Genomic DNA, 48,554 nt, shown 5'->3' with positions numbered 1-48,554 from the left:
CCCCCGCGCCCCCATCGGACCCGTTCTTGTGACAGGGATAACGGCAGCGCCTTCCTGATGGTTCTGGCCATACCTTAATCTCTGTACTCATTCTGGCTTAGCTCTATTTGATAACCACTGTAGCGAGTAAAGTTACCTGTTTAACTCTTCCAGTAAGCAAATCAGTGGCGGATCCTTTTTAGGATCGAACTTCATCGCCTATCCACTGTAGCGAGTAAAGTAACGATATTCAGGGTTCGGAAACCACTGTAGCGAGTAAGCAGAGCAAGTAAATCGTCATCCGTCCTTCTAAATTGCAGCGCGAAGGCGCATTAGCCTTTGTTTCAGGTACTCCAGGTACGGTTTCATTCAGTCATAACCACTATAGCGAGTAAAAAACCGATCTCCCTCTCAACAATGAATTTTGACCCTTGATTGCAGAATCCGCCCTGTGTGGGTCCTCGCAAAGGTGCTTTTATGAATGCAGCTAAGCTCTTTAACTGCAAAAATCTGAAGCACGGCACACCGTTTAACGGCTGTGGCGAGTAACCATTTTTAGGTGTGGGAATTTGGCAATTTAACAGGAAGTCTTTTACTGACAGTGCAATAAATGATAGTGAGTGCTTACTCTATTTAAGGTAACCACTATATCGAGCATAGGCCAGTGACAATAACAACCACTATAGCGAGTAAGCTCCTCATTTCTGCTCCCAATTAACAACCACTGTAGCGAGAATATCGCATTCATCAGCGCCAGTATCTGATCATTAACTGAACGCTTTAGCGATAAAACAACCTCATAACCACTGTAGCGAGTAGTTTACTCACCCTGGATGGACAAAACGGAGATGAAAAAGCGTGGTAACGGAGGAGATAACCACTATAGCGAGTAGAGTAATGACACCAATTCCCCTGCACAGCCTGCTTGAATACTTCATGACGGGCGTACTTTCTGTGCTGTGATCAGGTAAGTAACCACTATAGCGAGTGAACATTGGGTCTCATTCTGGCTATTACGCTTTTGAGGCCGCTCTTCCGGGAGAGACTAACCACTATAGAGAGTAAACACAGCACCGGGCTCAATTCAGGTCCTGCCGATGGAGAGTGATGAATAGCGCGATTAGCCCTGTTCAGACAGGCGTTACGTATGTTGCTGTCGTGCTGGTAACCACTATAGTGAGTAACGTTACTCGCTACAGTGGTTATTGCGTTTCAGCCCGGCGTTCCCGATAAGAGATTGAAAGCGGAGTAGCATGCTAGCAGAAAGCGTGTCATTGCTTCTTCTGCTTCCTGATTTTGTTCAGTAGCTCTTTTTCTTCACGCGAGACCATCACCAGCTCACTGCTATCCTCTTCAATCACCGGTTCAGGCAGGCTGACGTCAATTACGTCGGAATCGATATCAAGATCGTCAAACTCATCCATCTCATCATCGATCAGGCCTGACTTACTGAGCGGCAGTTCGGCCGGGCGCAGCTTAGGATGACGGTAATGAACCCAGAAGTAGACTGATGAGCCACGTCGGGTTTCGGTGTAGTCGAGATAGCCGATCTCTTTTAACTGCTCCATGGCCTTTCTGACGGTGGCATTCTGGGTAATCACACGCGATGTCAGGTTAAGTCTTGCGCGCAGACGCGCCATAGATATCGGCGCAGGCTTCGGCGGAAGGCTTTCAATGAAGGTGTAGAGCGCCTGAGCAGACTCTTTGCGTGCCAGCTCATTGATGGCTTTAAGCTGCAGCAGAACCTTTCTGTCGAACTGATACAGCTCAAAGATCTTGGGATCGGCCTGCAGCGTTACCGTGTCCTTCTTGATGCTGTATTTCGCAGACTGCACCAGGTGCGTCGTGTAGTTCTCTCCGCCCTTGCTGGTAAAAGTCAGGGTGTTAGAGGCAATACGCGTCAGCGAAGCATCCAGACGGCTCCTGAGCTTCGAGGAGAGACGCACTGAGGGTATGCCGCATAGTTTGGCAAATTCAACGAAAGAGAGCGTTACCGTGTCTCCCAGACACTCATGCGTAGCGAATGCACGAATGATCCCGACCCAGGTTTTGAAATCATTATCCATATCCAGGCGGGCACCCAGAATCTTAATGTTGTCATAGCCTTCTGACCTGACCAAGGATAACTGTTTAAGATCCTGGGTCACATCCATGGCGTTCATCTGGTTTTTCTGACTGCGCGCTGTGGATTTTAACGTCGGAACAAATAAACCGAGTCGCATCAATGCTACCGGCTGGACGGTGTTGTTACTGTTGGGGGTAAGAGTAACAACTTCACCTGTACGTTTATCTGTTTCGCTAAACGCATCAGCTATGTTCAGGATATCTGGTTCTTTTCTTGGCATTAGGAAGATCCGTGATGTGAACAGGCGAGAGCCGCTGTTACTCGATACAGTGGATACTATCACTCACTACAGCGGTTAATCTACTTACCATAGTGGTTATTTCTCTCGATATAGTGGTTGTTTTACTCGTTATAGTGGTTAGCGACCCGGCTTTAACGTAGTCATACCGTGGCCTGAGGCGGTGCTGGGATCTTTAAGGAACTTAATAAGGATCTTAAATGGATCTGTTATTGGATCTATTCAGTGGATAACCTGAGAAAACTAACTGAAAAAGAGTCGAGCCACCGCCCTCCCCCTTTACTGGATCTCCCTCTTTCATCGCAAGCACTCTGGAAAAAGCCGTCATCTACACATAATCAGGGTTATGCACACCGATTCAGACCACTTACTCGCTATAGTGGTTGTTGAGTACTCGCCAGCGCGGTTGCTTTTCTCGCTATAGTGGTTGTTATACTCGTTATAGTGGTTATTCTTCTCGCTACAGTGGTTACTGACCCCCTTCCAGGCCTTGTGTCACAAGGCTTCAGACGCTGCAGGGATCTGTTAAGGATCTCAATTTGATCTATTGAGGATCGACCAATTGGATCTGGCCTGTGGATAACGGGGATAAAACACACAAAACAAAGAATTAGCTGAGAGTCCCAGTCAGAAGTGATTTTCACCTTCAGTTCTGAATGTGCGGTTTATCAGAAGCACGACTGAGAAGGTCTTTTACTGCTAAAACGATCTAACGCTGAGCATAGGTAAGACTGGAATGTTGCATACACCTATAACCATTAAATCTTTAGGGTTATAAGTTTAAATCAGGCCTCAGAAAATCGGTCAGTGAAAATACAGAAAACTCACCATGATGTTAATCGCCTATCTATTTGATAAATAATGGATTATTTTTTATTTTCATGATGAAAACACCATAAGATTCTTACTTAACGTAATATCTTTGTTTTGTCAGTACTCAGAATCTGTCAGACATACTAAAAAGGCACTTAAAATAACTTTCCCGGAAGAAGTTAATAAGGCACCAGTGAAGGAACAACAGGAAGAACAGGAAGAACAGGAAGAACAGGAAGAACGACAGTAAGAAAAATGCGTTCGGCATAATAACTTAAACTAATAAATAGGCTTAGCGTGAATGAAGTAATTTCAGGAATGTAAGAATGACATGAAGATGAAGAGATAGTATCCGGATCTGAATCAAGCACAGTAGAGCGTTAATTCTGACTGTCCGGCATAGCTACATTATGGTGACTTGCCCCAATTAATATTGCTCTAAGCCTTGCCGCATTAAGCCTGTTCTCTACTCCTACTCCTACTCATGCTCTTAAATCGGCAGTCTTAACTCTTCGATGATTTTGATTCGTGACATCACATAATGATGAAGGGAATTAAATCCCTCTCTTTTCTGGATTAAGCCTTGCAATAAAAACCCTATGCGGAAAACGCCTGACATTATGTTGACAGGCAGCAACACAGATTATGAACGATACATAATGACAAGGCATAAAAGGTATAGATTTGGAAGCAGTGATCTTAAGTTAGCAATGATAACGGTAACGATTACTTGCGCACTTTACCGTTATACCTACTCCTTCAGGTTCAAAAGCACTGTAATAGCTTCTGAGTAAAACTTTACGTCAGCAGTAAATGTTGAGTGAAAGTGCATTAATCCTGGAAATTTTTCACCAGGCTATTTCACGCTTAATTAAATGATTTATAATAACTTTTATTGAATTTTCATGCTGAAAACACCATTAAAAAAACACGAAAACAATTTAACGAGCAACCTGCAGACTGGCAGATGATTTATCAGAATCGGAATGCACCGCTCCGAATCATTAGTCCTTAAAATATTCGTTTAATGTCGCCATTTTAAGTTATCTGTCTCAACCAGCCTGTAAGACAAAAAAGCAGAGCGATTCACTTTCCCGTGATTCACAAAAGTAATGCTGCTTGCATCTCACCATCGCGGAGAAAAAATCCAGGTTTTTGGCATTTTTCTAAAAAATTGGCAGATATGTGCTTTTTGTGTAGTATGCAAAAAACATTAACGCAGAGGGGCTTATGAAGCGTGATTATGGTGGAGTGCTGGAAATGGCCACACGTGCCAATTCCATGTTACATGGACTGAGTAACCATATTGAGCAGCAGCGTCAGGAATTTAACCAGACCGGTTTTTACCAGACCTTCTCCCGGAATGCTGTCGCCAACATGCCATTGCTGAGTAAGCATGCTGTTGTCGCCGCAATTGGTGATATGGAAGCAGCAGGTTATCAGTTTGGGAAAAAACAGACCGGCAGCACCTCACAATATGCCCTGACTATCCAGAATGTGGTCGACATCTATCAGCATCGTAAAGTACCGAAATATCGTGATCGGCACGATGGCCCCTTTGTCGTATTCGTTGTCAGCCTTAAAGGTGGTGTCTCAAAAACAGTGAGCACAGTCACGCTGGCCCACGGTATGCGTGCACATCCTTCTATGTTACATAATGACCTGCGTATTCTGGTTATCGACCTGGATCCACAGGCATCAAGCACGATGTTCCTGAGCCATACCAACAGTGTCGGTTCAGTTCTGGAGACGGCAGCGCAGGCGATGCTGAACGATCTGGATGCTGACCAGCTTCGTAAGCAATTCATTAAACCTACTGTCATGCCCGGCGTTGATGTGATCCCAGCCTCTATCGACGATGGTTTTGTTGCAAGCGACTGGGAAGAGCTGGTTGCTGAGCATCTGCCAGGCGTTGCGCCTTCGGAAGTACTACGCCGCAACGTGATTGATCGTCTGGCGGGCGACTACGATTTTATCTTCCTTGATACTGGACCTCACCTTGATTCATTCATGCTGAATGCAATTGCGGCCAGTGATGTATTGCTGACGCCGACGCCTCCTGCACAGGTCGATTTCCACTCCACCATGAAGTATCTGACGCGTCTGCCTGAAATGCTGGAGCGTATTGAGTCCGAAGGCATTGAGCCACGGCTTAAAGCCAATATCGGCTTTATGTCCAAAATGACTTCTAAACACGATCACCTGACTTCGCAAAGCTATGCCAGGGAAGTGTTTACTAAATCGATGCTCGACTGCAGCCTGCCGCGACTGGATGGATTTGAACGCTGCGGCGAATCCTTTGATACGGTGATCAGTGCCAATCCCTCCTCTTATCCGGGCAGTGCGGACGCTCTGCGCAAAGCTAAATATGAAGCCGAGCAGTTCTCAAGGGCTGTGTTTGACCGCATTGAATATATCAGGAGTACCCTGTGAGCAAACCTATACAGCGCATCGGGCGCAAGTTTGGTGATTCTGCTATCGCAAACATGATCGACAGCAGCAGCCAGTCGCGCACATTTACGCTGAAGTCGGGCGCGAAGGCCACCTTTGTGCGCCAGCTAATCCTGCATGATGATATTGAAACCAGAACTAGCGTTGACCCAAAAATCAACGGACGTGACCAGAGCACGCTGACGCCGGAATCGCTTCAGGAGATCACCCGTACTATTACGCTGCAGCAATTTTTTCCGGCTATTGGTCGTGTCAACGGTGACCGGATTGAAATCATGGATGGTTCGCGCCGCCGCGCCGCATGCATTCTTTCCGGTGCCAGTCTGGAAGTACTGGTCACCGCTGATGAACTGAGCCTTAGTGATGCGCGTCAGCTGGCTGCGGACATTCAGACAGCAAAAGAGCATAACCTGCGTGAATTAGGCCTGCGCTTTATGCTGATGAACGAAAATGGCATGAGCAAAACAGAGATTGCTAAAGCCGAAGGCATCTCAAACGCAAAGGTCTCACGAGCGTTCCAGGCCGCAGCCGTACCCGCTGAATTTATTGAACTCTTTCCGGTCGTATCAGAGCTGACACTTCAGGATTACCAGCTACTGCTCGATGTCTGGGAAGAGGCGAAAGCGGAAGCGGTTGATGTCACCGCGCTGGTCAGCGATATTAAGCAAACGCTTAAAGCTGATGATTCCCTGCTAAGCGCCAATGCGGATGAGAAGAAGAGCGCGATTCTTAACGGCTTTAAAAGCGCCCGTCGTCAGTTAAAAAAACCTGCACCCGTCAGCAAGACGGTGACGGAAAAGCTGGCTACCTTTGCCACAGCTAATACCTATGCGCGTCGTAAAACTAATGATGAGAAGCGCACTGTGCAGTATGAATTCAGCCGTCTGCCAAAAGAGATTGCTGAACAGATCGACGCGTCAATCAGACAGATACTCTCCACATTAAAATAATCCTCTTTACGTTTTTGATACCAGAACCGGCCTCTGTGCCGGTTTTTTAATTCTTTCCTCCACCGGCCTCCCGACAGTGCAATCCGCATCTTATCTCTTCGCCTGATAACGACTTCTGTTAATTACGCATCATTTCCGCAGGGTAATACTTGAACTCAGCACGGTTTATCGCTATAGCTAAAACGGTTTAGCTATCAGGTTTAATCAGAGGAGTTTTTTATGTCTGTACGCGTATGGTGCCTCGGGGATGCCGTGGTTGATTTGCTTCCCGAAATGCCGGGTCGCCTGATGCAGTGTCCGGGTGGGGCGCCCGCCAATGTCGCCGTTGGAGTTGCCCGTCTGCAGGGAAACAGCGCTTTTATCGGGCGGGTAGGGGATGATCCCTTTGGTGAGTTTATGCGGCAAACGCTCATTGAAGAGAAGGTTGATACCCGCTACATGATCGCTGATACGCAGCACCGCACTTCAACCGTGGTGGTCGGATTGGATGACCATGGCGAACGTTCCTTTACCTTTATGGTGAGGCCGAGTGCTGACCTGTTTCTTGAGGTGCAAGACCTGCCCGTATTCCGGCACGGGGAGTGGCTGCACTGCTGTTCGATTGCCTTATCAGCTGAACCTTCACGCACGGCGACCCTGACTGCCATGGAGCAGATCCGGGCAGCAGGCGGGCATGTCAGTTTCGATTTAAATCTGCGTCATGACCTCTGGCCCGATCCGGAACTGCTGCATGCGGTGGTGAACGAGGCGCTGAGCCATGCGGACGTGGTTAAACTGTCCGACGAGGAACTCAATTTTCTCTGTCCGGATCAGGAACCGGCTATCACCATGCCGCAGCTGGCAGTGCGATTCAGCATAAAATTATTGCTGGTCACGCGGGGCAGGGAAGGTGTGATCGCCTGCTATCAGGGCCAGCTATACCACTATGCTACTTCGCCCGTGGCCAGCATCGACACCACGGGCGCAGGTGATGCCTTCGTGGCCGGATTACTCTGGGGGCTGGCTAAGTCGGGTCTTCCTGCCGATGAATCGCAGCTGGCCATCTGCCTTACCAGTGCACAACGCTGCGGTGCACTGGCAACCACGGCTAAAGGGGCCATGACAGCACTTCCGCGGCTCCACCAGCTGGACGACCTGCCAGGCTGATTATCTTATTGCCCCTGTTTTGGGAGCTATCTCACAATCACTAAACCGGTTTAGCAATTTTCATTGCGCAGGGAAATTACCCGTGGCTATGATTTGCGCCTAAACCGGTTTAGCAAAAAATCCGGTGATGATAGCCTCTCTTCAGGGACATAAAAAAATGAAAAAAAGCACGTTAGCAGTGAGTCTCTCAACGATATTACTTTCCACATCAGTCTGGGCCGACTCCAGTATGAGCAGCATTGAAGCACGCCTTGCGGCCATGGAGCAGCGACTGCAGGCAGCCGAGCAGCGAGCGAATGCAGCGGAAACCCGCGCACAGGTCGCGGAGAAACAGGCACAGATGGCTGAGAAGCAGGCACAGCAGCTGGCTGCCGTGCAACAACAGACCCAAAACTCCACCGCTGAGGTCGCGCAGCGCACCGCGAAACTGGAACAAAAATCAGCCGATGAAGGTGGCTTCGAGTTCCACGGTTATGCCCGTTCAGGATTGCTGATGAACAGCTCGGCCGCCAAAACTCAGGGTGGCCCGACCGTTACCCCTGCCGGGGAAACCGGCGGTCACGTTGGTCGCCTTGGTAATGAACCGGATACCTACGTTGAGCTCAACCTCGAACATAAACAGACGCTGGACAACGGCGCAACCACCCGTTTCAAAGCGATGCTGGCCGATGGACAGCGCACCTACAACGACTGGACAGCCGCCAGCAGCGATCTCAACCTGCGTCAGGCGTTTGTCGAGCTCGGGCAGCTTCCCACCTTCAGCGGCGCATTCGGTAACGCCACGGTCTGGGCCGGTAAGCGTTTTGATCGCGATAACTTTGATATTCACTGGATCGACTCCGATGTGGTGTTCCTTGCCGGTACCGGTGCCGGTATTTACGACATGAAATGGAGCGATCAGGCGCGCAGTAACATTTCCCTTTATGGTCGTACCTTTGGCGACATTGAAAACAATGAAAACACTGCGCAGAACTACATCCTGTCGCTGAATAACTTTGTCGGGCCGGTACAGCTGATGGTCAGCGGTATGCGGGCAAAGGATAACGACGATCGCCGTGACATCGACGGCCTCAGAGTCAAAAGCGATGCGGCAGAAACCGGCGTACATGCGCTGCTTGGCCTGCATAACGACAGCTTTTATGGGCTGAGAGAAGGCACGTCGAAAACTGCACTGCTCTATGGTCATGGACTGGGCGCAGAGGTGAAGTCGATTGGTTCTGATGGCGCACTGTTGCCGGAAGCGGACACCTGGCGTCTGGCGAGTTACGGTATTACCCCGCTGGGCGGTGGCTGGCACATTGCACCTGCTTTACTGGCTCAGCGTAGTGACGATCGTTACGTCAAAGGTGACAGCTATGACTGGGCGACAGTCAACCTGCGGCTGATTCAGGAAATCACCCAGAACTTTGAGATGCAGTATGAAGGCTCTTATCAGTACATGGATCTGCGTCCCGAAGGCTACAACAACCGTAATGCGGTCAGCGGCAGCTTTACCAAACTCACCGTTGCGCCAACCCTGAAAGCCGGTGATGTCGGTGACTTCCTCAAACGTCCGGAAATTCGTCTCTTTGCAACCTGGATGAACTGGGATCACCGGCTGGATAACTATGCCAGTGACGACGCCTTCGGCAGTAAAGGATTCGATGCCGGTGGCGAATGGAACTTCGGCGTACAGATGGAAACCTGGTTCTGACCGGGCGGCCCCGGATGCCGGGGCCAGAGATCAGGATGGATAAAAACATAACAAGATTGAGGTGTGTATGGACTATGTAAAAATATCGCGGGCATTGCTGCCCCTGCTGGGTGGTAAAGAGAACATCGCCAGCGCTGCTCACTGTGCCACCCGGCTGCGGCTGGTGCTGGCGGATGATGAAAAAGCGGATACGACCGCGATTGGCCGGATTGAAGGCGTTAAAGGCTGCTTCCGCAATGCGGGCCAGCTTCAGGTTATCTTCGGCACCGGCGTGGTGAACAAGGTCTACGCTGCCTTTATCGCCGAGGCGGGCATCAGTGAATCGAGCAAATCTGAGGCCGCTGATATAGCCGCACGTAAGCTCAACCCTTTCCAGCGCATCGCCCGCCTGTTGTCGAACATCTTTGTGCCGATCATTCCGGCGATTGTGGCATCAGGTCTGCTGATGGGCCTGCTGGGGATGGTCAAAACTTACGGCTGGGTCAATCCGGAAAATGCGCTCTATATCATGCTGGATATGTGCAGCTCGGCGGCCTTTATTATCCTGCCGATCCTGATTGGCTTTACGGCTGCCCGCGAGTTTGGTGGTAACCCGTTTCTTGGTGCGACACTGGGCGGCATTCTCACTCATCCGGCGCTGACCAACGCCTGGGGCGTCGCCGCCGGTTTCCACACCATGAACTTCTTCGGCATTGAAGTGGCGATGATTGGCTATCAGGGCACGGTGTTCCCGGTGCTGCTGGCGGTCTGGTTTATGAGCATGCTGGAAAAGCAGCTGCGTCGGGTTATCCCGGATGCGCTGGATCTGATCCTGACCCCGTTCCTGACGGTGATTATCTCCGGCTTTATTGCGCTGCTGATTATCGGTCCGGCAGGTCGTATGCTGGGTGATGGCATCTCCTTTATTCTCAGTACGCTGATTGCGCACGCCGGCTGGCTGGCAGGACTGGTGTTTGGTGGACTCTATTCGGTGATTGTGATTACCGGCGTCCATCACAGCTTTCACGCTATCGAAGCCGGGCTGCTGGGCAATCCTTCCATCGGCGTGAACTTCCTGCTGCCTATCTGGGCGATGGCGAACGTGGCTCAGGGCGGTGCCTGTCTGGCCGTATGGTTTAAAACCCGCGATGCGAAGATCAAAGCGATTTCGCTGCCTTCAGCGTTTTCCGCGCTGCTGGGGATTACCGAGGCGGCTATCTTTGGTATTAACCTGCGCTTTATGAAACCCTTTATAGCGGGTCTGGTGGGTGGCGCGCTGGGTGGTGCCTGGGTGGTGTCGGTCCATGTTTATATGACTGCGGTCGGGCTGACCGGTCTGCCGGGCATGGCGATTGTCCAGGCGGGCTCTCTGCTCAACTATGTCATCGGCATCGCAATCGCGTTTACCACTGCGTTTGTGATCTCTTACCTGCTTAAATACAAAACGGATTCTGAATAATGGCCTCATCAACACGTCTTGCCGCCATTCTGCAGGCGGTGATGCAGGGTATGCCAAAGGCGCTCATCGACAGCCACTACCCTGGCTGGCATCTGGCACCGGTAACCGGGCTGCTAAACGATCCCAACGGCTTTATCCATTTCGACGGTGAATATCATCTCTTCTATCAGTGGAACGCCCTGGAGTGCGCGCATCAGCAAAAATGCTGGGGACACTGGCGCTCAGCCGATCTGCTGCACTGGCAGCATCAGCCCATCGCCCTGATGCCGGACGAGGAGTATGACCGCAGCGGTTGTTACTCGGGCAGTGCGGTAGAGGATAACGGTGTACTGACGCTGATCTACACCGGTAATGTGAAGTTTGATGATGGTTCGCGCACCGCGTGGCAGTGTCTGGCGCAGCAGAACAGCGCGGGCGGTTTCGACAAACTCGGTCCGGTTATCGCCGTACCGGAGGGTTACACCGGCCACGTTCGCGATCCCAAAGTGTGGCGTCATGAAGATCACTGGTACATGGTGCTGGCCGCGCAGAATACCCAGCTGCAGGGCAGGGTGCTGCTGTTGCGTTCTGATAATCTGCGCGAATGGCAGAATCTCGGCGAGATTGCAGGCAGCGAACTGGGCGGGCTGGACGCCGCTGGCTACATGTGGGAGTGCCCGGATATGTTCACCCTCGGCGACAGCACGTATCTGATCTGCTGTCCGCAGGGTGTTGTGCCTGAAGAGAAACGCTACCTGAACAGTCACGCCTGCGCCTGGCTCAGTGGCTCGCTGGATTATCAGCAGCCTGCCTACCTGCATGGCCCGCTGAACGAAATGGATGCCGGGTTTGAATTCTATGCACCACAAACCACGCTGACCGCTGACGGCCGGCGTCTGCTGGTGGGCTGGATGGGAACGCCAGACGGTGAAGAGATGGCCCAGCCAACCGTGGCGCATCACTGGATCCATCAGATGACCTGTCTGCGCGAGCTGAGCTCCCGCAATGGCCGGCTCTGTCAGCAGCCGATTGCAGAACTGCAGGCGCTGCGGGAGAGGGAGCTGCACTATCAGGGCCGCGCCGATGACGCGCCGCCGATCGCCGCGCAGCGGCTGGAGCTTGAGCTGGAGAGCCTGGGCGATATAGAACTCAATTTCGCCGATACGCTGATCCTGACGTGGCAGCAGAATGAACTGCGGCTTGCCCGTCGCAGCCTGGTATCGGGTCAATGGACCTATCGTTACTGGACAGGGGCTGCACGCCGGTTGCAGATCCTGTGTGACCACTCCAGCGTTGAGATCTTCATCAACGACGGGGAAGGGGTGATGAGCAGCCGTTATTTTCCGGACCATCCGGCGATGCTAACCCTGCGCGGTCGCGCAGAACTGCAGGCCCGCTACTGGTCGTTACGTCGCTGCATGGTAGAATAAGCCCTTGTTTCACTAACCGATGCCTTGCCGTGAGAAAAACCAAACGCGTTACCATCAGTGACATCGCCGGGCTGGCTGGGGTTTCTAAAGCCACTGCCAGCCTGGTGCTCAACGGCCGTGGCGAAGAGTTACGGGTGGCGAAGGAGACGCGTGAGCGGGTTCTGACACTGGCCCGGGAACACCATTATCAGCCCAGCATACACGCCCGTATGCTACATGACGCCCGCAGTCATACGCTGGGGCTGGTGGTGCCGGAGATCACCAACCACGGCTTTGCGGCCTTTTCCCATGCGCTGGAAAATCTCTGTCGCGCCGCCGGTCTGCAACTGCTGATCTCCTGCACCGATGAAAATGCCGGTCAGGAGATGGCCGTGGTCAATAACCTGGTGGCGCGTCAGGTCGACGGGTTGATTGTCGCCTCCAGTATGCTGAGCGACAGCGACTATGTCAGCCTCAGCGAACAGCTGCCGGTGCTGCTATTTGACCGCCACATGAACAATACCAGGCTGCCCTGGGTCATCACCGACTCTGTGACGCCCACCGCTGAGCTGGTCGAAAAGCTGGCGCGCACCTGTCCGGAGGAGATCTACTTTCTTGGCGGACAGTCTGACCTCTCCCCGACCCAGGATCGTCTGGCGGGATTCAAAGAGGGACTGATGCGGGCGGGTGTGACGCTGCGGCCGGAGTGGATAATTCAGGGTAACTACCATCCCGGCAGTGGCTATGAGATGTTTGCCGCGCTCTGTCGCAGGCTGGGACGCCCCCCTAAAGCGATGTTCACCGCCGCCTGCGGTCTGCTGGAGGGAGTACTGCGCTACATTAGCGAGCATAACCTGCTGACCAGCGACATCCGCATTGCCAGTTTCGACGATCACTATCTCTATGATTCACTCTCCATTCCGATCGACACGGTTGAGCAGAATGTCCCGGCACTGGCGCAGGCCTGCTTTTCTATGCTGACCACGATGATCGCTGGTGAGGATCCCGCTGACAGTCAGCTTATCCTGCCCGCCACGCTGCGGCTGCGCGGTTAACCGCCGGGCGTTGCAGTGCTTTACCATTCGACCGGCAGGGCGCTGACGCCGCGCAGATTAGCTCTGTGGTTGCGGCGAACGCCAGCGGCCACGGGCCGCATCTCTGGCAATCGCGTCAGTAATACTTCCAGCGCCACCTCCATTTCTGCCAGTGCCAGCCGGTAGCCCATACAGTGATGTATACCGCCACCGAATGCCAGACAGCGCCCCTCATGCCGCCGGATATTCAGCCGTTCCGGAGAGGTAAATACCAGCGGGTCGTGATTGGCTGCACCAAGGCTAAGGAAGAAGCGGGTTCCGGGCGGGATGAGCTCTCCTGCCACCTCAATCTCTTCCAGAGTCGTGCGGTAAAGCATCTGGACCGAACTGTCGTAGCGCAGACATTCCTCTATGGCATCGGGTATCAGCGCATGATTCTCCTTCAGGCTCGCAAGTTCCTGCGGATGAGCATGCAGGGCCAGAATGGTGTTGCACAGCATGTTTGACGTAGTTTCATGACCGGCAAGAAACAGCAGTATCACATTGGCGATGATCTCATCGTGATCCAGCCGGTCGCCGTCACTGCCGCTGCGCAGAAAAAGCGACACCAGATCGCTGGCGGTGCTGTCACGTCGGGATACGATCACGGCACTGAAGTAACTTTCCAGTACGGCAAAAGCTTCAGCGGCTTTCAGCAAATCCGCCTGACTGATTTGAGGATCGAAAACCCTGACCAGCGCAGAGGTAAGGCGACCCAGTTCTGGTGCATCAGATTCTGAAACATCCAGCATCCGGCAGATAATGCGCACCGGTAGCGGAAAAGCGAATGCCTGAGCCAGATCGCAGGCACGACGCCCTTCCAGTTCATCAACCAGTTCATTGGCTATCGTCAGCGCCATCTCCCGAAGAGATTTAATCTCCCGGGCGCTGAACGCCTTCATAACAAGTCCTCTTAACCGGTTATGATCGGGTGGGTTCAGCACCAGAAACATTCTGCTGATACCCTGAAACAGCGGCAGTCCGGTTGCATCATCACCAAATCTTACTCTGACACTTTCCATATAATTTTTACCGACCCGCCGGTCGTTCAGCAGGGCGTCCACCACGGCGTGACTGCCGCTGATGATGATCTTATCTCCGGCAGGGATAAGCGGTCCCTGCTGATGCAGTTTTCGATAAAGGGGAAAGGGATTATCAGAGTAGTCGGGGTCCATGAGTTCATGAAGCTGCATAGCGTACTCCGCTGATTGAGGATTAGTGCTGGCGCTGAATGCGGGAGAGGGAAGCGAACAGGCTGTTTTTATCACTTTCACTGAGGTGAGGTGCCGTGAGGTGTGACATCAGAAATTCTTTGTCCTCCTGCGAGAAGGCGCCAGTCATCAGGCGCTGGCTGATCGCCGTCAGGAGCTGGGTATCCAGCTGTTGTATCTGCTGTCTGGTCTCGGCCAGATCCCTGACAGGAACAGCGCTGTCTGGTGATGAGAGCCAGTCAGCCCGATAGCGATACTGGATCGCCTTGCTGGCGTTCATCAAAGCGTGCACAAACGGCTCCACGGAGTGGGGTTCAAGCCCGGCCTGTTGTGCGTTTTTCAGCATGTTATCCAGCACCACCTGTTCCCGTGGCAGATCCTCAATAGGTAAATGATGCAATGCTTTATAACCCGCCACCGCTTTCATTACCTGCATCCGTTCGTTGAGTGAGGTAGAAAGCGCCCCAAGAGAGACGGATGAGACTGAACCTGCGAAAACGTTACTGCACATAAACAGTGAAGAGAAAAAAATTGCCACAAAGTGAGTCATTTGCCTGCTCCATAAATGAAAACTGGCACTAATTTATGCATGAAAAAATAACTATGTGTGATTATTTTGTTTTCAAAATGTGAATCACAAGGCGGGTCAGTGAAATGAGAACAGGTCATTAATTTTAAAGTTATTTTTTATCTTTATGGTCATTAAAAATTCACATTAATTTGCAATGCTGGCGGGTTGATTGGATATGACGTTTGAATGGATTCCCCCCTGATGCAGGTGGCGTTGCGCCATTTACGTCATCTCTGTGATGCCAGAATGAGTTTACGAGGCATGCCGGGTAGTGCGCACAGGAAAGCGCCATGCCGATCAGGGTTCAGGTATAATATGTTCCGCGAGTGTGGCCGTTTTTTAGCAGCAAAACGAGGTAGGTATGTCTGTATCCGAAGCTACTACCGGTGGTAAAAGTGTCGCGGCGTTAGTTGAGAGCCTGGAAAAACAGGCGGCAAAACGTTCAGACGCGAACTGGCACGAAGGTCTGAAAAGCAGCACCAAAATCGCACTGGAAAAAATTAATGGTGCGTTTGCTGCAAAATGGATCAGCGCAGACGAGAGCCTGAGCCTTAAGCAGCGCGTTTACAGTGTGCAGGATAAGTTGATTGAGCTGGCTTTATGGTGATTTAAATTGCCTGTCGGCCGGCTCGTAAATCGGCAGGGGTAAAAAACTGATATTTCAGCACGCAGCGTCGCCCGGCATTTTGCGCGCTGCGCAGTGAAGGGGTGTTACCCGGCAGAATGGTACCGGTCAGCAGTGCCTTCTCACCATAATGATGATGAAGCTGCTGCAGCAAACGCTGCTGAGCGCGCGCGGCGAGTCCACGGCCCTGATAAGCGGGCATAATCACCTCATCCATAATCTGAAACCCCTCAATAAAGGTCAGTCGCCGGGGGACACAAATCATCAGCCCTGCCACTATTCCCTGCCAGATAATCAGAAACACATGTCCCGCGGCGATATCCTCCCGTAATTCCTGCCTGCTGGTTGCCAGTAGCTGATCGCGCAGATGCGGCAGCGTGTGCCAGCTGGCACGATAGGCGCGGTTAATCGCCGTGATACAGGCGGGATAATCCTTCCGGCGGGCTGTCACCAGTGAAATATCTTCGTCGACAGGAACAGAGAGTGAAGCCAGGTCGCTGAGGAAAAGCAGTTGATCGGTTATACCGATGTCAGGATAAGTCGCAGGCAACAGGATGCGCAGCTTCAGAGGTTTCAGCGGCTGCCATGCCTGCATAATGGCGCTAGCGACCCTGTAATCGATGATGCCGTCACGCGCAACAACCTCAATAAAGGGCTGTGCAGGATCGCCACCCAGATAGCGCGGCCCGGTGAGATAACGCTGGCCGTTTATCGTCAGTTCTCGCTGCAAAAAGGCGTGCTGGGGCAGACCGGTTTCACGCCATGGAAAGGCGGAAGAAAAATGGTGATCGTGGCATCGTGTCTGCTGCTGCGCCAGCCAGCTGGCAAGCCAGTCGCTGAGACGTTCAGATGAGACAGGAACAGTACGGTAGAGCGACACCATATAATCCAGCATAAGATTCCTTATTGCCCGCCGTCAGTGATCTCCTGCCTCGCTCCGCGATACATCTGTACCGTTACCGGATTGCAGATGAGGCTGATGAGAGTGTAAACGATGTGCTCTGTTTATGACCATCTCAACCTCTCAGCCAGCACCATTACATCCCCTCTGCATGACGGCTCTGGACCTGCCAGACGGTGCAATGCTGACAATGTGAGCAGGTATACGTCATCTTCTGCGATCGCTTATCGTCGCCACCCTCTGAGCTGCATTAAACATGGGTTACGATCTATTCGGGTCTGGCTGGATTTCGTATACATGGTCAAATTAATTGATGAAATAAGGCAGGTTTGCCCAAAAATTTAAATGGGAAATAGATGCGAAATTTTTACGTAAATAATACGGAATCAGATAATCGGCAGCCGATAAATGGATTATGATAAAGAGGATTTTCAATAATTATAAAATGTTCGATCTTTTTAACACCCGGGGGTTACATGGTTCATATTGATTTATGCACCCAGGAGGGCGTGATGAAAGCTTATGCTTTTCAGACGCCGATGCAGGCAATGACCCTGCTGGAAAAAATTAAAAATGATGAATTTCAGTGGTTTAATCTGGAGTGGGAAGGGCGCCGCTATACCTGTCCGCATCATTTTATTAAAAGGCTCAGCAGCCGCTCTTATATTAAATCGTTCTGGCGTTAAATTCGCTTAAAAGATAAGGCTGATGCACAATTACTTATTATTGATGCAGGTTTTATTTAACTGTTCTACGCATATTTTTAACGTAATGATAAACGGGGCAGAGCCTGCCCCGTTATTTTCAGCGACCATATGGCGTTGTTATCACGGTCAGCGGTAATAATAGTGCGTCATCTGCACAGATACCGGCCTGCTCAGTATCATTATTACCGCTTAATCATTTTCTGCTGTTGCTTATCAGGGCTATCGAAACGCTAAACAATCCTTTATGCAGGGCTGGACGGTTGTGTGCTGCGCCCGGCAATGCGCCGTGATCCTGTGTAAATCATCTTCTGTTCGGCCCTTGACGTGAAACGTCTACTGTTACACTCAGATGACACTTAATCCGGATCCCGATTGCAATGCCCCATGAAAAAATGCGCCTTCGCTCGCTGCTGACTTTGCTTTCCATCGGGGGCGTCATTCTGACCTCCGGTCTGCTGCTGAGTGCGCTGCTGCTCTTTCAGAAGGCCAACATCGAAGACAGTCTGCTTGAAGGGAACATTGCCTATGCCCGCAAGCTGGCTGATACCACCGATCGTTACCTGGCGACAGCACAACGGGAACTGGCCTGGAGTGCGTCGCAGATCAAGGGGCTCAGTGATATTAAACGACTGGAAGGAGAGAGCGATCGCCTGCGAATGCAGTCGGGCTTTTTCAACTCGGTGGTGGTGGTAAATCATGATGCCATTATTGCAGCAACCTCACCCGATAGTCTGAATCTTATTGGCGTGAAGCTGCACTCACTTGCCAGCCTGCAGGCCATAGCGACCCAAAAGCCTTTTATCTCTGCTCCTTTTATCTCCGCGGCCGGTAACTATGTGGTGTTTTTATCACAACCTCTGTTCAGCGAAGATGGCCGCTATCTGGGCTACATTGGCGGGACTATTTATCTCAAGAAACAGAGCATGCTGAGCGAAATCCTGAGCCAGCATTTCTATTCCAATGGTTCAACGGTCAGCGTGGTCAGCAATGAAGGGCTGATTATTTTCAGTCATGACGCGGCGCGCGTCGGAACAAAGATGCTGCTGAGTCTGGCACTGCAGAAACGGCTCGCCACGACAGAAAGCGGGCATTTCACGCTGGAGAGTGAGGGACAGCACTATCTGACTGGCTATGGCACACTGCATAAAACCGGCTGGAACGTTTTTATTACCGGCACCTCTGAAACGGTCAGGCATATTCTGATGCGCACGGCAGAAAGCGCCGTCTGGTTCGTTCTGGGCATTATTGCCGTAACAGCGGCCATTATTGCCTTTATGGCCGGTCGAATCGCCTCTCCACTGGAAAAGCTGGCGGACAGAGTGCGCGATGGCGGCAGCGAAGCCCAGGCGGAATCTCTCGCCACGGTCAAAACCTGGTATTACGAGGCTGATCGGCTCAAAGAAGCCGTGCAGGCGCATCGGCACGCCGTTGCGGGTCATCTTGCCGCGCTAAACGATGAAGCGATGACCGATCCGCTGACCGGGCTCTGCAACCGACGCGGATTTTCGGCGCTGGCGGCGCAGTCAGACAGTGAGCATGAACAGTGTGCCATCGCCATTGATATTGACCATTTTAAGAAGATAAACGACTGGTACGGGCATGACGCGGGCGACGCGGTTCTGGTGAGCCTGGCAGCGTTGCTGCGTCAGGCCTGTCGCACCGGCGATATTGTCAGCCGGTTTGGTGGCGAGGAGTTTATTCTGCTGCTGCCGCATACCACGCTGGCTGATGCCGTCCGCACCGCGGAGCGCATCCGTGAGACCGTCAGCGCCACCACCTTTCCGTTTGCCGGAACGATGACCATCTCAGCCGGGGTGGCTTCACGGAGCGATCAGGATAGCGATCGCGACTCTCTGCTGCGGCGTGCCGATGAAGCGCTTTACGAAGCAAAAGCCGCCGGGCGTAATACCGTCATCATTGCCGGAGCTGAGGAGTTCAGCGCGTCTGATTCGGCCGGGTAAGATTCCGGGGTGTGTGGGACAGGCTCAGCACTTACTGCGTAATCGCCAGCCGAGCCACTCATCCAGTGCCGCTTCCGGCAGCGGCCTGGAGTAGAAAAAGCCCTGCGCCTGGTCGCAGCCGAACTCGGTCAGCGCCGTAACGGTTTCTGCATTCTCCACGCCCTCAGCCAGCACCATATAATCGAGATCTTTAAGCATCGCAATAATACTGCGGGCGATGACGCGCGATGCGGTGTCAGATGAAATTTCGCTGATCAGTGAACGGTCCAGCTTGATCACATCCAGCGGAATGCGCCGCAGATAACTGATGTTGCTGTAGCCGGTACCAAAGTCATCCAGTGAAATACCGAATCCACGAAGTTTCAGCATCTCAAGCCCCCGCATTGCGGTCGCGCTCTCCAGAATCCGTTCCGTCTCCAGACACTCAATGCCCAGCAGCGAAACCGGGAGCTTCGCCCTGATCATCTGCTCTTCCAGCTCGTCGGCAAAACCGTCACGTGAAAAATCGCTGCTGCTGACGTTAATGGTGATGGGCAACTGAATATAGCTGTTGCGCAGCCGGGAGAGCCGGGCGATTGCGTGCTCTGTCACCCAGGTGGTCAGTTCGCTGAGCAGCTCGGTTTGCACGGCAAAGGGTAAAAACTGTGCAGGAGACAGTTCGCCGCGCTGCGGATGCTGCCAGCGGATCAGGGCCTCCAGGCCAATCGGCTTGCCGCTGTGCAGACAGATTTTAGGCTGATACGCCAGCCACAATCCCTTATCCTGGCGTATCGCGATGGCCAGGTCATGCATCAGGGTAAAGTCCTGCGTATGGCGCGTATCAGTGGCCTCGCTGAAAGGCATCGAGGCGACGTCGCGTGTGATGGCCTCGTGCAGCGCGCTGACCGCACGCCGCAGGATCTCCTGGGCAGGCATCTCCCCGGTATTGAAACTCGCCTCACCGGTGTGGGTCATCAGTGCAACCGACAGCCCATCGCCGAGATCCGCGCTGATCCCGGCCAGCTTGTTTGCCACCCAGTTGGCAGTGAGTCTGCTCTCCTGACGTGTCAGCAGGGCAAAGCGCCCGGTGGCTACGGTGTAGAGCATCTCTCCTGGCGCAGGCCTCAGGCGCAGCGGCAGCAGTGTCGCCACATCTTTCAACAGGCTTTCAACCGGTCCCATGCCCATTGAGCGCGCAAGCTCGTAGGCGCGCGGCATATCGATACAGTCAATCAGCACCAGCCGCCGTGGCGTGGTGTCACCGGAGGCGGCAAGAAACTGCAGGTCGCGAATCAGACGCTGGCGGTTGGGCAGACCGGTTACCGGGTCGGCAAAGCCAGCCGAGTACCAGGCCTCAAGAAATGACATCACCAGTGCCGCCAGCATCTTCAGCATGGCGACCTGATCCGCATTAAAGGGATGAGGCGCGGTGTCAGTCACGCACAGCGTACCCAGTATCAGACCTGTGCTGCTTTTAAGCGGTACGCCGGCATAAAAGCGAATAAAAGGCGCGCCAACAATCAGCGGATGCTCAGCAAAGCGGGTATCCAGCAACGTATCGGGTACTACCACGGTGCTGTCACTGTCCACTGCATGCCGGCAGAGCGAGTCCTGCCGGGAGGATTGAGTGAGTGTGAAATTTTGCGCAGCCTTAACATGCTGCATCTCATCATCCAGTACGGAGATAAAGCTGCCGGGTATACCGAGTGCCTGGCTGGCCAGTCGGACGAACTGTCGCAACACATCGTCACGACTTTCGTCGTTACTGCGCAGCGCGTGCAGGGTTCGCGTACGGCAATCGTCGCCGTCGCTGAGACTCATAAGCATGGATTCCTCCGCACCGGCTGATTACGGCGCGAAATTAAACAGAAAAATTAAAGGGTATGATGTCATGACTACAGGCAAATTCTGCAAAAAGAAAGAGTCATGACCATTTATTTTTTATCACACTGCACGGCATTGCTGGTCAGAATAGCAAATCACTTTTCTTTAACGAAATATTTTAGTAATCACGATTCTATTATTTTGTCGTTAAAAACTTTTAATTTCTTAAATATCCTGCCAGTATACAGAGTATAAACATAGTGCACTATATAATAATGCACTAAAGTAGATGACATAACTTATTTTTTATTTAATTTTAACTACACCAATGACAACATCGGGGAAACCTCATGAATTCACTCAGGCATTTCACTATCCGCCGCGTTGTGCTGTGGATGATGATCGTCTCACTGGGCATCGTCGTGCTGGCCGGTGGCTACAGCAGCCAGGTCGTGCGCGATATCTTTCGTCAAACCGATCGTTCAGCCGTTCTGACGCAGCAACTGAGCTTTCTGGCGCACAGCGCTATCGTCATGCAGAGCGGTACGCCAGCCGATAAAAACGCGCTTGTCGCCTCAACCCCGGCCGATGCTGACTGGGATAACGTCCGCGCGGCACTCACGACAACTCCCTCAGAATACGCAACGGTTGCCCGTGCGCAGCTGGACAAGGTGACGCAGCAGCTGGCCGGGAATCAGGCCCCGCTGAAGGCTGACCGGCATCGGCTTGAGGGCGTCTTGCTGGCAGCACTGCTGGCGGCAGTGGCGTTGCTGCTGTTTTGCGACCGCTATCTGGTCGTTCATCTGGTGCGTCCGGTGGGTAAAATTCGCGGTCATTTAAAAATTATTGCCGATGGCGATCTGACGCGCGAGCCGGAAGATCTGGGGCGCAACTGTGTCGGGCAACTGGTGCCGCTGGTCAAAGAGATGCAGCACAGTCTGTTGCAGACGGTCAGCGCTATCCGTGACAACGCAGCCATTCTTCATCGTGAAGCGGGGGACATTGCTGCGGGTAACGCCGATCTCTCCGACCGGACATCCACTCAGGCTGCTGCGCTGGAGCAGACCGCAGCCAGTATGGAGGAGATTACCGTCACCGTGCGTCACAATGCAGAGAATGCCCGTGAGGCACGTGAACTGGCTGCCAGCACCACGGATACGACTCAGCAGGGCGTGGAACTGGTTCAGTTGGTATCGGCAGCCATCACCAGCATCGCTCAGGGATCAGAAAAAATCCGGCAGTTCACCACCACTATTAATGGTATTGCGTTTCAGACCAACATTCTGGCGTTAAACGCCGCTGTAGAAGCCGCCCGTGCGGGTGAACAGGGCCGCGGCTTCGCGGTAGTCGCCAGTGAGGTACGCTCACTGGCACAGCGAAGTGCTGCTGCCTCTAAAGAGATCGAAGAGCTGATTGCCGATACCGTGGCACGCGTTGACGATGGCCGGCGGGCGGCTGAGAGCGCAGGAACCACCATGGAGGCCGTGCTGCGCGGCGTCGGCGGCGTGAATGAACTGATCGGACAGATTGCGCTGGCTTCGGATGAACAGAGCAAAGGGATTGCCCAGGTCACGGTCGCCGTTGCAGAACTTGACCGCGTAACGCAGCAGAATGCGACGCTGGTTCAGCAGGTTTCGGCGACGGCAGGCAGTCTCAGTGGACAGACTGAAAAGCTGGGCAGCGTGATTACGCGCTTTACCCTGCCGCATCGCCCTCTTGCCGTAGAGCCTAAACGCGTCATGCCTGCTGAAAAAGGCGGCTGGGCAACGTTTGCGCGGGCATAGCCTGAACGTATTTTTTCTGAACTGTAGATAATGTCTGTCCGGCACGGAATAACGATTAATATTCACTCTTTTTAAAAGAGGGATGAAACGGTCATTTTTTGTGACTGTGATTGACGTTGATCATCATTCGATCAACGCCACCATTCAGAATGGCAATTACTATTCTCAGCGGTGCAAAAATTATCCGGGCAGCGATTTAAATATAATTCAGGTTATTTTCTCTGTTTTTACTGGTGCGTTACGCTTTCCTGATAAGTGTAAAACGCCGGGCTGTTAAAACTTAACTCAAATTTATGTTTTGGCCGCAGGCGTGTACTTCCGCCCGGCCATCTCGCCGGGGCACCGTATGCGGAGCGTTTATATGGGAAATCAGATTTTACAGCGGCCTGTCGCCGTCCAGCACAACGTGCGTGAGCTGCGACTTGCGGCCGGTCTCTCTCAGGAGATTGCAGCCGAGCGTTTCGATCTTAGCCAGCGTGTCTGGCAGACGAAAGAAGCATCGAAAAATCCTGCGCTGCTCAGTCAGGGAGAGTATGAACTGCTGATGCTGCTCGCCGGAGAGCATCCGCACTATCAACTGGTACCAAAGCTGAAAAAGTAAGGCGTTCATCCTCTGTTTTCTCTTAAGTAAAGTCATGTCGGGCCGATATAGAGAGCTAAGCGAGGCGCATTACCGCCTGTCTGATCTGCTCTGGCCAGATAATCCTGGGCGGTCCGCCGCACTCTCTCTGGCAGGCATAACGTGTTAACTGATGCCTCGCTGTCTGCGGTGTCAGCTTTATCGGACTCAGCGCGGCAACCTGTTGCTGCCGGGTTTACTGACGGGCCTTTCTTCCGGCAACGGATCGGCAGCGAACTCTGCGCGTTCTGTCTGATTGAACGTGTCCTCTTTATGCTGTGTCAGGCCAGCCACAGCAGATAACACCAGAGGAGAGTTACGCTGAAACGTCCAGTTTATCATGATGCCGAGGCGGCTCGCCTCGACGCACTTAAGCAGTATCATCTGATGGATTCACCGCCGACCGATGCGCTGGATCGCCTCACTACGCTTGCCGCGCGGCTGTTTCGGGTGCCGGTCGCTTTTGTCTCGCTTATCGACGAAAAGCGGCAGTTCTTCGCCTCCCGGTACGGTTTAAATATTTCAGGTACGGCACGCAACGTCGCCTTCTGCCACCATACGCTGGCGCAGGGCGATATCCTCTGCGTGCCCGATACGCTGAAAGATCCGCGCTTCCGCGACAGTCCGCTGGTTCACGGCTACCCCTTTATCCGCTTTTACGCGGGGATCCCGCTTTCGACCCCGGATGGGCATCATATTGGCACGGTCTGCCTGACCGACAGCCATCCTCGTGAGCCGTTAACTGCAGAGGATCGAAAGCATCTGAACGATATTGCTGCACTGGTGATGGATCGCATGGAGATGCATCGTCTGGAGTTATTGCGCTACACCAGCCAGCAGCGACTCGAGGCGATCTCATCCACTTCGCCTGACGCCATTGTCTGCACCGACCTTCGGCGTGGCATAACCTTCTGGAACCCGGCCGCCACCGCGCTGTTCGGCTACAGCGCAGAGGAGATGCGCGGCCAGTATATCAGCGAGCTGATCCCTGCTCGCTGCCAGGCTGACTACCGTAATGAACTGGTCCGGATTACCTCTGACGAAGCGGCTATCTCGCACCCTCGCTCTTTGCAGATATGGGGTGTCACGCGTGAAGGTCGTGAATTTCCGGCAGAGGTCTCTTTTTCGGGCTGGCGTGAAGAGGGCGAACGGCTGGTGGGCATGATCATCCGCGATGTCACGGCCCGCTATGAGAGTGAGGCGCGGCTCTGTGAGCTGGCCTCACTGGATATGCTGACACGTCTCGCCAGCCGCAGCGCGTTTATGGATCAGGTCGGCCAGCTGACCAGGGCGGGCGTCCCCTATACGTTACTGATGACCGATCTCGATGGTTTTAAAGAGGTTAACGATACGCTGGGGCATGCTGCAGGCGATGCGTTGTTGTGCCACGTTGCCGAACAGATTCGTGCGGTCTGCGCCAGTGCCGTGACGGCTGCGCGCCTGGGTGGTGATGAATTTGTGATCCTGTTAGCAGGCGGCAGCGCAGAGGCGGCGATCACGGCGGAGAAACTGATTGCGGCCGTTCAGACGCCGTTCCGCTATCACGACTCACCGGTGGTGGTCGGTGCCAGCACCGGCATCGCCTCCTATCCGGAGCACGGCAGGGATCCCTCTTCGGTGATGTCCGCCGCAGATCTGGCGCTCTATCGCGCCAAAGCGTCGGGTAAAGGCTGCAGCATGCTGTTTATGCCCGCGTTTCGTGAAGCGGAGCAGCAGCGGCGCCGTTTTGAGCGCGAACTGGAAACGGCGGTGCGGCAGCAGCAGTTCACTCTTTACTATCAGCCCCGCTACGACGTTGAAAGCGGAAAGCTTATTGGCTGCGAGACGCTGGTGCGCTGGCAGCATCCGACGCGCGGGCTGCTGTTGCCGGCTGAATTTATCGGCATGCTGGTTAAAAGTCCGCTTTCAGTCACGCTGGGTGAATGGATCATCCGCAGTGCTCTGGCACAGGTCCGGCAGTGGCAGGTTCGCTCTCCTCAGCTTCGCGTCAGCATTAACCTGTTTCCGCGCCAGCTGGCAGGGAACAGCCTGGAGACGGTGATACGTGAGAGTGCCGGAGGCGATGCCGGTTTTGTTGAGCTGGAAGTGGATGAGCCACTGCTGGCCGTGCTGATGCAGGATATGCCGGTTCAGGTTGACGCCGTACGCCGAACGGGAGCCTCGTTCGTTATCGATCATTACGGGCGTACGCTGGGGGCGATTAACCTGCTGCGCTATAGCGTTGTGACGGGTTTTAAAATCGATAAGTCGATGACGCACGAGCTGGGTTCCAGCATGCGGGTGCGTATGATGTTCCGGGCCATTACCGCGCTCGGCAAAAGCCTGGGTATCCGGGTGGCCGCCGAAGGGGTGGAAGACAAAGAGCAGATCGCTTTTGTTACGGCCGCCGGATGCGACATTATGCAGGGCAATGGCCTGTGCCAGCCACTGACGCCGGCGGACTTTGAGGCGATGCTGTGCGGAGAGGAGCACTGTGCGCCCGCTATCGCTATCGCCAGCGGTTATGACGTTACGCCACGCTAATCGGTCTGATTGTGGCGAGCGTAGCGGAGGATGCCCGACGCTGATAGTCTGCGCCTCAGGGTGAGTGTGCGGGCTGGTATTCCTGTTTCAGCAAGCCGAAGATCCAGTCATCCTGCCACTGGCCGTTGAGGAAGAAGTTCTGCCGCAACGTCCCCTCCTGCACAAAGCCCGCTGAAATCAGGGTCCGGCGTGAGGCCGCATTGCCTGCTGTCACCGTCGCGATCAGTTTGCGGTATTCCTGTTGCTCAAAGCAGAACGTGATAATGACATGCAGAGACTCGCTGCCGTAGCCTTTGCCCTGCGCATCTGCGGCCAGAATAAAGCCAAACTCCGCAATACCCTCTCCACGATCGATAAACCCGCAAAAGCCAGCCGGAGCACCGGATGTTTTTTCTCCGATAACCAGACAGAGCCAGTGCCTGCAGCCCTTGTACCAGGCGGGCAGGCGGACATCAAATGAGTGGGTTCTGATCTCTTCAGCGCTGCGCGGATCGCTGATGTACTGCATCACCGATCTATCCTGACTGACTGCCAGATAGAAGGGCCAGTCTTCCTGCCGAAGTGGCCGATAAGTCAGGCGCGGCGAGGTGACTTTCAGCGGTATTTCAGCCGGTACTTTAGCAGACTCTTCAGTTGTCATCGTGCAACTCCCTGCGGATCGGATCTCTGTGGCGATGGCGCAAAAATAACACAGAGTGGCTGACTGGCGGGACGCGCTTTTGCCGCTCTGCGAGGTATCCCGCAATCCCGACGCTATCTCAACAGCTCCTGCTCTCGTGCATTGTCCAGCTCCCGCTTGCCACATTTGCTCTTATCGCTGCGCTGTCAGGCCTTCTGCCCACTTCATTGCTACGCTTTTAGCCAGATGGCTGAAAATTGATCCTGATGAGAGTAATCCCCATGGAATTGAAAACGTTTGAAGCAGCAGCCTGGGCTGCGCTGCAGGAATCTGCGACCGATCTACAGGGCGGATTTCGTTATCTGATGCTCTGTACGGTCGATGCTCTGCTACAACCTCAGTCGCGCACCGTGGTTCTGCGCAAGTGTGCCGACGACCGCAGGATGCTGACATTTCATACGGATGTTCGCAGCCCGAAGTGGCAGGAGATGGCGGCGAATCCGCAGGTCACCGTGCTGGGATATTGCCATCAGCGTCGCCTGCAGTTACGGCTGGCAGGGCGGGTTGCGTGTTATGCGGCGGGAAGTGATGTTGCCCGGGCAGCCTGGCGTGCGTTACCGCAGCACACGCGGCAGACTTACACCGGCGGACCTCCGGGGGAAGCACGGGCAACGGCTGATGAGACGCCTGACGCGGCAGCAACGGAAACCGGGGAATCCTGCTTTGGCGTGGTGATTTTGCAGGCCAGTGTGCTGGACGCCTATCAGCTTCAGCGAAACGAAAATCAGCGCGCCCTGTTTCGCTATTCGGCTAATGGCGAACTGCAGGAAAGCGAATGGCTTAACCCCTGACCCGATATGCCTGATTCACTTCGGGTCGGGTTAACGCCTGATTGATCCTCTTTCCGCACGCGATAAAAGAGATTTCACTGTCTGCCGCTTCGTTAGCTGTTTTTTATCTGCCGCACCGCTTAATCGATTTTAGCACCACGTTATCTTCATATAATGGCGTTTTTCTGCTTTTTCCTATCTTTTGTCATTGTTTGTGCCAGGCTTTAACTAACCGAAAAGCAGTGACTTATGCTCAAGGTAAAGAAAAGTACAAATGATCGCTCTGTATTACAGGCAGGTTAAACATGAACAATCAACCTCCTGAAAAACCAGGGTCAGAGGGTAGCGACCAGGTGCTAAGCCTGGCGGAGGAAACCGTTGAGGTCTCGAAACAGCGGGTCATCGACGGTCATGTCAGGGTTACCCGACAGGTCACTGAGCATCAGCAGAAGATTGCGCTGATGCTCCGGCACCAGACGGCGGAAATAGAACGCATTCCTAAATCGGAACGGCTGGCTGAGATGCCGGAGATCCGTGAAGAAAATGGCGTTCTGATCATTCCTGTCGTTGAAGAGGAAATCGAGATCGTTCGTCATCTGGTGCTGAAAGAGGAGTGGCATATCCGCAAAGTTGTCAGTGAGGAAGCGACAGAACAGGTTGTTTCCCTGCGCAAACAGCACGCTCACCTGACCCGAACACCCTATTCAGAGCCGTCCGAATCCATCACCGAGGAACACAACATGGCGCGTGAAACAATCGTAACAATGTTCAGCAATATCTCACTGGCAGAGGGTGCAAAGCGTAACCTGATCAAGGCCGGGTTCCTGGATGATGACATTGATATCATCTCCGGTGATCGTTTGCGTACCGAAGGTCAGGAGGCCCGTCGCCCTGGCTTCTGGCAACGCCTGTTCGGCAATACGCTGGAGGAGGATCAGGCCGAAGTGTATGAAGACGCGATGCGAACCGGCGGAGTAGTGCTGTCGCTGCGGGCCGATGAAGATGAGTTACCTCGCGCCCTGGGCATCCTTGATGCACATGAAGAACTTACCGAGCGCAGTGCGGCGCTGCCCGATGATTACGCGCCCGGTTACGCGACCAGTGATGGTCTGACTGCACCTGCCAGTGGAACGCTTCAGGATAATGCCGCCGTCGATCCGCTCTCTACCGATCCTGCCCATCGTGGCGCTGCCCGTACTGCCCTGACCGGTGACGAAAGTGACGAGGATGTACTGCGTCTGGCCGAGGAGCGACTGGAAGTGGGTAAACGTCTGGTCAGTGAAGGTTCAACCCGCGTTCGTCGCTACACTGTCACCGATCAGGTCTCAGAAAATGTCTCGCTGCATGAGCAGCACGCCGCAATCTTCCGTCGTCCGGTGAATGAATCAGGTTCACCCACCCATGTTGACTGGTCTGAAAAAACTGTCGAAGTGGAAGAGACGCATGAGCAGCCCGTGATTAATAAGACCGCGGAGATCATTGAAGAGGTGGTGTTACGCAAAGAGACAAGCGATCGGGTTGAAACTATCAACGATTCGGTACGCCGTCAGGAAGTGGATATTGACCATGCCAGTACAGATCCTCTCGGCGCAGATCGGCTGACCGGGAATCGTACTGTGGCCGATCCGTTGCTTGAAAGCACGCGTCAGGCCCGCGCTGACCACGACACCCGTCCGGTAACGCCAGGCAGCGAGCCAGCGCATAAAGAGGGTTTCGCGGAAAAGGCCGGTGATAAAATCGCGGAAGCGAAAGAGAAAGTCGAAGACAAGTTTAAAAAGCCGTAATGCCGGATCGGTGATTGTCGCCTTCTATGCCTGAAAACCCGTCGCAGACGGGTTTTTTTGCGTTAAGGATGCTTAAAAATTATTAGCGTCATCCAGCGCGAACCTGGCAATATCTCTGATTCATCACTGTTTACCCAGACTACTTACCTGAAAAAAAAGATGCGCCTTAAATCTTGAAGTCCCACTATGGGACTGTTAAGTTAGTCCCATAGTGGGATCACAGGGAAAATCAGTGCGAATTATATCGATCGCGTCTCTCAAACGATTCTGGGAGGCTCATAATCAGGCGGAGCAGCCGTTAAGAGCATGGGTTGATGAAGTCAGTAAGGCTCAGTGGAAAACACCACAGGACATCAAGGATAAGTACAGAACGGCAGATTTCCTGAGCAACAATCGGGTGGTGTTTGATATTAAAGGCAATCATTACCGTCTGATCGTTGCAGTGGCTTACAGGTTTCAGGCAGTCTACATAAAGTTTGTAGGTACGCACGCTGAATACGACAAGATAAACGCAAATACGGTGGAAATGTGATGAGTTATAAAATCAAACCGATTCACTGTGAAGCAGATTATGAAGCCGCTCTGGCCGCCGTATCTCCCCTGTTCGACAACGAGCCAGAACCGGGAAGTGAAGCCGGGGACTTTCTGGACGTCATGATCCTGCTTATTGAAAAATACGAGCAGGAACATTATCCGATTGAGGCACCCGATCCGGTAGAAGCGATTAAATTCCGCATGGAGCAGATGGGGCTGACAGCAAAAGACCTAGTGCCGGCGATTGGACGCCCGAACCGCGTCTATGAGGTATTGAATCATAAGCGTGCGCTGACGCTGCCAATGATCCGCAACCTGCATGAAATGTTCAATATACCGCTTGCATCACTTGTAGGCGCAGCCGAATCCAAAAGGATATGAGTCCAGTAATTGAAGCCCGCCATGTGCGTAATGCCAGTCAGTTAAGCGACAGGTGATAACGCAGTCTGGTGCCGCTCAGGGGCTGGCGGTCCTCGCGCCGCTGCGCGGTTCCTTCACTTCATTCGCCTGCCTGACGGACCGTCGGGGATGGCACATCCTGTGCCGCCCCGCCTTTCGCCCGCGTCCTGCGGGCTCTCCTGGCAGACTCATTCTGTTCAGCGCTGCGGATTGCCTGCTCCTGATCGCCACCGGCCTGCTCTGAAGCTTCTGGTGCGTACTGTTAAAAAGGGCACGAGAGTGGAGGCCTGAGGCCTCTGCTGCTGAAAGGGCTATCCACAGCGCTGAGGCGTATGTGCGGGCTTTTTTATTCCTGCTGTGCAGTATTGAATCCTGGCTCAGCCAGGTCCGTGACGGCATCAGCCACAACACCCCAGTCCGGCAAGTCCTGAACGGTGTCCCGTGGCGTCAGTGTGCCTTTGCCTGAGTTTGCTCCAGGGTTTTCTTAAGAGATAAGAAGGCTTCCTGTACAAGCTGGTTACCAGTCTGTGCTGCCACGAAGCGATGAACCCCCCTCGCGTTGTGCAGACCGCGATCCCTGACTACCCTTGCTGTTGTTTCTATCCCCAAACGGGCCGGATAGCCTGAACGCCGGATTAGCATCTGCAATTTTTAGTCATTAACGGCAGGCGATCGTGAATCTGCCGTGCATTATCAATCAGGGAAATCATGACAGAACAACGCAACGCCGATCATTACCGCGCTGATGAGCACATTGATCCTTATATCTCGGTACAGGGTGCAAGAACACATAATCTCAAAGATGTTTCGCTGCGATTTCCCCGCAACGCCATGGTGGTGTTCACCGGGGTTTCAGGCTCCGGTAAATCGTCCCTCGCCTTTGATACCCTCTATGCGGAAGCCCAGCGCCGGTTTATCGAGTCGGTGTCGCCACATGCCCGTCGTCTGATCGATCAGGCTGCTGCGCCGGATGTGGATAATATTGACGGACTTCCACCCGCGGTGGCGCTTCAGCAGAGCCGGGCTGGCGCGCAGGAGCGTTCAACGGTGGGCAGCCTCACCCGAATTTCTGTCACGCTGCGTCTGCTGTTTTCCCGTGCGGGCGTAAGGCCTGAAAGCGTTCCCTTTATGACCGCCGATTTTTTCTCGCCTAACAATCCTGAAGGTGCCTGTCCGCATTGCCAGGGACTGGGAAGAGTGCACACCGTTAAAACCGAGTCGATGGTGCCGGATAGCTCACTGAGCATCCGCCAGGGGGCTATCGCTTCCTGGCCCAGAGGCTGGCATAACAAAAATCTGCGCAGCATCCTTGAGACGCTCGGCTACGATGTCGATGCGCCCTGGAATACGCTTTCAGCCCGCGACCAGCAGTGGATACTGCTGACTGACGAACAGCCATCGGTGCCGATTTTTGTCGGTCTGAATGCTGAGCAGCGCGAAAACGCGCTGGCGGCGGGCGAAGAGCCGGCTTATACCGGCACGTACACCAGTGCAGCAAAAATCGTGCTGCAGAGTTATTCGGGTGGCAGCGAGACGACGAAGAAACGGCTGGCGCGCTTTGTGACGGTCACTCCCTGTTCTGAATGCCACGGTAAAAGGCTAAACCGGGATGCGCTATCCGTGACCTTTGCCGGGCATGACATTGCCAGCCTGAGTGAGCTGTCGGTCTCTGAGCTCGCTGAACTGCTGAAGCCTTATGCGCGTGGCGCATCACCGGACCTGCCGGCAGAGGCGGCACTGCGTGAGGCGGTCATCCGGATGGCGTCGGATATCTGTATGCGGCTTGAGCAGCTGGAAACGCTGGGTCTGGGTCATCTGGCGCCGGGACGCCGCACCACCGTACTCTCATCCGGCGAGCTGCAGCGCGTACGTCTGGCCACCCAGCTGATATCGCGGCTGTTTGGCGTGCTTTATGTGCTGGATGAGCCGTCAGCCGGGCTGCATCCCGATGATGTCAAATCGCTGCTCGCATCGCTGAAGAACCTGGTGCGTGCCGGTAATTCGCTGGTGGTCGTCGAACATAATATTGACCTCATCGCCGAAGCAGACTGGCTTATCGAGGTCGGCCCCGGTCCGGGAACGCATGGCGGCGAGATCGTCTATAACGGCGAACCAGCAGGACTTGAAGAAGTCAGTGCGTCACCCACCTCGGCCTATCTTTTCTCACGAAGCTATACCGGGCTGCGCCAGCGCCGGCCCGCAGAGGGCTGGCTCTGCTTTGAACAGGTCTATTGCAACAATATTGCCGGAGTGGATATCGCCATCCCTCTGGGGAGAATGACGGCCGTCACCGGCGTGTCCGGCTCCGGAAAATCGACGTTGCTGAATCGCGTGCTTCCGGAAATGCTCGGACGTTTTGACAAAACGCCTGACATCGAGGAGGGTGAGGAAGAGGATCTGGTGCCGGACGTTAAGGGTCAGGTTGTCAGCGGAAGTGACGCCATCGGCCGGTTGGTCAGAATCGATCAGCGTCCTATCGGCCGGACACCACGCTCAAATCTGGCCACTTACACCGGATTTTTCGATATCGTCCGCAGGCTGTTTGCAGACACCGACGCGGCGAAAGCCAAAGGCTTCAGCGCCAGCCGGTTTTCCTTCAATCTGCCAGCCGGACGCTGTCCTGCCTGTGAAGGGCAGGGACAGATTTCGATTGAGCTGCTCTTCATGCCGAGCGCTACCGCAACCTGTTCCGTCTGCGCGGGAAGCCGTTATAACCCCGAAACGCTGGAGGTGAAATGGAACAACCTGACGATAGCGGATGTGCTTGATCTGACCGTGGACGACGCCACTAAGGTGTTTCATGGGCATGACGGGATCCAGCGTTCGCTGAAGGCACTGACGTCGCTGGGGCTGGGATATCTGACGCTGGGTCAGCCCGCCACTGAACTCTCTGGCGGCGAGTGCCAGCGTATCAAGCTTGCCTGGGAGCTGCAGCGGGTCCAGCGTACGCCCACGCTTTATCTGCTTGATGAACCTTCAACAGGATTGCACCCGTCTGACATGGATAAGCTGCTGGTAGTGCTGGATGAACTGGTGAAGCGTGGTCACACCGTGATCATGGCGGAACACAACATGCGCATAGTGGCAGAGGCGGACTGGGTGATTGATCTGGGTCCCGGCTCGGGTCTTAAAGGAGGAAGGGTTGTCTCCTCCGGCTCACCGGAAGAGGTCAGCGCATCTGAAGAGAGTCTGACTGCAACCTGGCTTTCCGCGCAGCTGAAAAAGAGGGCGGGCGATCCGGAGTAAGCGGGCGGTAGAGATATCTTCCGCTGAAGGTGATGTAGTCTGAGGGCTCATGGGCTGGCTTCAAAGCCCGTCAAATCTCAACCTTGAGGATTATCACTGATGGCAATGTTTAATCCGCCACACCCTGGTGGCCTGATAGCGGAATATCTCGAAAATAACGACATCAGCCTGCGCAGTCTGGCTAAACAGCTGGGCGTTTCCGCAGCTTCGCTTAGCAAAGTGGCTAGCGGTAAAGCCTCCGTCAGCCCGGAAATGGCTGTACGGCTGGAGGCGGGCCTGGGTATTGTGGCACGGCTCTGGTTATCCATGCAGGCCGCATGTGATCTTCATAAGGCGCGAGAAACTACAGATGTTTCCGGCGTTCCTCTGCATCCAGGGATCGTAGCATCATTATTGCGGGACGAGACGGTATAGTTCTCGCCCCGAAGCGGCTTTCTTCATCGCCAAAACTAACCTTTTATCTCATCAGCGCAGCGGCGCATTAACCTGTAATGCATCCAGCTCACGGGCATCATGACTGCAAAAAAAGGTGATTTCGCCGCCGCGCTGGCAGGAGAGCTCACGCAGTCGCTGCTGATTGTGTCGTCTGGCCACGTTATCCATGCCCATCATCCACTGGTAAAAGCGCAGTCCCGGCGTGCAGTGTCGCGTCTGCTGCCGCATTTCGCCGCGGTAAAACCAGGCATCGCCGCCGTGCAGCAGCCAGCCATCGGGTTGCTGAATCGCGATACCCGCGTGACCCGGCGTATGGCCCGCCAGCGGAACTAACAAGATCTCCGGCGGTAAGTCACGCAGGCGATTAACCGCCTCAAAACCAAACCACTTTTCTCCCTGCGGCTGATAGGTTTCCCAGTTGCTGATCCCACCCCATTGTCCGGGCCGGTAACGTTCCCGTGACAGCCAGCTATGGCGCTGATGCGCGGTATCAACCTCCTGCTGCAACAGATGGATTCGCGCCTGCGGAAAATCGGTTAGTCCGCCAGCATGATCGAAGTCGAGATGGGTCAGAATAATATGCCGCACATCCTCAGCCCGGAAACCCAGTGACGTAACCTGTGACAGTGCGGTGAGATTATCGCGGCGCTGAATATTGTTTAATGCACGGAAAAAGCCGGACAGGCGGCTGCCGGGCGTATGGATATCCTGGCGACCAAAGCCGGTATCCACCAGCACCAGCCCGTCGCGATCCGTCTCAATCAACAGACAGTGACAGACCAGATGTGCTTTCAGGCCTTTACTGAATCCATCATAGAACGCGCCGCCCAGCGGACACATACAGCCACAGTTAAGGTGGTGAATTTTCATCGGGCCTCCATAGGGGCAATGGGGATATCTCTGAGAGGCTACGGCCTGTCCGGCGCGTAGCACATCAGCCTGGCTATAGAGTGTAGAGAGGGATGACGCAGTAGGCGGAGCGGTGAAGCGGATAACCGGGAAAAATTGCCGGTTATCCGCCATAAAGCAGAGGATTATCAGGTGTGGAACAGCGGGAAAGCACCGGTCAGCAGACCGCCCGCCATCAGCACCAGACTGACCAGAATCCCCCACTTAATTGCAAAGCGCTGGTGGTCGCCGATGTCGACTTTCGCCAGACCCACCAGCAGGTAGACTGACGGCACCAGCGGACTCAGCAGGTGGAATGGCTGGCCGACAATAGAAGCGCGGGCAATCTCTTCTGCGGTAATGCCGTAGCTGGCCGCCGTCTGGGCGATAACCGGCAGAATGCCGAAGTAAAAGGCATCATTCGACATAAAGAAGGTAAACGGCAGACTGACCAACGCGGTGAACACCGCCAGGAAAGGGCCGAAGCTGGGCGGGATCACAGCCAGCAGACTCTTCGCCATGGCGTCAACCATGCCGGTGCCGGAGAGGATGCCGGTGAAAATACCGGCGGCAAAAATTAATGCGGTCACCGCCAGCACGTTACCGGCATGGGAGCTGATGCGGGCTTTCTGCTCCTCCAGCGTGGGATAGTTGAGCATCACCGCAATCGCAAACGCCAGCATAAACAGGATCTGAATCGGCATTAAACCAATCACCAGCAGCACCAGCAGCACGGTGGTCAGGATGAAGTTAGGCCAGAACATTTTCGGACGGCGATTGGCTGCGCACTCTTCGGCATCGCCCAGCCCCAGCTCAATGTTGTCGAGATGGTGATCTTTCATGGTCATCACGCCAAGACGCTTACGCTCACGCAGGCCAAACAGCACCGCCATTGCCACCAGGCTGGCACAGGCCAGCAGCATGGCTGGCAGCATCGGAATAAAGATATCGAGGGCGTCAATGCGCAGTGCCGCCGCGGCACGGGCTGTCGGGCCACCCCAAGGGGAGAGGTTCATGATGCCGCTGGCAAGGTTCACCAGGCAGGTCATCATCAGCACGTTCATGCCCAGCCGGTGATAGAGCGGCAGGAATGCGGCAATGGCAATCATGTAAGTGGTAGAGCTGTCACCATCCAGAGAAACCAGCAGCGTTAGTACCGCCGTTCCGACCAGCACTTTCAGGGGGTCACCGCGCACCATCCGAAGAATAAAGCGCACCAGTGGGTCAAACAATCCGGCATCGATCATCAGACCGAAATAGAGAATGGAGAAGGTCAGCATCACGCCGGTAGGGGCCAGCTTTTTGACGCCGTCCAGCATCATGGCACCCAGACCTGCGTAAAAACCGCCAATCAGCGCAAATATGGTTGGTATCAGGATCAGCGCAATCAAGGCTGACATGCGTTTGGTCATGATCAGATACATGAAGCAAACAACCATGGAAAAACCCAGTATCGTCAGCAAATTAACAGCCCTCGCAATGGCGGAAAAGTAATGAAAAAGTTACATATCGACAGGAAAATTCAGGTAATTACTTAGCGTGGTAATGATTAACCTGTTGTTTTAATTAACCCTGCATTCAAAGATGATAATAAATAGTTGTCAGTATTTAGCATTTCTTTAACAAAGAAGGGTGATCATGATCATCTTTAAACGGTTCTTAAACGAGATTGTGTGACTGAGATCAAAGGGTGTCGAAGTGTAACCGGGGTTTCGGGCCAGCTGGGGGCTGAATCAGGCGGGTAGTGGAGTGGTGGAGAAATAGGGTAACCGGCTGAGCCTTGATGCTCAGCCGGTTAACGTTATTAGCTGCCTAACAGCTGAATAATCATCTCAGGGGTTTTATTCGCCATTTTGCTGACGGCCGTCTGACCCTGCTGAATAATCTGGCTGCGTGCCAGCTGGCTTGCTTCTTCAGCATAGTCCGCATCCTGTATGCGGCTGCGAGCCGCTGAGGTATCCACGCCCTGCTGCGATAACACATTACGGTTCGATTCGTAACGGTTGATCTTTGCGCCATAGGTCGACTGATAACCGCTGATCTTCTCGAGCGCGCTATCCAGTGCTTTCATGGTGGTTGAGATATCGCCCTCTGTAAGCAGCGTTGTGTTGTTCAGCCCCAGCGTTTTGGTATCCGATGGCGTTGCCGGAATAGTATCCGACTGGATCGGCTGACCATAATCGGCGCTGGTGACCACCTCCATAGGTTCGCTCTTCTTCGGCGGCGTCGCAGGCACACCTTTGGGTTCCGGCAGATTTCCCCAGGTCAGATTACCGGTGAAGGAGCCATTGCCCACCACCACCACAATCAAATCCTCGCTGACGGTATCCAGCGTGATGCGCTCAAGCCGGTTACTGGTGATGGTGCCGTTGTTGAAATCGCCGCTGGCGACATCCTCATAGCGATCGCCGTCACCGCTGTAAGTGATGTTCATGCCGTTGTAGGTGCTGCTGTTACTGCCTGCCAGCATCCAGCTCGGGCCGCCCTCCAGCAACTGCGAGCTGTCATAAGCCGCACCGCTGGCAAATCCGTTACTGCTGGTCAGCAGGCGACTATCCGCGGTAGCCGCATTAGTGATGCTTTTGCTGGCCCAGGTGTAATCAGGCGCACTGCCGTCCAGCGGTGTACCGACCAGGTGCTTACCGTCGCGGGTAAAGAGCTGGAGATCGTCATCCATACCCAGCGAGTCGATGGTAATGCTTATCGCCGTCGAGCCTGCCGGGATATAGGCCAGCGGGATCACGCCAGAGGTAAAGGAGTAATTCTTGCCGGGCACCGGAAACTTCGTGTTGATAGGGTCAACGTTACCCAGTTTTGCAGGGGGAAGATCGGGATTATTCGTCGCCAGTGGATAGCGGCCAAAAATCTCGGTGTGGTCTGCCACTTCATTGATGCCTGCCATAATCTGCTGATACTGGCCGTTGATGCTCTGTCGATCGGCGTCCGACAGCGTGCCGTTGGCTGCCTGGACCGACAGGGTGCGCGCCTGGATCAGCAGATCGACGATACTGCCAAGGCCGCCACTGGCGGTCTGGGAATAGCTGATGGCGTCATTGAGGCCACGCGCTACCACCGCATCGGCGTTGATATTGGCCGTCATGCGGTTGGCAATCGCCTGACCTGCCGCGTCATCTTTGGCACTGTTAATTCTCATCCCTGATGATAACCGTTCAACCGTTCGTCCCAGAACAGAGTCAGTGCTGTACCGCGTTTTGTTCGTAATCGCGGCGGTTTCGTTATGGTTGATCGTTAACATGATCGCTTCGAACAGGGAGAGGAGTCTCTGTTTTATCGGCAGGGTGATAAGCAGCTTTAATCTCTGTGGCGACAAAAAGGCAGGAAATACGGGGGCAGACGGTCAAGAGGCTGATGGTTAACCGCTTTTCAGATAAAAAAAATTAACGGTTCAACCCGGTCAGGAAAAACGCCTGCCACGCGATGACGCAGCAGGCGAACGAAGATCAGTTAAACACCATGCCGCCATCAATCAACAGCGACTGACCGGTCATGTAATCGGAGTCAGGACTGGCCAGGTAGGCGACGCAGGCAGCCACATCTTCCGGTTCAGAAAGACGTCCCAGCGTAATGCGTTTCGCAAATTCCTCGGTGCCGTAGCCGGCGGGCTTGCCGGCTGCTTCAGAGATCTGGCGGTCGATCTCTTCCCACATCGGTGTTCTGACAATGCCAGGGCAGAAGGCGTTAACCGTGATGCCGGCAGGTGCCAGATCGCGCGCAGCGGTCTGCGTCAGGCCGCGCACGGCAAACTTACTGGAGCTGTAAACTGCCAGCTCCGGATTACCGACATGACCCGCCTGAGAACAGGCGTTGATGATTTTGCCGCCGTGACCTTCTGCAGCAAACGCTTTAATCGCGGCCTGCATGCCCCAGATCACTCCTTTGACATTGACGTTGTAGACCTTGTCGACCACCGCTTCGGTGATCTCAGCAATCGGCGTGGAGGGCGCAATACCGGCATTATTGACGATGACGTCAAAGCCGCCCAGCGTGCGGCGCGCCTCTTCTACCGCTTCTATCACCTGATCACGTTGCGAGACATCGACTTTCAGCGCAATCGCTTTGCCACCCTGCTGGTTGATCTTCTCCGCGACCTGGCGTGCGGTCTCCTGATTAAAATCGGCTACTGCAACCGCCAGTCCATCTTTCGCCAGACGCAGGGCGATCGCTTCACCAATGCCCTGGCCTGCGCCGGTCACAAATGCCACTCTGTTTTTCATCATGATTTCCTTTTTGAGAAATTAAAGAAGCTGGCTCAGATGCAGCTGACCCATCAGCAGCGGGTTGTCGGTGTAATCGACCGGCACCGCGACCACGGCGGGCCCCTGAACATCCATCGCTTTACGCAGCGTCGGCTCCAGCTCTGCCGCACTGGTCACCGCAAAGCCCGCTGCCCCAAACGCTTCGGCATAGGCTTTGAAATCGACCGGCCCAAAATTGACGCCCGAGACGCGGTGATATTTTTTCTCTTCCTGCATCGCCACCATGTTGTAGGCGTTATCGACCCAGACGATGTGCAGAATGTTGGCTTTTAAGCGGACGGCAGTTTCCAGTTCCATGCTGGATTGCAGGAAGCCGCCATCGCCGGAAACTGAAACCACTTTGCGCTGCGGCTCGACCAGCCAGGCACCAATCGCCCACGGCAGGGCCACACCCATCGTCTGCTGACCGTTGGAGATCATGATCTGACGGGCGCGGAAGCTGTAGAGGTAGCGGGCGATCCAGATGTGGAAGCTGCCCATATCGACGGTAAGGCTGACGTCACTGTTAATGATGTCCTGCATGGCGCGCACAATGCGCAGCGGATGCAGAGCAAACTGATTGAGGCTGGCACCCTGCATCGCCAGCAATTTGCGCTGCTGCTGACGATCCTCAAGGATGGTGGCGGCTTCCGGGGTCAGCTGGAGTGGGGCAGTGATGCGCGCGGCGAGTTTACGCACCGTGGCGGCGATATCACCCACCAGTTCTGCGTCCGGCAGATAGCGGTTGTCGGTCTCAGCGGGTATTACGTCGATATGAATCAGTGTGGCGTTACCGCTGTTCCACATCGCCGGTTCATATTCCACCGGGCTGTAGCCGATGGTGACGATCAGGTCAGCCTGTTGCAGCAGCCTGTCGCCCGCCTGGTTGTTAAACAGCCCGACGCGCCCGGCGAAGCGTGAGAAGTGATCCTGTCTGACCGCTCCTGCTGCCTGATAGGTGCTGGTAACCGGAATGTGACTGCGTGTCAGCAGCTCATGAATCGCTTCGCTGTTCTCTGTCTGGCTCGCCATTAATCCCAGCAGGATGACCGGATTTTTAGCCCCGGCGATGGCTTCGCTGACGGCGTCGATCATTGAGTCAGGTGCGGCGCCCAGTACAGGGCGGCCTTTGCTGCTCAACGCTTTGCCGGTAACCGGCTGATCGACAATATCCTGTGGCAGGCTGATAAAGGCACCGCCGCCCCGGCCATGTTCGGCGTGGCGAAACGCATTCGACAGGCATTCAGAAAGTGCAGCGGGGTCGGTGACCTCAACCGCATATTTAGTGATTGGGCGAAACATTGAAACCGTGTCCATGCTCTGATGAACCTGCTTGGCGCTGTCGGAGCGCTTCACCTGACCGCCGATAGCCACCACCGGATCGCCTTCGCTGGTGGCGGTGGCCATGCCGGTGATCAGGTTGGAGCAGCCCGGCCCGGAGGTGACCAGCGCCACGCCCGCATTGCCGGTAAGGCGGCCCACTGCGGCGGCCATAAATGCAGCGTTAGCTTCGTGGCGAACCGGGATGGTCTGGATGGAGGAATCCAGCAGTGAGTCGAAGACTTTATCAATTTTTGCGCCAGGAATGCCAAAGACGTGGCGGACGCCCTGTGCCTCAAGTTGCGCCACCACCAGGTCAGCGCCACAGGTCCAGAGTGTGGTATCGGTTGGAGTTTTCATCGTCATTCCTCTGATTAGCTTTCTACCGCACGAATCGCGGCGTCAAGATTGGCGGGGTTCAGGTCGGCATTGAGAAAATCGCTGTCCTGCGGCAAATCCACGACCAGCTTGCTGATGGCACCAAAGGTCAGCGTGCCCTGTTCCAGCGCATAATCGAGAATGTGGCCGCCGCCTTCGCGGTCGTCGGTAATAAAATGTTCGTGATAGCCCGCAACGTTAATGCCCTGCATATATTGCGGTGTACGGAATCCGATCAGTTCGCCCGCGCGCTGGCTGAAGGCAAAGGTCGGCTGATCGCCCAGCACTTCCGGCATTGAGCGATAGGGACGACACTGGCATGGCACGGTGCGGGTCTCGACGCGACTGAAACGACCGCTGATGCGCAGCGCGCAGAACTGGTTATCGGAGGTGATTTCGTTGTCGATCACCTGATGGATCGCCTCACGCGACATCGGCCGGTCAAATTCATACATATGCTGCGGTTTAAAAAAGGTCATCACGGCGAACGGAGTTTTCTGCGCCGGATCGGCCGGGTGCGCGCTGCCGTCGGCGTGCAGCTGATAGACCTTGCTGTCAAACGCGATCATCTCGCCATCCAGCCGGTTAAAGGTACCCAGGCCGAAATCCCCTTTACGCAGCAGGTCGGCAATACGGACATTGCCGTCGTAAACGCCGCTCAGCAGCGCACTCATTAAAGAGGTCTGATAGATAACGCTTTCTGGTGCATCCTGTGAAAGCGTCAGGACAGTATGTTTTAGTTGATCCTCACAGGAACAATCAGTTACACAATTGCTCATTTGATGCCTCATCGATTAACCGTTAAGCCGTGTTAACCTAATGGTGAACCGATTCAGTCGGTGGGTCCAATAGCGAAACCTGTTAACTTTGAGACGTTTTTGATATGGAACTTCGCCACCTGCGTTATTTTGTTGCCGTAGCCGAGACGCTTCACTTCACTCGTGCCGCCGAGATACTGGGCATATCGCAGCCGCCGCTGAGTCAGCAGATACTGCGGCTGGAGCAGGAAATTGGCACACCGTTGCTGAAGCGCCTGACGCGCGGAGTGGAACTCACCGAAGCGGGCGAAGCGTTTCTGGCGGATGCCCGGCAGATTGTGCAACTGGCCGATCAGGCGCTGGAGAACGCACGCGGTATTGCGCGCGGGATCAGTGGTCAGCTGTCGCTGGGCTTTGCCAGCTCGGTGGCGTTTAATCCACGCATCTTCACCCTGATCCGCCAGTTTAAAGAACGTTATCCGGCGATGGAGCTGCTGACCCGCGAAGAGAATATGTCTTTGCTGATGCAGGATTTACAGGAGGGATTACTGGATGCCGCTTTTATCCGGCTGCCGTGTGAAAGCAGCAAGGCGTTTAATCTGCGTGTCATCTCCACCGAAAAGATGCTGATTGCGCTGCCGCGCTGCCATCCCCTCAGCGGCACACCCACCGTGGCACTATCCGCGCTGGCGGAAGAAACCCTGGTGATCTTCCCGCGCGACGTCTCGCCCAGCCTGTATGAGTTGATTGTCACTGCCTGTCTGCGGGCGGGCTTTTCGCGCCACACTTTTCAGCAGGCTCCGCAGATCACTACGTCGCTGGGCATGGTGGCGGCGGGCTGCGGGATTGCGCTGGTGCCGGAGTCGATGCGCTGCGTCGATAACCCCGGGGTCAGCTTCTGCGATATCGAGAACAACACGCTATTTACCGATGTTGCCTTTGCCTGGCGTCGGCTTCACCCGTCAAAAGCAGTACTGCACCTGCTGGCGCTGCTGGCAGAACAGCCTGCCGCACCAGGCGAAGCGGGTTGATAAGCGCCAGCTATTGAACTGAAAACAATAACCAACTGGCGGCCAGGGACCGGGATGCCAATAATCGGTGCATGACTACATACCGCGTAAGAGTCGGGTTTCACAACCCGTCAGCCCTGACATTCAGGCAACTGGATGAAATTCTGGAGCCGCAGCGATTCTGGAGAACAGATTCGGCGGGCGGCCAGTTCCGCTATTTCATGGAGTATGAGTACCAGTCTGACGTGCGCGATCTCTGCTCGGTCTGCTCGCTGGCCTACAGTCAGGCCTGCAAAGTCAGAAAGTGCCCGCTGATTCTGGTCGAGGTGATGAACTGATCCTTTCCGGCGATCCCGCCGTTCTCAGCACGGGATCGCCGGGTGTTGTTTTAACGTGAGCCGCGCTGCATCAACAGACTTAACGCGGCGGGCAGCACCGTGAGCGTTACCAGCGTACCGCTGATCAGACCGCCAATAATCGCGAGTGCCATGGGCCCCCAGAAAACCTGATGGGCGATGGGGATCATGCCGAGTATTGCCGCACAGGCGGTCAGCAGAATGGGACGTGCACGGTGATGGGCAGCCTGCCGGATTGCCTCACCCGCGGACAGTCCGGCCCGGCTATTCGCATCGACTTCACTGATCATGATTACCGCGTTGCGGATGATGATCCCCGCCAGGGCAATAATCCCCAGCAGCGCCACGAACCCCAGCGGTGTGACAGCCGGCAGCATTGCGGATACGATGCCGGGCAGGCCAAACGGTGCCATGCTCAGTGCCAGCAGCATGCCGGAGAAACGTTGCAGCTGAATCATCAGCAAGACCAGCATGACGCAGATCGTCACCGGCAGCAGAGCAAACACTGAACCGTTGCCTTTATCCGATTCGGCTGCCACGCCACCTTCTTCAATACCGTATCCGGCCGGCAGCGAGGCGCGCAGGGCGGCGACGGCTGGTGCGAGCTGCTGCGAGACCTGTTCAGCCCGCTGACCGGGCGCAATATCGGTCTGTACGGTGATGTAAGCCAGCCGCTGACGTCGCCATATTACCGGGTCATCCACTCCCCAGTTCAGGGTTGCTACCTGTCGCAATGGGATTTTCTGTCCGCTGGCATTGGTGATCATCAATCCTGCCAGTGTGTCAGTGTCCTGCCGCTCCGGGTCATTGCTGCGCAGCACGACGTCGATCAGACGGTTACGATCGCGCAGGGTGGTCACCACGCTGCCGGACATCAGAGTATTCAGTGCGGTGGCTATCGTCTCGGAAGAGAGTCCGGCTGCGCGGGCTGCGGTCTGGTTCACCGCCAGCGTCATGACCCGTTCTGGCTCTCCGGCGGTAAGATTGACCTCGCGAGTCAGCGGTGAGCGGGCGATCAGCGCCGCCAGCCGATCGGCCGCCTGCCGCACCCTGGCATTATCCGGGCCGGTGATGCGATATTTCAGCGGCCAGCCGACCGGTGGCCCCAGCTCCAGCGGCGATACCCGGGTAGTGATATCACTGAAATCCACCGCCAGCTTCTGCTCCAGCCTGCTGCGCAGCCGATCGCGTGCCGCCAGATCTTTCGCCACCACCACCAGCTGCGCGATGTTTTCATTATCCAGCAGCACATCCATCGGCAGATAAAAGCGTATCGCGCCCGAGCCAACGTAGCTGGTGTAGTTCGCCACATCCCGATCGTTGCGCAGCATCTGTTCCAGTTGTGCGGTTCGGCGGGTGGTTTCAGCCTGGGCTGCACTGGCGGGAAGCGTCAGGCTGACCAGCAGCTCGGGGCGATCCGACGCAGGGAAAAATTCACCCTGCATAAAAGTGGTGGCGTAAAGGCTGACCAGCAGCACCGCCATCGCTGTGCCAATCGTCACCAGCCGGTGACGCAGAATCACCTCCAGTAGCCGGTGATAGCTGCGCGTCAGCACGCCCGGCGGCTTATCGGCCTTGATGTGCCTGGCCGACAGCAGCCAGCAGCCGGTGAGCGGAGAGAAGATGACCGCGACGACCCACGAGCAGAGCAGCGCCAGGGTAATCACCACAAACAATGAGTAGCAATACTCTCCGGCACTGGAGGCGGCGAACCCGACCGGAATGAACCCGGCGATCATTACCAGCGTACCGGTCAGCATCGGAAAGGCGGTGGTTTTAAACGCATAGGTGGCGGCCTGCCACTTGCTGTCGCCCGCTTCCAGTCGCGCCACCATTGCCTCGACGGTGATCATGGCATCATCCACCAGCAGCCCCAGCGCGATGATTAGTGCGCCAAGCGAGATGCGCTGGAGTCCGATGCCTGCCATTAACATGCCGGTAAAGGTCATTGCCAGTACCAGCGGGATCGCCGCCGCAACGACCAGACCGGCACGCAGTCCCAGTGAGACAAAGGAGACGGCTAACACGATGACGACCGCTTCGCCCAGTATCCGGACGAAGCCGCTGACCGCGTTTTTCACCACGGAAGACTGGTCGGCCACGCGGGTCATAGTAATACCGTGCGGTAACTGACTGGCCAGCATCTGCATGCGCTGACTGAGCTGCTGACCGAAATCGAGCATGTTGCCGCTGCCGGCCATGGAGATCGCCAGCCCGATAGCCGGAACGCCGTTAACCCGAAACGTCGGGACTGGTGGTTCGGCAGGTTGCAGGCTGATGGTGGCCAGATCGGTCAGCGGAATAAAACGCTCACCGATATGCAGGGTAATCGCCCGCAGATTTTCAACCGAAGTCAGGGTGCCGCTGACCCGCAGCGCAATATTCTCGCGGTCGGTACGCAGGCTGCCCGCCGGGACGACATCGTTCTGAGCTTTAATGGCGTCGCTGACCTGCTGTAAATCGAGCCCCATGCCGTTCAGCTTGCGCGGCGAAAAGGCGATAACCACCTGCTGCTCCTGTACACCTAACAGGCTGGTTTTACCGATGTCGGGCAGACTGGCCAGATTGCGACGCAGGTTATCGACCCGATCGCGTAGCTCTCTGGCGGTAAAACCCTCCGCCGTGAAGCCATAAATGGTGCCGAAGGTGTCATCAAATTCGTCGTTAACGGCCGGACCCTGCACGCCCTGCGGCAGTGAAGGGGCAACATCCTGCATCTTTTTACGCAGCTGGTACCAGATGCCGGCCACCTGAGAGGGCGGCGTGTCATCGCGCAGGTTGACATAGATGACGGTTTGTCCGGCGCGGGTTTCGCTCTCAACCGCATCCAGCGACGGGATCTCCTGCACTTTCTGTTCCAGTACGTCAGTGAGCAGTTGCACCGTGGTGTTCACATCAGCGCCTGGCCATTGGGCTGATATTACGGCGGTTTTGATAGTAAACGCCGGGTCTTCATTGCGTGACAGATGTTCATAGCTCAGCACACCCGCCGCCATGACCAGCAGCATGAAAAAGATCACCAGTTGCTGATGCGCCAGCGCCCAGCCGGAGAGGTTAAAGCCAGACGTTTTTTTCATGGAGCCTCCTGCGAAAGCGCCACTTTTTCGCCAGGTTGCAGGGTGCTGACTCCGGCGGTGACGACGCGCTCTCCCGGCTTGATCCCGGCAGTGACGAAGATTTGCTGCGCGTTAAAGCGGGCCAGCACTACCGGACGAAGCTGCAGGCGTGACGCCGCATCAACGACCAGCAGCGCGGGTTTGTCTGCGGAGCGGGTCAGGGCGCTGGCGGGCAGGGCGATGACCGGCGGCTGCGCATCGGGAAGGGTGACAATGACCGTGGCACCGGGTGCCATCGCCTCAGGCGGCTGATTCAGTGAGATGCGCAGCCGCCATGTGCGGGTCTGCGGATCGGCCTGCGGGCTGATGTCACGCACTGTGCCACTGGCCTGCACGCCGGGATCGGCGAGCAGCGTCACTTTCAGCGGTGTCCGATCATCAGGATGCAGCAGCGCAGGCGTTGTCAGGTCAAACACCGCATCGCGTGCATCCCCTGCTGCCAGCGTCATCACATTTTGTCCGGCGCTGACCACCTGACCTGGCTGAACCGTGATGGCGGTGATCCGGCCTGCTGCAGGCGCAGTCAGCTGAGTCCAGCTGAGGTTATCCTGGGCATTTTTCAGAGCCGCTTCGCTGCTGAGACGGCGGGACTGTGCGCTCTGCCAGTCCGCCTGGGCGCTGTCCAGCTGGCTGCGGGCGATGGCCCCTCCGGGCATCAGCAGCCGCATCCGATGCAGGTTAAGCGCGGCGACCCGTTCGGCGGCGCGTGCGCTGTCGAGATCGGCCCGTGCGCTGCTTAGCTGATTGCGTGACTGATCATTTTCCAGCGCTGCCAGCGATTGCCCGGCGCTGACGCGATCGCCCAGCTCAACCGCACGGCTCACCACCCGGCCATCCAGTCTGAAGGCTAGCGCGACCTCTTCATGAGCGCGGATTTCGCCAGTCAGCACCAGCGATGCATCACTGCTGAGCGGTGGAGCAATCACCGATTTAACCGGGCGGAGCGGGGCGGCAGGCGGAGCAGAACTATTGTCCCGGCAACCGGTCATGATGAATACCCCGAGCAGCACGAAGATGATCGGCGCAAAGATGTGAATACCGAAGAGATGACGCCACACCTGGCGGGCAGCATCCGATAAGAAGTCTGTCATAACCGGGTTCCTTTAATGAGTTGTGCTCATTGAACCCGGCATGTGTCCAGAAACGTTCCATGAACCATCAAGAAATGGTCAAGCCAGAACAATTTATCTCGTCGGCAGCGTTATCCCGATCAGCAGACCGCCGTCGGCGGGCAGTGTGGCGTGAAGCGACCCGCCGTGCGCCTCGACAATCGCTTTGGCAATCGACAGTCCCAGACCGCTGCCGCCGGAGTGGCGGGCGCGTGAGGAGTCAGCGCGGGTAAAGCGGTCAAACAATTGCGGCAGGAAGTCCGGCTCCACACCCTGACCATAATCGCGGAAGGTCATTATGATCGCCTGATCGTTCTGGCTGGCCGTGATCAGCAACGCGCCACCGTCGGCAGCGTAGCGCATTGCATTCTCACAGATGATGGTCACTACCTGGCCCAGCCGGAAGGTATCGGCATACAGCCGCAGATCGTTGGGTGATGTCACGCTGATGGCAATCCCCGCCTGTTCTGCCTGCGGCAGAAGCCAGCCGGAGCGCTCGCGCAGTAACTCGCTGAGATTAAACCACTCGCGGTTCAGGGTAAGCTGCCCGGCATCCGCCAGCGACAAGAGATGCAGTTCGTCTGTCAGGCGACTGAGCTGCGTCAGTTGCTTCATGATCATTGCCAGCTGTTGCGGTTCGGCAGGAAAGACGCCATCCAGAATCCCCTGCAGGCGGCCCATCGCCGCCGTAAGTGGCGAGCGAAGCTCATGCGCCATCGCCACATGCGAGGTGCGCAGCTCACGCTCGTAACGCGCCAGCTGCTGCGTCATCTGATTAAAATCTTCAGTAAAACGTACCAGCTCCTGTGGGGCTTCTTTTACGATTACCGCCGATCGGCCAAATTCGCCTTTTGAAACCGCTCGCGCCGCGGTAGCCAGCTGGCTGAACTGCGCCGACAGCGGACGGGCGAAACGCAGCGCCATCAGCACCATAAACGGAATCGTTACCACGACCAGCACGATCACGGTAAGCCAGTCCGACGAGGCCAGCGACGGATCGGAGAAGTTGATGCCCCACCACTGGTCCATAATCTGATGAAAGCGTGCCGGATCGCTGGCAGGGTGGTGGCGCAACCGGGTGAACTCCTCCAGCAGCGCGGGCGGCATCCGGTAATAGACCCAGTACGCCTGCACTGCGAAGCGCAGCCACATACAGATGGCGATGAGTACCACGCTGCCAATCGCCAGAAACAGCACCCGGATGCAGATCCAGCGCCACAATGAAGTATGCGTATCGTTCTTCATGGCTGTCTGAACCGGTAACCGACGCTGCGCACTGCCGGTAAGACATCAGAGATGCCCGCGGCTTCCAGTTTGCGACGCAGGTTATAGACGTGGGTATCGACCACCCGCTCAAGCGCATCGCTTTCCGGCAGACAGTGCTCCAGCAGAAACAGGCGGGTAAACGGACGCGTCGGAGCGCGCATCAGGGTGACCAACAGGGAAAATTCGGTCGGTGTCAGATCGAGGCGGCGCGGTGAAGCACTGTCGCTATCGACCACTGCGGTGAGCGCCAC

The 48,554-nt window shown here is 55.1% G+C and carries 37 protein-coding genes (1 of these 37 running past the window's edge); 21 read left to right on the top strand and 16 right to left on the bottom strand.

Features of this window, described 5'->3' with window-relative positions; all coding sequences use genetic code 11:
* Positions 1-1,250: 1,250 nt before the first annotated feature.
* Positions 1,251-2,324, bottom strand: a complete 1,074-nt coding sequence (locus GVJ63_RS20100) for a RepB family plasmid replication initiator protein (protein ID WP_010256943.1) — start codon at positions 2,322-2,324, stop codon at positions 1,251-1,253.
* A 2,061-nt stretch (positions 2,325-4,385) separates the two neighbouring features.
* Between GVJ63_RS20100 and GVJ63_RS20095 the strand changes: the two genes are divergently transcribed.
* From GVJ63_RS20095 to GVJ63_RS20065, 7 genes are all read left to right on the top strand, one after another.
* Complete coding sequence (locus GVJ63_RS20095) at positions 4,386-5,588, top strand: AAA family ATPase (RefSeq protein WP_010256940.1); 1,203 nt, start codon at positions 4,386-4,388, stop codon at positions 5,586-5,588.
* Positions 5,585-6,556, top strand: coding sequence for a ParB family protein (locus GVJ63_RS20090; protein WP_122889906.1), 972 nt, complete (start codon positions 5,585-5,587; stop codon positions 6,554-6,556). The genes GVJ63_RS20095 and GVJ63_RS20090 overlap by 4 nt, the downstream gene beginning before the upstream one ends.
* A 219-nt stretch (positions 6,557-6,775) precedes the next feature.
* Positions 6,776-7,702: an aminoimidazole riboside kinase gene (locus GVJ63_RS20085; RefSeq protein WP_022624231.1), complete on the top strand. Its 927-nt coding sequence runs from the start codon at positions 6,776-6,778 to the stop codon at positions 7,700-7,702.
* 157 nt (positions 7,703-7,859) lie between these two features.
* Entirely contained in the window at positions 7,860-9,395 is a 1,536-nt protein-coding gene (locus tag GVJ63_RS20080; RefSeq protein ID WP_159227292.1) for a carbohydrate porin, read from the top strand.
* A gap of 67 nt (positions 9,396-9,462) precedes the next feature.
* Complete coding sequence (locus GVJ63_RS20075) at positions 9,463-10,833, top strand: sucrose-specific PTS transporter subunit IIBC (protein WP_010256928.1); 1,371 nt, start codon at positions 9,463-9,465, stop codon at positions 10,831-10,833.
* The gene (locus GVJ63_RS20070; protein ID WP_159227291.1) at positions 10,833-12,242 is read left to right on the top strand and encodes a sucrose-6-phosphate hydrolase; all 1,410 of its coding nucleotides are present in this window, start codon (positions 10,833-10,835) and stop codon (positions 12,240-12,242) included. Before GVJ63_RS20075 ends, GVJ63_RS20070 begins: the two co-directional genes overlap by 1 nt.
* A gap of 29 nt (positions 12,243-12,271) precedes the next feature.
* On the top strand, positions 12,272-13,276 hold the full coding sequence (locus GVJ63_RS20065) for a substrate-binding domain-containing protein (protein ID WP_033759898.1): 1,005 nt from the start codon (positions 12,272-12,274) through the stop codon (positions 13,274-13,276).
* 20 nt (positions 13,277-13,296) lie between these two features.
* Here GVJ63_RS20065 and GVJ63_RS20060 read toward each other — a convergent pair whose 3' ends face one another.
* Together GVJ63_RS20060 and GVJ63_RS20055 are read right to left on the bottom strand one after the other, a co-directional pair.
* Positions 13,297-14,487 carry a cytochrome P450 gene (locus GVJ63_RS20060; RefSeq protein WP_159227290.1) on the bottom strand — a complete coding sequence of 397 codons (1,191 nt, stop codon included), beginning with the start codon at positions 14,485-14,487 and terminating at the stop codon, positions 13,297-13,299.
* 22 nt (positions 14,488-14,509) lie between these two features.
* Positions 14,510-15,055 (bottom strand): chorismate mutase, encoded by a 546-nt coding sequence (locus GVJ63_RS20055; protein ID WP_158132448.1) that lies wholly within the window; start codon positions 15,053-15,055, stop codon positions 14,510-14,512.
* A gap of 382 nt (positions 15,056-15,437) precedes the next feature.
* On the opposite strand from GVJ63_RS20055, the gene GVJ63_RS20050 reads away from it, so the two are divergent.
* Positions 15,438-15,683 carry a hypothetical protein gene (locus GVJ63_RS20050; protein WP_010256916.1) on the top strand — a complete coding sequence of 82 codons (246 nt, stop codon included), beginning with the start codon at positions 15,438-15,440 and terminating at the stop codon, positions 15,681-15,683.
* 1 nt (position 15,684) lies between these two features.
* Here the strand turns inward: GVJ63_RS20050 and GVJ63_RS20045 are convergent, their stop codons facing one another.
* Positions 15,685-16,596: a GNAT family N-acetyltransferase gene (locus GVJ63_RS20045; RefSeq protein ID WP_064689867.1), complete on the bottom strand. Its 912-nt coding sequence runs from the start codon at positions 16,594-16,596 to the stop codon at positions 15,685-15,687.
* Between the two features lie 518 nt (positions 16,597-17,114).
* On the opposite strand from GVJ63_RS20045, the gene GVJ63_RS22275 reads away from it, so the two are divergent.
* Together GVJ63_RS22275 and GVJ63_RS20040 are read left to right on the top strand one after the other, a co-directional pair.
* Positions 17,115-17,288, top strand: a complete 174-nt coding sequence (locus GVJ63_RS22275) for a hypothetical protein (protein ID WP_010256913.1) — start codon at positions 17,115-17,117, stop codon at positions 17,286-17,288.
* Positions 17,289-17,686: 398 nt separating this feature from the next.
* Positions 17,687-19,270 (top strand): diguanylate cyclase, encoded by a 1,584-nt coding sequence (locus GVJ63_RS20040; protein ID WP_010256910.1) that lies wholly within the window; start codon positions 17,687-17,689, stop codon positions 19,268-19,270.
* A 24-nt stretch (positions 19,271-19,294) separates the two neighbouring features.
* On the opposite strand, the gene GVJ63_RS20035 is transcribed toward GVJ63_RS20040, so the two are convergent.
* On the bottom strand, positions 19,295-21,076 hold the full coding sequence (locus GVJ63_RS20035; protein WP_029519685.1) for a GGDEF and EAL domain-containing protein: 1,782 nt from the start codon (positions 21,074-21,076) through the stop codon (positions 19,295-19,297).
* Between the two features lie 347 nt (positions 21,077-21,423).
* Between GVJ63_RS20035 and GVJ63_RS20030 the strand changes: the two genes are divergently transcribed.
* From GVJ63_RS20030 to GVJ63_RS20020, 3 genes are all read left to right on the top strand, one after another.
* The gene (locus tag GVJ63_RS20030) at positions 21,424-22,857 is read left to right on the top strand and encodes a methyl-accepting chemotaxis protein (protein WP_159227289.1); all 1,434 of its coding nucleotides are present in this window, start codon (positions 21,424-21,426) and stop codon (positions 22,855-22,857) included.
* 361 nt (positions 22,858-23,218) lie between these two features.
* Positions 23,219-23,458, top strand: a complete 240-nt coding sequence (locus tag GVJ63_RS20025; RefSeq protein WP_010256895.1) for a hypothetical protein — start codon at positions 23,219-23,221, stop codon at positions 23,456-23,458.
* Between the two features lie 405 nt (positions 23,459-23,863).
* On the top strand, positions 23,864-25,999 hold the full coding sequence (locus GVJ63_RS20020; RefSeq protein ID WP_033759888.1) for a bifunctional diguanylate cyclase/phosphodiesterase: 2,136 nt from the start codon (positions 23,864-23,866) through the stop codon (positions 25,997-25,999).
* A gap of 55 nt (positions 26,000-26,054) precedes the next feature.
* Here the strand turns inward: GVJ63_RS20020 and GVJ63_RS20015 are convergent, their stop codons facing one another.
* On the bottom strand, positions 26,055-26,639 hold the full coding sequence (locus GVJ63_RS20015; RefSeq protein WP_159227288.1) for a GNAT family N-acetyltransferase: 585 nt from the start codon (positions 26,637-26,639) through the stop codon (positions 26,055-26,057).
* 260 nt (positions 26,640-26,899) lie between these two features.
* Here GVJ63_RS20015 and GVJ63_RS20010 point away from each other — a divergent pair, with 260 nt between their 5' ends.
* The 6 genes from GVJ63_RS20010 to GVJ63_RS19985 all read left to right on the top strand — a co-directional run bounded on the left by GVJ63_RS20010 (position 26,900) and on the right by GVJ63_RS19985 (position 33,825).
* Positions 26,900-27,469 (top strand): pyridoxamine 5'-phosphate oxidase family protein, encoded by a 570-nt coding sequence (locus GVJ63_RS20010; RefSeq protein ID WP_159227287.1) that lies wholly within the window; start codon positions 26,900-26,902, stop codon positions 27,467-27,469.
* Between the two features lie 284 nt (positions 27,470-27,753).
* Positions 27,754-29,232: a YsnF/AvaK domain-containing protein gene (locus GVJ63_RS20005; protein ID WP_159227286.1), complete on the top strand. Its 1,479-nt coding sequence runs from the start codon at positions 27,754-27,756 to the stop codon at positions 29,230-29,232.
* Between the two features lie 232 nt (positions 29,233-29,464).
* A complete protein-coding gene (locus GVJ63_RS20000) occupies positions 29,465-29,764 on the top strand; it encodes a type II toxin-antitoxin system HigB family toxin (RefSeq protein ID WP_159227285.1) in 300 nt (99 codons plus the stop codon).
* On the top strand, positions 29,764-30,147 hold the full coding sequence (locus GVJ63_RS19995; RefSeq protein ID WP_010256870.1) for a type II toxin-antitoxin system HigA family antitoxin: 384 nt from the start codon (positions 29,764-29,766) through the stop codon (positions 30,145-30,147). The genes GVJ63_RS20000 and GVJ63_RS19995 overlap by 1 nt, the downstream gene beginning before the upstream one ends.
* Before the next feature lie 726 nt (positions 30,148-30,873).
* Positions 30,874-33,411, top strand: coding sequence for an excinuclease ABC subunit UvrA (locus GVJ63_RS19990; RefSeq protein WP_159227284.1), 2,538 nt, complete (start codon positions 30,874-30,876; stop codon positions 33,409-33,411).
* Positions 33,412-33,510: 99 nt separating this feature from the next.
* Complete coding sequence (locus GVJ63_RS19985; RefSeq protein ID WP_060678803.1) at positions 33,511-33,825, top strand: HigA family addiction module antitoxin; 315 nt, start codon at positions 33,511-33,513, stop codon at positions 33,823-33,825.
* 51 nt (positions 33,826-33,876) lie between these two features.
* Here GVJ63_RS19985 and GVJ63_RS19980 read toward each other — a convergent pair whose 3' ends face one another.
* The 6 genes from GVJ63_RS19980 to budA all read right to left on the bottom strand — a co-directional run bounded on the left by GVJ63_RS19980 (position 33,877) and on the right by budA (position 41,467).
* A complete protein-coding gene (locus tag GVJ63_RS19980) occupies positions 33,877-34,716 on the bottom strand; it encodes an MBL fold metallo-hydrolase (protein ID WP_159227283.1) in 840 nt (279 codons plus the stop codon).
* A gap of 167 nt (positions 34,717-34,883) precedes the next feature.
* Positions 34,884-36,197, bottom strand: a complete 1,314-nt coding sequence (locus tag GVJ63_RS19975) for a CitMHS family transporter (RefSeq protein ID WP_031292261.1) — start codon at positions 36,195-36,197, stop codon at positions 34,884-34,886.
* Between the two features lie 341 nt (positions 36,198-36,538).
* Complete coding sequence (locus tag GVJ63_RS19970; protein ID WP_159227282.1) at positions 36,539-37,990, bottom strand: flagellin; 1,452 nt, start codon at positions 37,988-37,990, stop codon at positions 36,539-36,541.
* A 205-nt stretch (positions 37,991-38,195) separates the two neighbouring features.
* Positions 38,196-38,969, bottom strand: a complete 774-nt coding sequence (locus GVJ63_RS19965; protein WP_050680277.1) for a (S)-acetoin forming diacetyl reductase — start codon at positions 38,967-38,969, stop codon at positions 38,196-38,198.
* Positions 38,970-38,990: 21 nt separating this feature from the next.
* Positions 38,991-40,670, bottom strand: coding sequence for an acetolactate synthase AlsS (gene alsS / locus GVJ63_RS19960; RefSeq protein ID WP_010256852.1), 1,680 nt, complete (start codon positions 40,668-40,670; stop codon positions 38,991-38,993).
* A 14-nt stretch (positions 40,671-40,684) separates the two neighbouring features.
* Positions 40,685-41,467 carry an acetolactate decarboxylase gene (gene budA, locus GVJ63_RS19955; RefSeq protein WP_033774026.1) on the bottom strand — a complete coding sequence of 261 codons (783 nt, stop codon included), beginning with the start codon at positions 41,465-41,467 and terminating at the stop codon, positions 40,685-40,687.
* 104 nt (positions 41,468-41,571) lie between these two features.
* Here budA and GVJ63_RS19950 point away from each other — a divergent pair, with 104 nt between their 5' ends.
* The gene (locus GVJ63_RS19950) at positions 41,572-42,477 is read left to right on the top strand and encodes a LysR family transcriptional regulator (RefSeq protein WP_159227281.1); all 906 of its coding nucleotides are present in this window, start codon (positions 41,572-41,574) and stop codon (positions 42,475-42,477) included.
* 71 nt (positions 42,478-42,548) lie between these two features.
* On the top strand, positions 42,549-42,794 hold the full coding sequence (locus GVJ63_RS19945; protein ID WP_010256845.1) for a hypothetical protein: 246 nt from the start codon (positions 42,549-42,551) through the stop codon (positions 42,792-42,794).
* 50 nt (positions 42,795-42,844) lie between these two features.
* Here GVJ63_RS19945 and GVJ63_RS19940 read toward each other — a convergent pair whose 3' ends face one another.
* From GVJ63_RS19940 to GVJ63_RS19925, 4 genes are all read right to left on the bottom strand, one after another.
* The gene (locus GVJ63_RS19940) at positions 42,845-45,889 is read right to left on the bottom strand and encodes an efflux RND transporter permease subunit (protein WP_159227280.1); all 3,045 of its coding nucleotides are present in this window, start codon (positions 45,887-45,889) and stop codon (positions 42,845-42,847) included.
* Positions 45,886-47,019, bottom strand: coding sequence for an efflux RND transporter periplasmic adaptor subunit (locus GVJ63_RS19935; protein ID WP_010256842.1), 1,134 nt, complete (start codon positions 47,017-47,019; stop codon positions 45,886-45,888). The genes GVJ63_RS19940 and GVJ63_RS19935 overlap by 4 nt, the downstream gene beginning before the upstream one ends.
* A gap of 93 nt (positions 47,020-47,112) precedes the next feature.
* Positions 47,113-48,282 carry a cell wall metabolism sensor histidine kinase WalK gene (locus GVJ63_RS19930; protein WP_045139825.1) on the bottom strand — a complete coding sequence of 390 codons (1,170 nt, stop codon included), beginning with the start codon at positions 48,280-48,282 and terminating at the stop codon, positions 47,113-47,115.
* Positions 48,279-48,554 carry the 3' end of a response regulator gene (locus GVJ63_RS19925; protein WP_159227279.1) on the bottom strand. The gene runs 423 nt beyond the window's last position, so 276 of the gene's 699 nt are visible here — the last part of the coding sequence; its start codon lies beyond the right edge, outside the window — the gene reads right to left on this strand; its stop codon occupies positions 48,279-48,281. Before GVJ63_RS19925 ends, GVJ63_RS19930 begins: the two co-directional genes overlap by 4 nt.

Origin of the sequence: Pantoea sp. 18059 (assembly GCF_902706165.1) — a bacterium.
In the GTDB taxonomy this organism is placed as follows: Bacteria; Pseudomonadota; Gammaproteobacteria; order Enterobacterales; family Enterobacteriaceae; genus Pantoea; species Pantoea agglomerans.
The sequence above is the reverse complement of the archived record's forward strand: the minus strand, read 5'-3'. Positions and strand labels throughout refer to the sequence as shown.

Excerpts from the sequence above, each read along its gene's own strand:
- GVJ63_RS20100 (WP_010256943.1), bottom strand. The coding sequence starts at position 2,324 with ATGCCAAGAAAAGAACCAGATATCCTGAACATAGCTGATGCGTTTAGC.
- GVJ63_RS20095 (WP_010256940.1), top strand. The coding sequence starts at position 4,386 with ATGAAGCGTGATTATGGTGGAGTGCTGGAAATGGCCACACGTGCCAAT.
- GVJ63_RS20085 (WP_022624231.1), top strand. The coding sequence starts at position 6,776 with ATGTCTGTACGCGTATGGTGCCTCGGGGATGCCGTGGTTGATTTGCTT.
- GVJ63_RS20080 (WP_159227292.1), top strand. The coding sequence starts at position 7,860 with ATGAAAAAAAGCACGTTAGCAGTGAGTCTCTCAACGATATTACTTTCC.
- GVJ63_RS20075 (WP_010256928.1), top strand. The coding sequence starts at position 9,463 with ATGGACTATGTAAAAATATCGCGGGCATTGCTGCCCCTGCTGGGTGGT.
- GVJ63_RS20070 (WP_159227291.1), top strand. The coding sequence starts at position 10,833 with ATGGCCTCATCAACACGTCTTGCCGCCATTCTGCAGGCGGTGATGCAG.
- GVJ63_RS20060 (WP_159227290.1), bottom strand. The coding sequence starts at position 14,487 with ATGCAGCTTCATGAACTCATGGACCCCGACTACTCTGATAATCCCTTT.
- GVJ63_RS20055 (WP_158132448.1), bottom strand. The coding sequence starts at position 15,055 with ATGACTCACTTTGTGGCAATTTTTTTCTCTTCACTGTTTATGTGCAGT.
- GVJ63_RS20050 (WP_010256916.1), top strand. The coding sequence starts at position 15,438 with ATGTCTGTATCCGAAGCTACTACCGGTGGTAAAAGTGTCGCGGCGTTA.
- GVJ63_RS20045 (WP_064689867.1), bottom strand. The coding sequence starts at position 16,596 with ATGCTGGATTATATGGTGTCGCTCTACCGTACTGTTCCTGTCTCATCT.
- GVJ63_RS22275 (WP_010256913.1), top strand. The coding sequence starts at position 17,115 with ATGAAAGCTTATGCTTTTCAGACGCCGATGCAGGCAATGACCCTGCTG.
- GVJ63_RS20040 (WP_010256910.1), top strand. The coding sequence starts at position 17,687 with ATGCCCCATGAAAAAATGCGCCTTCGCTCGCTGCTGACTTTGCTTTCC.
- GVJ63_RS20035 (WP_029519685.1), bottom strand. The coding sequence starts at position 21,076 with ATGCTTATGAGTCTCAGCGACGGCGACGATTGCCGTACGCGAACCCTG.
- GVJ63_RS20030 (WP_159227289.1), top strand. The coding sequence starts at position 21,424 with ATGAATTCACTCAGGCATTTCACTATCCGCCGCGTTGTGCTGTGGATG.
- GVJ63_RS20025 (WP_010256895.1), top strand. The coding sequence starts at position 23,219 with ATGGGAAATCAGATTTTACAGCGGCCTGTCGCCGTCCAGCACAACGTG.
- GVJ63_RS20020 (WP_033759888.1), top strand. The coding sequence starts at position 23,864 with ATGGATTCACCGCCGACCGATGCGCTGGATCGCCTCACTACGCTTGCC.
- GVJ63_RS20015 (WP_159227288.1), bottom strand. The coding sequence starts at position 26,639 with ATGACAACTGAAGAGTCTGCTAAAGTACCGGCTGAAATACCGCTGAAA.
- GVJ63_RS20010 (WP_159227287.1), top strand. The coding sequence starts at position 26,900 with ATGGAATTGAAAACGTTTGAAGCAGCAGCCTGGGCTGCGCTGCAGGAA.
- GVJ63_RS20005 (WP_159227286.1), top strand. The coding sequence starts at position 27,754 with ATGAACAATCAACCTCCTGAAAAACCAGGGTCAGAGGGTAGCGACCAG.
- GVJ63_RS19995 (WP_010256870.1), top strand. The coding sequence starts at position 29,764 with ATGAGTTATAAAATCAAACCGATTCACTGTGAAGCAGATTATGAAGCC.
- GVJ63_RS19990 (WP_159227284.1), top strand. The coding sequence starts at position 30,874 with ATGACAGAACAACGCAACGCCGATCATTACCGCGCTGATGAGCACATT.
- GVJ63_RS19985 (WP_060678803.1), top strand. The coding sequence starts at position 33,511 with ATGGCAATGTTTAATCCGCCACACCCTGGTGGCCTGATAGCGGAATAT.
- GVJ63_RS19980 (WP_159227283.1), bottom strand. The coding sequence starts at position 34,716 with ATGAAAATTCACCACCTTAACTGTGGCTGTATGTGTCCGCTGGGCGGC.
- GVJ63_RS19970 (WP_159227282.1), bottom strand. The coding sequence starts at position 37,990 with ATGTTAACGATCAACCATAACGAAACCGCCGCGATTACGAACAAAACG.
- GVJ63_RS19965 (WP_050680277.1), bottom strand. The coding sequence starts at position 38,969 with ATGAAAAACAGAGTGGCATTTGTGACCGGCGCAGGCCAGGGCATTGGT.
- alsS (WP_010256852.1), bottom strand. The coding sequence starts at position 40,670 with ATGAAAACTCCAACCGATACCACACTCTGGACCTGTGGCGCTGACCTG.
- budA (WP_033774026.1), bottom strand. The coding sequence starts at position 41,467 with ATGAGCAATTGTGTAACTGATTGTTCCTGTGAGGATCAACTAAAACAT.
- GVJ63_RS19950 (WP_159227281.1), top strand. The coding sequence starts at position 41,572 with ATGGAACTTCGCCACCTGCGTTATTTTGTTGCCGTAGCCGAGACGCTT.
- GVJ63_RS19945 (WP_010256845.1), top strand. The coding sequence starts at position 42,549 with ATGACTACATACCGCGTAAGAGTCGGGTTTCACAACCCGTCAGCCCTG.
- GVJ63_RS19940 (WP_159227280.1), bottom strand. The coding sequence starts at position 45,889 with ATGAAAAAAACGTCTGGCTTTAACCTCTCCGGCTGGGCGCTGGCGCAT.
- GVJ63_RS19935 (WP_010256842.1), bottom strand. The coding sequence starts at position 47,019 with ATGACAGACTTCTTATCGGATGCTGCCCGCCAGGTGTGGCGTCATCTC.
- GVJ63_RS19930 (WP_045139825.1), bottom strand. The coding sequence starts at position 48,282 with ATGAAGAACGATACGCATACTTCATTGTGGCGCTGGATCTGCATCCGG.